This is a genomic window from Streptomyces sp. NPDC127092 (assembly GCF_042722475.1).
GTDB lineage: Bacteria > Actinomycetota > Actinomycetes > Streptomycetales > Streptomycetaceae > Streptomyces.
Map to the genome: position 1 here is coordinate 1 of NZ_JBHXFE010000013.1, position 57671 is coordinate 57671.

General features: G+C 72.7%; 44 protein-coding genes, 1 pseudogene and 1 riboswitch (1 of these 46 running past the window's edge). Of the genes and pseudogenes, 30 read left to right on the plus strand and 15 right to left on the minus strand.

Annotation, left to right across the window (positions count from 1 at the left end):
• Positions 1–485: 485 nt before the first annotated feature.
• Positions 486–1244, minus strand: a pseudogene (locus tag ACFWJO_RS13220) (MHYT domain-containing protein); the annotation flags it as partial.
• Positions 1245–1449: 205 nt separating this feature from the next.
• Between ACFWJO_RS13220 and ACFWJO_RS13225 the strand changes: the two are divergent.
• Together ACFWJO_RS13225 and ACFWJO_RS13230 are read left to right on the plus strand one after the other, a co-directional pair.
• Positions 1450–2052 (plus strand): class I SAM-dependent methyltransferase, encoded by a 603-nt coding sequence (locus ACFWJO_RS13225; protein ID WP_386864808.1) that lies wholly within the window; start codon positions 1450–1452, stop codon positions 2050–2052.
• Between the two features lie 394 nt (positions 2053–2446).
• The gene (locus tag ACFWJO_RS13230) at positions 2447–3361 is read left to right on the plus strand and encodes a hypothetical protein (protein ID WP_386864934.1); all 915 of its coding nucleotides are present in this window, start codon (positions 2447–2449) and stop codon (positions 3359–3361) included.
• Positions 3362–3490: 129 nt separating this feature from the next.
• Here ACFWJO_RS13230 and ACFWJO_RS13235 read toward each other — a convergent pair whose 3' ends face one another.
• Positions 3491–4606 (minus strand): fatty acid desaturase family protein, encoded by a 1116-nt coding sequence (locus tag ACFWJO_RS13235; protein ID WP_386864809.1) that lies wholly within the window; start codon positions 4604–4606, stop codon positions 3491–3493.
• Positions 4607–4883: 277 nt separating this feature from the next.
• On the opposite strand from ACFWJO_RS13235, the gene ACFWJO_RS13240 reads away from it, so the two are divergent.
• Positions 4884–8012, plus strand: coding sequence for a DEAD/DEAH box helicase (locus tag ACFWJO_RS13240; protein ID WP_386864810.1), 3129 nt, complete (start codon positions 4884–4886; stop codon positions 8010–8012).
• Positions 8009–9403: an SWF or SNF family helicase gene (locus ACFWJO_RS13245; RefSeq protein ID WP_386864811.1), complete on the plus strand. Its 1395-nt coding sequence runs from the start codon at positions 8009–8011 to the stop codon at positions 9401–9403. The genes ACFWJO_RS13240 and ACFWJO_RS13245 overlap by 4 nt, the downstream gene beginning before the upstream one ends.
• A gap of 128 nt (positions 9404–9531) precedes the next feature.
• On the opposite strand, the gene ACFWJO_RS13250 is transcribed toward ACFWJO_RS13245, so the two are convergent.
• Complete coding sequence (locus tag ACFWJO_RS13250) at positions 9532–10449, minus strand: MerR family transcriptional regulator (RefSeq protein WP_386864812.1); 918 nt, start codon at positions 10447–10449, stop codon at positions 9532–9534.
• A gap of 61 nt (positions 10450–10510) precedes the next feature.
• On the opposite strand from ACFWJO_RS13250, the gene ACFWJO_RS13255 reads away from it, so the two are divergent.
• Positions 10511–11317, plus strand: coding sequence for a maleylpyruvate isomerase family mycothiol-dependent enzyme (locus ACFWJO_RS13255; protein ID WP_386864813.1), 807 nt, complete (start codon positions 10511–10513; stop codon positions 11315–11317).
• A gap of 72 nt (positions 11318–11389) precedes the next feature.
• Here the strand turns inward: ACFWJO_RS13255 and ACFWJO_RS13260 are convergent, their stop codons facing one another.
• Together ACFWJO_RS13260 and ACFWJO_RS13265 are read right to left on the minus strand one after the other, a co-directional pair.
• Positions 11390–12196 (minus strand): hypothetical protein, encoded by an 807-nt coding sequence (locus ACFWJO_RS13260; RefSeq protein ID WP_386864814.1) that lies wholly within the window; start codon positions 12194–12196, stop codon positions 11390–11392.
• Between the two features lie 239 nt (positions 12197–12435).
• Entirely contained in the window at positions 12436–13290 is an 855-nt protein-coding gene (locus ACFWJO_RS13265) for a bifunctional 5,10-methylenetetrahydrofolate dehydrogenase/5,10-methenyltetrahydrofolate cyclohydrolase (protein ID WP_384406857.1), read from the minus strand.
• 29 nt (positions 13291–13319) lie between these two features.
• Positions 13320–13426: riboswitch (ZMP/ZTP riboswitch) on the minus strand.
• A 515-nt stretch (positions 13427–13941) separates the two neighbouring features.
• Between ACFWJO_RS13265 and ACFWJO_RS13270 the strand changes: the two genes are divergently transcribed.
• The 18 genes from ACFWJO_RS13270 (at position 13942) to ACFWJO_RS13355 (ending at position 32195) form a co-directional block, all read left to right on the plus strand.
• Entirely contained in the window at positions 13942–15192 is a 1251-nt protein-coding gene (locus tag ACFWJO_RS13270; protein WP_386864935.1) for a GAF domain-containing protein, read from the plus strand.
• Between the two features lie 45 nt (positions 15193–15237).
• Positions 15238–16761 carry an aldehyde dehydrogenase family protein gene (locus tag ACFWJO_RS13275; RefSeq protein WP_386864815.1) on the plus strand — a complete coding sequence of 508 codons (1524 nt, stop codon included), beginning with the start codon at positions 15238–15240 and terminating at the stop codon, positions 16759–16761.
• Positions 16762–16966: 205 nt separating this feature from the next.
• Positions 16967–18046 carry a lytic murein transglycosylase gene (locus ACFWJO_RS13280; RefSeq protein WP_386864816.1) on the plus strand — a complete coding sequence of 360 codons (1080 nt, stop codon included), beginning with the start codon at positions 16967–16969 and terminating at the stop codon, positions 18044–18046.
• 60 nt (positions 18047–18106) lie between these two features.
• The gene (locus tag ACFWJO_RS13285) at positions 18107–19147 is read left to right on the plus strand and encodes a sigma-70 family RNA polymerase sigma factor (protein WP_386864817.1); all 1041 of its coding nucleotides are present in this window, start codon (positions 18107–18109) and stop codon (positions 19145–19147) included.
• Positions 19148–19232: 85 nt separating this feature from the next.
• Positions 19233–20150, plus strand: a complete 918-nt coding sequence (locus tag ACFWJO_RS13290) for an ABC transporter ATP-binding protein (protein ID WP_386864818.1) — start codon at positions 19233–19235, stop codon at positions 20148–20150.
• Entirely contained in the window at positions 20147–20917 is a 771-nt protein-coding gene (locus tag ACFWJO_RS13295) for an MlaE family ABC transporter permease (RefSeq protein WP_386864819.1), read from the plus strand. The genes ACFWJO_RS13290 and ACFWJO_RS13295 overlap by 4 nt, the downstream gene beginning before the upstream one ends.
• Before the next feature lie 2 nt (positions 20918–20919).
• Positions 20920–21744, plus strand: coding sequence for an MlaE family ABC transporter permease (locus ACFWJO_RS13300; protein WP_386864820.1), 825 nt, complete (start codon positions 20920–20922; stop codon positions 21742–21744).
• A gap of 5 nt (positions 21745–21749) precedes the next feature.
• Positions 21750–22982, plus strand: coding sequence for an MCE family protein (locus ACFWJO_RS13305; protein ID WP_386864821.1), 1233 nt, complete (start codon positions 21750–21752; stop codon positions 22980–22982).
• On the plus strand, positions 22979–24007 hold the full coding sequence (locus ACFWJO_RS13310; protein ID WP_386864822.1) for an MCE family protein: 1029 nt from the start codon (positions 22979–22981) through the stop codon (positions 24005–24007). Before ACFWJO_RS13305 ends, ACFWJO_RS13310 begins: the two co-directional genes overlap by 4 nt.
• The gene (locus tag ACFWJO_RS13315) at positions 24004–24987 is read left to right on the plus strand and encodes an MCE family protein (RefSeq protein WP_386864823.1); all 984 of its coding nucleotides are present in this window, start codon (positions 24004–24006) and stop codon (positions 24985–24987) included. Before ACFWJO_RS13310 ends, ACFWJO_RS13315 begins: the two co-directional genes overlap by 4 nt.
• Entirely contained in the window at positions 24984–26123 is a 1140-nt protein-coding gene (locus ACFWJO_RS13320; protein WP_386864824.1) for an MCE family protein, read from the plus strand. The genes ACFWJO_RS13315 and ACFWJO_RS13320 overlap by 4 nt, the downstream gene beginning before the upstream one ends.
• Positions 26120–27412: an MCE family protein gene (locus ACFWJO_RS13325; protein ID WP_386864825.1), complete on the plus strand. Its 1293-nt coding sequence runs from the start codon at positions 26120–26122 to the stop codon at positions 27410–27412. The genes ACFWJO_RS13320 and ACFWJO_RS13325 overlap by 4 nt, the downstream gene beginning before the upstream one ends.
• Positions 27409–28599 carry an MCE family protein gene (locus tag ACFWJO_RS13330; RefSeq protein ID WP_386864826.1) on the plus strand — a complete coding sequence of 397 codons (1191 nt, stop codon included), beginning with the start codon at positions 27409–27411 and terminating at the stop codon, positions 28597–28599. Before ACFWJO_RS13325 ends, ACFWJO_RS13330 begins: the two co-directional genes overlap by 4 nt.
• Positions 28596–29111, plus strand: a complete 516-nt coding sequence (locus ACFWJO_RS13335; RefSeq protein ID WP_386864827.1) for a hypothetical protein — start codon at positions 28596–28598, stop codon at positions 29109–29111. Before ACFWJO_RS13330 ends, ACFWJO_RS13335 begins: the two co-directional genes overlap by 4 nt.
• A gap of 12 nt (positions 29112–29123) precedes the next feature.
• Positions 29124–29822 (plus strand): hypothetical protein, encoded by a 699-nt coding sequence (locus ACFWJO_RS13340; protein WP_386864828.1) that lies wholly within the window; start codon positions 29124–29126, stop codon positions 29820–29822.
• Between the two features lie 140 nt (positions 29823–29962).
• Positions 29963–30928 (plus strand): GlxA family transcriptional regulator, encoded by a 966-nt coding sequence (locus ACFWJO_RS13345; RefSeq protein WP_386864829.1) that lies wholly within the window; start codon positions 29963–29965, stop codon positions 30926–30928.
• Positions 30929–30940: 12 nt separating this feature from the next.
• Positions 30941–31570, plus strand: coding sequence for a DJ-1/PfpI family protein (locus ACFWJO_RS13350; protein ID WP_386864830.1), 630 nt, complete (start codon positions 30941–30943; stop codon positions 31568–31570).
• A 22-nt stretch (positions 31571–31592) separates the two neighbouring features.
• Positions 31593–32195, plus strand: a complete 603-nt coding sequence (locus ACFWJO_RS13355; protein WP_386864831.1) for a DUF2867 domain-containing protein — start codon at positions 31593–31595, stop codon at positions 32193–32195.
• A gap of 26 nt (positions 32196–32221) precedes the next feature.
• Here ACFWJO_RS13355 and ACFWJO_RS13360 read toward each other — a convergent pair whose 3' ends face one another.
• Positions 32222–32569 (minus strand): hypothetical protein, encoded by a 348-nt coding sequence (locus ACFWJO_RS13360; protein ID WP_386864832.1) that lies wholly within the window; start codon positions 32567–32569, stop codon positions 32222–32224.
• Positions 32566–33381, minus strand: a complete 816-nt coding sequence (locus tag ACFWJO_RS13365; RefSeq protein ID WP_386864833.1) for a phytanoyl-CoA dioxygenase family protein — start codon at positions 33379–33381, stop codon at positions 32566–32568. The genes ACFWJO_RS13360 and ACFWJO_RS13365 overlap by 4 nt, the downstream gene beginning before the upstream one ends.
• A gap of 143 nt (positions 33382–33524) precedes the next feature.
• Here ACFWJO_RS13365 and ACFWJO_RS13370 point away from each other — a divergent pair, with 143 nt between their 5' ends.
• Both ACFWJO_RS13370 and ACFWJO_RS13375 read left to right on the plus strand, forming a co-directional pair.
• Positions 33525–34433, plus strand: coding sequence for a helix-turn-helix domain-containing protein (locus ACFWJO_RS13370; RefSeq protein WP_386864936.1), 909 nt, complete (start codon positions 33525–33527; stop codon positions 34431–34433).
• 102 nt (positions 34434–34535) lie between these two features.
• Complete coding sequence (locus ACFWJO_RS13375; RefSeq protein ID WP_386864937.1) at positions 34536–36953, plus strand: SpoIIE family protein phosphatase; 2418 nt, start codon at positions 34536–34538, stop codon at positions 36951–36953.
• A 136-nt stretch (positions 36954–37089) separates the two neighbouring features.
• Here the strand turns inward: ACFWJO_RS13375 and ACFWJO_RS13380 are convergent, their stop codons facing one another.
• Together ACFWJO_RS13380 and xylB are read right to left on the minus strand one after the other, a co-directional pair.
• Complete coding sequence (locus ACFWJO_RS13380) at positions 37090–38244, minus strand: ROK family protein (protein ID WP_386864834.1); 1155 nt, start codon at positions 38242–38244, stop codon at positions 37090–37092.
• 70 nt (positions 38245–38314) lie between these two features.
• Complete coding sequence (gene xylB, locus ACFWJO_RS13385) at positions 38315–39748, minus strand: xylulokinase (protein WP_386864835.1); 1434 nt, start codon at positions 39746–39748, stop codon at positions 38315–38317.
• Between the two features lie 107 nt (positions 39749–39855).
• Here xylB and xylA point away from each other — a divergent pair, with 107 nt between their 5' ends.
• Positions 39856–41028, plus strand: coding sequence for a xylose isomerase (gene xylA, locus ACFWJO_RS13390; RefSeq protein ID WP_386864836.1), 1173 nt, complete (start codon positions 39856–39858; stop codon positions 41026–41028).
• 60 nt (positions 41029–41088) lie between these two features.
• Here the strand turns inward: xylA and ACFWJO_RS13395 are convergent, their stop codons facing one another.
• The 6 genes from ACFWJO_RS13395 to ACFWJO_RS13420 all read right to left on the minus strand — a co-directional run bounded on the left by ACFWJO_RS13395 (position 41089) and on the right by ACFWJO_RS13420 (position 53109).
• Positions 41089–43227, minus strand: coding sequence for an alpha-galactosidase (locus tag ACFWJO_RS13395; protein WP_386864837.1), 2139 nt, complete (start codon positions 43225–43227; stop codon positions 41089–41091).
• Between the two features lie 102 nt (positions 43228–43329).
• Positions 43330–45312 (minus strand): TIM-barrel domain-containing protein, encoded by a 1983-nt coding sequence (locus ACFWJO_RS13400; RefSeq protein WP_386864838.1) that lies wholly within the window; start codon positions 45310–45312, stop codon positions 43330–43332.
• Between the two features lie 111 nt (positions 45313–45423).
• The gene (gene yicI / locus ACFWJO_RS13405; RefSeq protein WP_386864839.1) at positions 45424–47706 is read right to left on the minus strand and encodes an alpha-xylosidase; all 2283 of its coding nucleotides are present in this window, start codon (positions 47704–47706) and stop codon (positions 45424–45426) included.
• Entirely contained in the window at positions 47703–49127 is a 1425-nt protein-coding gene (locus tag ACFWJO_RS13410) for a GH1 family beta-glucosidase (protein WP_386864840.1), read from the minus strand. Before ACFWJO_RS13410 ends, yicI begins: the two co-directional genes overlap by 4 nt.
• A 44-nt stretch (positions 49128–49171) precedes the next feature.
• Positions 49172–50155 carry an acetylxylan esterase gene (locus ACFWJO_RS13415; RefSeq protein WP_386864841.1) on the minus strand — a complete coding sequence of 328 codons (984 nt, stop codon included), beginning with the start codon at positions 50153–50155 and terminating at the stop codon, positions 49172–49174.
• Positions 50156–50253: 98 nt separating this feature from the next.
• A complete protein-coding gene (locus ACFWJO_RS13420) occupies positions 50254–53109 on the minus strand; it encodes a glycoside hydrolase family 3 C-terminal domain-containing protein (RefSeq protein WP_386864842.1) in 2856 nt (951 codons plus the stop codon).
• Between the two features lie 222 nt (positions 53110–53331).
• Here ACFWJO_RS13420 and ACFWJO_RS13425 point away from each other — a divergent pair, with 222 nt between their 5' ends.
• From ACFWJO_RS13425 to ACFWJO_RS13440, 4 genes are all read left to right on the plus strand, one after another.
• A complete protein-coding gene (locus tag ACFWJO_RS13425) occupies positions 53332–55002 on the plus strand; it encodes an ABC transporter substrate-binding protein (protein ID WP_386864843.1) in 1671 nt (556 codons plus the stop codon).
• Positions 54999–55946: an ABC transporter permease gene (locus ACFWJO_RS13430; RefSeq protein WP_386864844.1), complete on the plus strand. Its 948-nt coding sequence runs from the start codon at positions 54999–55001 to the stop codon at positions 55944–55946. The genes ACFWJO_RS13425 and ACFWJO_RS13430 overlap by 4 nt, the downstream gene beginning before the upstream one ends.
• The gene (locus ACFWJO_RS13435) at positions 55943–56917 is read left to right on the plus strand and encodes a carbohydrate ABC transporter permease (RefSeq protein WP_386864845.1); all 975 of its coding nucleotides are present in this window, start codon (positions 55943–55945) and stop codon (positions 56915–56917) included. The genes ACFWJO_RS13430 and ACFWJO_RS13435 overlap by 4 nt, the downstream gene beginning before the upstream one ends.
• A 128-nt stretch (positions 56918–57045) precedes the next feature.
• On the plus strand, positions 57046–57671 hold the 5' portion of the coding sequence (locus tag ACFWJO_RS13440) for a LacI family DNA-binding transcriptional regulator (protein WP_386864846.1). Its footprint extends 403 nt past the window's final position; only the first 626 of its 1029 coding nucleotides appear in the window; the start codon lies at positions 57046–57048; its stop codon lies off the right edge, out of view.

Here is a 57671-nt window from a genome sequence, read left to right on the forward strand (position 1 = left end):
GAGCGGCGGGGTCCGCTGGTGCTGTCGCTTACGGCTGGCTGGTCACGCGGCGGCTGTTCGGCGGTCGGTGGAGCGTGCGCTCGGCCGGCGGGGCCGGGCCGCTGGGGACGGGGCGGCCCGGTGACCCGATGGCTCGAGGCCCGGTGGTTCGAGGTCCGGTGGTTCGAGGTCCGGTGGTTCGAGGTCCGATGACTTGAGGCCCGATGGCTCGAGATCCGCTGGCTCGATGGCCCATCGGCTCAAGGCCCGCTGACCACACGGCCGACGGCTCGACCGCTCAACGGCCTCTGGTCCTCTGGTCTTTTGGTCCTCTGGCCGGTGACGGTTCAGATTCGGGCGTCGTGGTGGCGGTGGTCGTGGTCGTCTCTCGGGCCGTGGACCGGGCCCGAGGGGTGGGCGTAGGCGGGTGTGGTGCGTTCCTGGTGCCGGGGCTCCGCCTCCGGGCGGAAGCCGGGAGGCGCGACGTCCACGGCGCGTTCGTCGGGCTCGGTCAGGCGCTCGGCGGAGGCGTAGGCGGCGCGCTCGCGCGCGGTCGGTGACAGGGCGACGAAGGCGGAGGTGATGAAGAGATAGGACCCGAGACCGACGGCGAGCGGAAAGATGAACTGCATGACCGTCGCGCCCGGGAGCGTGGCCGAGGACGGGGAGACGTCGACCCGTACGGCGAGCATCCCGGTGTAGTGCATGCTGCTGACCGCCGCGCCCATCACGAGGGAGGCGAGCGCCACCGCTGCCGGGGCGTGGATGTTGAGGGCCGCCCAGAGGGCGGCGGTGGCGGCCACGACCGCGATGACGACGGAGAGGACGACGAGCAGCGGGTCGTACCGCACGTGTCCGTGCAGTCGCAGTGCCGCCATGCCCATGTAGTGCATGCTCGCCACGCCGACGCCGGTGGTCAGACCGCCGATCAGGAGCGAGCGGAGCCGGTCGCGTCCGTATCCGACGGCGAAGACGCCGACGCCCACGACGGCCATGGCGACGATCAGGCTGAGGAGGGTGAGGGGTACGTCGTAGCGGATGTCGGTGCCGGTGACGCCGAAGCCCAGCATCGCGACGAAGTGCATCGTCCAGATGCCGGTGCCGATCGCGGAGGCGGCGGTGAGCAGCCAGTTGCGGCGCGAGCGGCCGGTCGCGTCGAGGGCGCGTACGGTGCAGCGCAGTCCGAGGGCGGCGCCGATGCAGGCCATCGCGTACGACAGCACAGGTGTCAGCCAGCCATAGGTGGCGTGGTCCAGGTGTCCCATGACCCAGGGACGCTAGTGCGCCCCTGGGGGCGCACTAGGGGCGCATTTCGAAAGCTGATGGAATATGACAGAGAGATGTACCCGAACGATCGCGACAGTCTCGAACATGCGCGCAGATAGTTCACTCACACAGGGGAGATTCGGGGCGCCCTGGGCGAAAATCTCACGCCTGTGGGTGACCTGGTGGTGAGGGATCATGGGGCACATGAGCGATGACCCCACGCACGTACGGGAGTTCTTCGGCGCTCGCGCCGCCGACTGGGACTCCAGGTTTCCCGACGACGGACCCGCCTACGCCGCCGCCGTCGCCGACGTCGGCCTGCGCCCCGGTGACGCGGTGCTCGACGCGGGCTGCGGCACGGGCCGTGCCCTGCCGCCGCTGCGCGACGCCGTCGGCCCCACGGGCACCGTCGTCGGGATCGACCTGACGCCCGAGATGCTGGCCGAGGCGACGAAGGCGGGCCGCGACAAGGACGGCGCCCTGATCCTCGCCGACGTCGCCGGGCTGCCGCTGCGCGACGGCGCGCTCGACGCCGTCTTCGGTGCCGGGCTCGTCTCGCACCTGGCGGACCCGGGGCGGGACCTGCGCGAGCTGGCCCGGGTGGTACGGCCGGGCGGCCGGCTGGCGCTCTTCCACCCGATCGGCCGGGCCGCGCTGGCTGCCCGGCACGGTCGCCAGATCACCGACGACGACCTGCGCGCCGAGCCCAACCTCCGCCCCATGCTCGCCCGTTCGGGGTGGGAGCTGGTCGCGTACACCGACGAGGACGACCGCTACCTGGCACTGGCCGTGCGCCGTACGGAGTGACTGCCCAGGCGATCCGTCGATCCGTCGATCCGTCGATCCGTCGATCGTAGGCGGTGTGGCCGGCGGCGCTCCGGGCCCCGGGCGTCCGGCCTCGGTGATCGCAGGCTACGCAGTCGCCGATGCTCCGGGCCCCGGCCGGGGCACCGGCTATCGCAGGCGGTGCTGCCCCGGCGGCGCTCGGCGCCCCGGGCATCCGGGGCGGGAGCCTCCGGGGCAGGAACCTCCTGGAGGCACGGGTGAGCACGACGCCCGCACCGTCGCTCGGCCCGCCCGTCGGGACGGCTCCAGCTCTCGACGCGCGGGTTACTCACTGGTTAGGGTGCGCCGACGACCAGATGGGGAGGCAGACGTGGGCGAAACGGAACCCACCGCGACCGGCGCGGACGACGCCGTCATGTCCGCGGCGGAGGGCGCCGTCGCAGCCGGCGACGACGACGCGCTGTACGTGCTGACGGCGGCGCTGCTCACACCCGCGCAGTTCCCCAGCGTCCTCGGCGACGACTACCCGGCGGCCTGCGCGGCACTGCGCCTCGAGCCTTATGCGGAGGGCTACGGCCTGGTACTCGGGCAGGACGGCACGGGAGCCCGGTGGACCGTGGTCGTCGACGACGTGTCGCTCGTCGCCGTCGCCATCGCCTCCTGGGACTGCGGCATGGAGTACGACCTCTCCCCCGACGAGCGGTCCGTGGTGTCCGCGCTGCCGGGCTGGCCGCTCGCCGTCGCCACCGCCGCGCCCGGAATCCCGGCGCCTCACGACCCGGCGCCGGAAGAGGGCTCCCCGGCGCCGCTCGCACCGCCGGACGGCAACGCGTGGGGACCGGCTCAGCGGCGCCTGGGCGCCGACATGGTGGCCTTGCAGTGGAACGAGTGGCGCGCCCGGATGGGTGACGACGGGGCCGGGAGCGCAGCCGGTACGGAGACCGGCGCGGAGGCCGGTGACGGCGGCGGAACGACGACGGAGACCGGGGCGGAGGCCGCCGGCGGCGAGGGCGAGGGCGGGAACGAAGGCGGAGGCGCGTCCGAGGTGGCCGGCTCCGACCCGTACGAGGGTGTCCGCCGCGCCCTGAAGGAGCTCGGTGAGTACGTCGTCGAGGCGCCGCCCGTCGGTCGCGTGCGGTCCAGCTTCGCCGGCGGCGAGGCCCGGATGCTGCGGGCCGACGGTCCCGGCTGGTCGCTGGTGGCGCGGACCGACGACATGGCCTTCGTGCTCCTCGACGACGAACCGCACGAGGTCCTTCCCGTGACCCGCGGTCCGAAGCTGCCCGCGCTGCTCGAATCGCTGGACGCGATGGCCGTCCGACCGAGCTGACGGCTCCCTGTGGGCCCGTCCCGGCCGGGCCCGTAGGGAGCGGAAGACCGGCCCGGGCCCGTTCGGGCCGGGACGCGACGGGAGAGGTCGGACGGGTCGGGACCGGCCCGGGGCCTTCCCGGTCGGGCTCTACGCGGTCAGCTCGCTGCGGAGCGGCGCGCCGACCTCGTGCAGGTGGCCGAGCGCCTGGCGGTAGGAGTCGACGAAGCCGGTCTCGGTGTACGGGATGCCGAGCGCGCGGCAGTGAGCGCGGACCGCGGGCTGGGCGAGCCGCAGGTGCGGGCGCGGCATGCTGGGGAAGAGGTGGTGCTCGATCTGGTAGTTGAGGCCGCCGAGGAACCAGTCGGTGAGGGCGCCGCCCCGGATGTTGCGGGAGGTCAGCACCTGACGGCGCAGATGGCCCCAGGAATCGCCGTCCGGGTGGGCGTCGGGCATCTCCATGCCCTTGTGGTTGGGCGCGAAGGCCATGCCGAGGTGCACGCCGAGCAGCATCTGGTGGAGCAGCGCGAAGACGAGGGCCTGGACCGGCGTCAGCAGGGTGAGCAGCAGGGCCGCGTATCCGGCGACATGGGCCAGGAGCAGGGCGCCCTCGACGAGGCGCTCGCGCCGGGTGCGGTAGGGGCCGGTCCGGGAGAGCAGGGCCTGGATGCCGTAGACCTTGAGGGCGATTCCTTCCAGGGTGGTCAAAGGGAAGAAGAGCCAGGCCTGGTGGCGGGTGAGCCAGCGGCGCAGTCCGGTGCGGTCGGCGGTCTGGTGGGCGGCGAAGACGAGGACGTCGGCGGCGACGTCCGGGTCCTTGTCGAGGTGGTTCGGGTTGGCGTGGTGACGGTTGTGCTTGTCGTTCCACCATTCACGGCTCATGCCGAGAAGCAGGTTGGCGTGGACGAGCTGGACGGCACGGCCGAGCTTGCGCCGGTCGGTGATCTGGGAGTGGCCGGCGTCGTGGCCGACGAAGGCGATGCGGGCGGAGAAGAGGGCGAGCGGCAGCGCGAGCGGGAGGGCCCACCAGGAGGGGCCGATCAGCGCCAGGCCGGTGATCACGGCGAGGACGCCGAGGAGGTTGGCGGCGATGTCGCGGGCGTACCAGCCGACGCGTCGTTCGAGCAGACCCTGTTCCTTGACGGTGCGCAGGAGCGGCGCGAACTCGCTGCCACCCGGGGTGGCCTGACGGCGGCGGGCGGAACTCGGTTCGGGCGCGGCGGGCAGCGATGCGGGGGCGTCGATCGTCGCGGTGGCCTGAGGCATGGCGGTCTCCGGGGTCCGTGGCGGGGCCGTGGAAGGGGCCTGGGGAAGGCCGTCGCGAGGCCCGCGCCGGCTAGGAAAAACCTAGGGATCGGTGATCGTCCGGGACCATGGCGTCACCACCCGGACCCGCTCGGGGGCCGGCCGGGGGCCGGGGGTGGGGTCTTCCCCACCTGCCGCTCTCGGACGTGACGGGGATCACGATGCCGGGGCCCACGGGAGGGAGGTCGCGTGGGGTACCCTCGGCCGCTCGACCCAGTAGTCAAATTTGAGGAATGTGTTGTCGCCGTCTCCGTCGCAGTCGCTCCCGTCCTCCTCTTCGCCCTCCTCTCCTCAACTCACCCGCTGCGCCGCCCTGTTTCTGCCCGCCGATCCGCCGCGCGCGGGAAGGATCGCCTTCTGGTCCGCCGAGACGCCTCCCGCCGAGTCCGGCACCCTCGCCGAACTGACGGTCGTCGACGACGACGTCCGGCCGCGGACCGTGCCCGCGCTCACGTTGTCCGTACGGGAGGCGCTGCCGGTCCTCGCGCGGGCACGGTTCGCCACGGACGCCTCGCCGTCCGCGGCGTTCTGGGGCGCGGCCGCCCTGTTCTCGCTTGACCTGGTCGCCCGGGGCCTGCTCCTTCCAGGCCTCACCGCAGGCGACCTGGACGCCTGGCGGGTCGGACCGCTCGGCGCGGAGGAGGTGGCGGCGCTGCGCGACCTCGCGGCCTCCATGCCGCCCTCGGCCCACGCCGTACCGCTGCCGCCTGCCGAGTACGACGAGCACGGCGAGCACGGCGAGCACGGCGGAGGTCTGCCGACGGCCGACGAGGGCCTGCTGCTGCCCCAACCCGAAGAACTGCTACGGGCATTCGCCGACGCGGTCGCCGACGTCCTCCCCCGGACCCCGGCCGCGCCGCTCGCGGCCGGCGGCCCGGCCTTCGCCGCCGACGAGCACCACACACCGCGTGCGCTGCCGGAGCACCGGGCCTGGGCGGCGGACGTGGCCGCCGGGCACGACGCGGGAGTCCGCCTGTCGCTGCGCATCGAGCTGGTGACGGCGCATGAGGCGAAGGGAGGAGGGAACACCGGAGCAGCCCGGAACACTGGGCCGGCCAGGGCAGCCGGGACCATCGGCCTCGGCGAGGGGCCCACGTCGGCCGGGAAGACCGGGCGCACCGAGGATTCACCGGCGCCGTCCTTCCGTGCCGTGCCTCAGCTGCACGCGGTCGCCGACCCCGCGCTCGTCGCGGACGCGGCAGACGTCTGGGCGGGTACGGCGCCGGCGGGCACCACGGGCGACAGCGCCTTCGGGTCGCGGGCCCGGATGGACGCGCTGCTCGCGCTGCGCCGGGCGGCGCGCGCCTGGCCCGCGCTCTCGCCGCTGCTCACCGCGGCCGTGCCGGACGCCGTGGACCTGGCCGACGAGGAGGTCGTCGAGCTCCTCGGGCCCGCCGCCCGCGCCCTCGCGGCCACCGGCGTCCGCGTCCACTGGCCGCGCGAACTCGCCCACCGGCTCACCGCGACCGCCGTTATCGGCCCGCCTGACGTTCCCGGGGTGGGCCGCTACGACGAGGAAGACGTCCGGAACGACGCTCTGCCGTCGTTCCTCTCCGCCGAGAGCTTGCTCGCCTTCAACTGGCGTTACGCGGTCGGCGACGAGGAACTCACCCGCGCGGAACTCGACCTGCTCGCCGAGGCCGGCCGGCCGCTGGTGCGTCTGCGCGACCAGTGGGTGCTGGTCGATCCCGAGGAGGTACGCAGCGCCCGATCGCGCCAGAGCCGCAAGCTGAGCCCGGTCGACGCGCTCGGCGCCGTACTGACCGGCACCGCCGAGGTCGACGGCCGCCAGGTCGAGGTCCGGGCGACCGGCTGGATGGAACGGATGCGCGCCCGGCTCGCCGATCCGGAGGGCGGCGAGCCGGAGATCGGTCAGCCCGCCGCCCTGGCCGCGACGCTGCGCGACTACCAGTTGCGCGGCCTCGGCTGGCTGCACCGGATGACCTCGCTCGGGCTCGGGGGCTGTCTCGCCGACGACATGGGCCTCGGCAAGACGATCACCCTCATCGCGCTTCATCTGCACCGGCAGTCCGACCCGGACACGGCGGTCCCGACGTTGGTGGTCTGCCCCACCTCGCTGATGGGCAACTGGCAGCGTGAGATCGAGAAGTTCGCGCCCGGCACGCCCGTACGGCGCTTCCACGGCCCGGCGCGCACGCTGGAGGGACTCAGCGGCGAGGGGCTTACCGACGAGGGGCTTACCGGCGACGGACTCGTCGACGACGGAATCGCCGGCAACGGCTTCGTCCTCACCACCTACGGCACGATGCGGCTCGACGCGGCGCGGCTCGCGGCCCAGCCCTGGGGACTGGTCGTCGCGGACGAGGCGCAGCACGTCAAGAACCCGTACTCGGCGACCGCCCGCGCGCTGCGCACGATCGGCGGAAAGGCGCGGGTGGCGCTGTCCGGCACGCCCGTGGAGAACAACCTCTCCGAGCTGTGGGCGATCCTCGACTGGACCACTCCGGGGCTGCTCGGCGGGCTCGGCGCGTTCCGTGCGCGCTACGCCTCCGCCGTCGAGGGCGGCGGCGATCCGGGCGCGGCGGCCCGACTCGCCGCGCTGGTCCGGCCGTTCCTGCTGCGCCGGCGCAAGTCCGACCCTGGCATCGCGCCCGAGCTGCCGCCGAAGACGGAGACGGACCACGCCGTCTCCCTCACCAAGGAACAGGCGGGGCTATACGAGGCGGTGGTACGCGAGACCCTGACCGCGATCGCCGAGGCGGACGGGATGGAGCGGCGTGGCCTGGTCGTCAAGCTGCTCACCGGACTCAAGCAGATCTGCAACCACCCGGCGCAGTACCTGAAGGAGGACCAGCCGCGGATCGAAGGGCGCTCGGGCAAACTGGAGCTGCTCGACGAACTCCTGGACACGATCCTGGCGGAGGACGCGAGCGTGCTCGTCTTCACGCAGTACGTGGGCATGGCCCGGCTGCTGGAACGGCACTTGGCGGCGCGCGGTGTGCCGACCCAGTTCCTGCACGGCGGCACGCCGGTCGCCGAGCGGGAGGCGATGGTCGCCCGCTTCCAGGCCGGTGAGGTGCCCGTCTTCCTCCTCTCCCTGAAGGCGGCGGGTACGGGCCTCAACCTGACGCGGGCCGGTCACGTCGTGCACTACGACCGCTGGTGGAACCCGGCGGTGGAGGCGCAGGCGACGGACCGGGCGTACCGGATCGGGCAGACCCAGCCGGTCCAGGTCCACCGGCTGATCGCCGAGGGCACGATCGAGGACCGGATCGCGGACATGCTGGAGCGCAAGCGCGCGCTCGCCGACTCGGTGCTCGGTTCCGGCGAGGCCGCCCTGACGGAGCTGACGGACGCCGAGCTGGCCGAACTGGTGCGGCTGCGCGGGGAGGACGAGACACGATGACCGCGCACGGCAACAGGAAGGCTCACGAGACCGGTCACGGGAGCGGTCACGAGACCGATCCCGGCACTGGTCACGAGAGCCGACACGCGACCGGTCACGACAACCGCGGTTCCGCACGCAGGCGAAAGGAAGACGCGATCAGCGAGGAACGGACCTTCACGGCACTGCCGCCCGTACGGGGCGGGGCGTTCGCCCGCACCTGGTGGGGCCAGGCGTGGCTGAAGGCGCTGGAGGACACGGCGCTCGACGGCCGGCAGCTGAAGCGAGGACGGCAACACGCCCGGTCCGGTGCGGTCGGCGCGGTGTCGGTGCGGCCGGGCCGGATCACGGCGGTGGTGAAGGACCGGGACGGCACGGCGTACCGCAGTGACGTGCTGCTGCAGGAGCTGTCCGAGGAGGAATGGGACCGGCTGATCGGTCTGGCCGCCGACAGCGCGGGGCACATCGCGGCCCTGCTCGACCGCGAGATGCCACCGCACCTCGTCGAGGACGCGGCGGCGGCCGGCCTCGAACTGCTGCCGGGCATCGGCGACCTGGAGCCGGAGTGCGGCTGCGAGACCTGGGACCACTGCCCGCACACGGCGGCCCTGTGCTACCAGGTCGCGCGGCTCCTCGACGAGGATCCGTTCGTGCTGCTGCTGATGCGCGGGCGTGGGGAACGGGCCGTGATCGAGGCGCTGCAGGAGCGGAGCGCCGCCCGTGTGGCGGAGCCGTCGGCGGACTCCGGGGCGGTCGCCGTACGACGGCCGTCGGGCGTCTCGGCGGAGGAGGCCTTCGCGGCGCGGGACATCCTGCCGCCGCTGCCCGCGCCGCCGGTACCGCCCTCCGCGCCGGGCGAGCCTCCGTCGCTGGACACCGAGACCGACCCGGAGCCGGGGGTGGATCCGACGGCCCTGGAGTTCCTGGCGGCGGACGCGGCCGCCCGCGCCCGACTGCTGCTGTCCGGCGCGAGCCCCTTCGACGAGCCTCCGTTGACGGCCGCTCAGGACGCGGTACGGCTCGCCGCGGGCGCCCCCGCGCCGTGGATCGCGGCGCGACTCGCCAAGGGCTCAGGACGCGACCGTACGGCTCTCGACCTCGCGGTACGGGCCTGGCGCCTGGGCGGCCGTGCCGCCCTGGCGGTCCTGGAGGAGGAGTGGAACCCGACCCCGGAGGCCCTGCGCCGCGCCGAGGCCCGACTGGCGGAGACCTGGGACGAGACCGAACGCCCCACCCTGCACCCGTCGGGTCCGGCCCGCTGGACCGTCGCCGGCACGGAAACCCAGCTCCGCCTCGGCCCTGACGGCCGCTGGTGGCCCTACCGCAAGGAACAGGACACCTGGACCCCGGCGGGCCCAGCGGACCAGGACCCGGCGGCGGCGCTGGCGGGGCTGGAGCCTGGCCCCATCTGATCCGCCGCGCCCGCTCCTGGCGGTCATGGCGGAGACGCAGGTCCGGGGGCCGGGCGGCGTGGGACGGTCGGGGCGACGGGCCGGGCGCGTACGCGAGCCCCATCCCCCGCCCCCCCCGCCCCGCCCCCTCACCCCTGCCGCACGGAATCCTGGAGCGCGTCCGTCAGCCACATGTGGGGCGCTCCCAGGGTGAACGGGTCGCTGCCCGCCTCGGCCACGAGGCGCCAGTAGCGGCGCATGCGCGGGTCGCGGTCGGCGGCCACCCAGGACAGCAGGCGGGCGCGGAAGGCCGGTGTGTCGCGGTCGCGGCGGGCCGAGGCGTGTACGGCGACGAAGAGGTCGAGTTCGGGGCCCGGCCGGGGCGGCTCGCCCGCCCGTACCAGCGGCCAGGCCTTCGCGCACGCCTCGCCGAGACCGGTAAGGAAGTCGTCCTCGTCGGCGATATGCTCCGCGTTGGCCCGCGCCATGGCCAGCAGGAGGCGACCGAGGTCCCGGTCGCCGGCCAGGGCGAACAGTTCGGCGAAGGCGACCACCTGCGACGTGCTCGGGTCGTCGGGCGGTTCGGGTACGGCCATGGCCACGAACGCGTCGAACATCTCCGCCGACACCGGAGCGACGATCGTGCGCCGCCAGAAAGCGATCAGCGCGTCGCGCGCGGCGGCGCCGTTCTCGACGGCCGCCAGCAGTCCGAGTCTCCCGGCCCGGTCGGCCGGGGCCGCCTCCTCGACGGCGCGCAGGGCCGACCGCCGCCACGCCAGCTCCGCGAGCCGCGCGTCGAGCGCGACGCGCTCGGCCGCCACCGCCTCGGCGACGGAGCGTTCCCCGGCGACGACCTGTCTGACGGCTGTGAGCCCGAGTCCGAGCGCGCGCAGTCGTTTGACGAGGCGGAGTCGTTCGACGGCCGCCTGGTCGAACCGCCGGTGTCCCCCGGAGCTGCGCACCGATTCGACGATGCCCTCGTCGCCGTAGAAGCGAATGGTCCGCACCGGAACGCCGGTCAGCCGTGACAGCTCACCGATCCCGAACGTGTCGTCGACCCAGGGCACTTGAACCTCCACCGGACTGGAGCTCCTACGGTACCGGCGTGACCGCGAGAGGAGATTTGCGATGACATCGAAACGGAACATTCAGGACACCCAGGACACCCTCCACGCCGTGCGGCTCGTGGAGGGGCTGCGGGAGCAGACCGCCGGCTTCGCGCGCGCCGTCACCGTCCGGGGTCCGGAAACCCCCGTGCCGACCTGCCCGGAGTGGTCGCTGGGCACCCTGGTGGGCCATGTCGGCCAGGAGCACCGCTGGACGGCGCGGCTCGTGCGCGAGCGCCGCCAACTGGCCGTCCCCGATCCGCGCGAGGCCCGGCCCGGCCCGCCGGACGAGTGGGCCGGGTGGCTGCGCGAGGGCGCGGAGGAACTGATCGGCGCGATCAGGGAAACCGGCGCCGAGACCGTGATCGAGACCTTCTTCGGGCCCCGGCCGGCGGGCTTCTGGCTGCGCAGGATGCTGGGCGACACGGCCGTCCACCACTACGACGCGGCGTACGCGACGGACAGTGCGTTCCGGATCGCCGACGACCTGGCAGCCGATGTGATCGGCGAGCACCTCGGCCTGCTGGCCGAACCGGCCTTCCAGGCGGTCAGGCCGGCGCTCGCCGAGCTGCGTGGCCGGGGCGAGCGGATCGGGTTCCGGCCGGGCCCCGGCGCGGGAGGCGAGGGCTGGGTGGTCACCCGAACGCCTGAGGGGCCCCGGTGGGCCCGCGGGCCCATGGACTACATGGACATCGACGTGGTGGTGTCGGGAACGGTGGCGAACCTGATGCTGTTGGTGTCCGGGCGTGTCGCGCCGGAGGACGACCGGCTGACGGTGACGGGTGACCGCTCCCTGCTCCACCACTGGCTGGCGCGCACGGGGCTCTGACGGGAGTCACACGGCTGGTCACACGGCTGGTCACACGGCTGGTCGCATACGACCCCGGTCACATACGAATGGTCACTGCAGCGGAGCGGTCAGCCTTGCCGTTCCCGTCGGGGCGGCCAGGCTGCAGGCGACGGTGGTCTGGCCGAGCAGGTAGCTCGTGCGGTACGGGTACTGGACGAAAGTCGACCAGCGGGTGCCGAGGGGCTGTTCCGCGGCCTTGGTCCGCAGCGGCTCCCGGCACAGGGCGGCCGCCGCGTCCCGTACCGCGCCGTCGTCGGCGTACGTGCCGGTGAGGCGGAGCCGGGCGACGAGTTCGGCGTCGTGCGGCGTGTCGCAGGCCCGGCGGACGACGGTTCCGGGCGCGTCGCGCTCGATGCCGAAGCAGTCGCCGACACGCAGTCCGTCGTACGGGCTGGGGGCGGGGGCCGGCGGTGTACGACGGGGCTCGCCACTGCGCGGCCGGGGGCTCGTGGTGCCGGAGGCGGTCGGGGCGCCGGTCGGCGGGTGCGAGGTGGTCGGTACGCGCCGGTCGCGGTCCGCCGGGTGCTTCGTGGCGGGTCGCTTCGACTGCGTGGGCAGCGGTGACGGGCTCTCGCCCTGGGGCGCGGGCCGCTGTCCGGACGTCCCGGACGCCGTGTGGGCGGGTGCTCCGGCCGACCGGCCGGAGGTGGTGCCCCCGGAGGTGCCCGCACCCGGCTCGGCCGGGGCGGAGGGCATGGCGTTCGGGTCGCCGTCACCGTCGCCCGAGCCGCCGCGTGCCGTGACGGCGAGGGAGAGGGCGAGGATCGCGGCGAGCACGGCGACCGGCAGGACGACGACGCCCGGCCGTCTCGGTGGCCGGGCGTCGCGGGACGGGGATTCCGTCGGCGGGTGGAGCATGGGAACCAGGGTCACCCGTCGTCGGTCATGTGGCGAGCGATATCGGTGAGTTGGGCCTCGCTCGTACAGAACCGTGACATTCCCGTGGCTCGTGCGAGAGGCCCTGTGGGAGCCCGTACGTACGAGATGCTCGCGTACGGAATCCCTGCGACCTCCTGCCGTGCGGGATCCACGGCCGCCTGCCTGCCTCTGCCTGCCTGCCTGCCCTGACGCTCGCGGTCCCGCTCGCGCCTACAGGCCTACAGGCCGAGCTGGCGCTCGGCCGCCTCGACGGTCTGGGAGAGGAGGACGGCGATGGTCATGGGGCCTACACCGCCGGGAACGGGCGTGATGAGGGAGGCGCGCTCGACGGCGCTGTCGAAGTCGACGTCGCCGACGTTGCCCGGGTTGTAGCCGGCGTCGATCACGACGGCGCCGGGCTTGATGTCCTCGCCCTTGATGAAGTTCGGCTTGCCGACGGCGGCGACCAGGACGTCGGCCTCGCGGACGGCGGCGGAGAGGTCGGTGGTGCGGGAGTGGCAGTAGGTGACGGTCGCGTCGCGGCCGAGGAGCAGCAGACCGGCCGGCTTACCGAGGATGGCGCTGCGGCCGACGACCACGGCGCGCTTGCCGCTGAGGTCGACGTCGTACGCGTCGAGCAGCCGCATGATGCCGCCGGGGGTGCAGGAGACGAAGCCGGGCAGACCGAAGCCCATGGCGGCGAAGGAGGCCATCGTGACGCCGTCGACGTCCTTCTCCGGGGCGATGGCCTCGAAGGCGGCGCGCTCGTCGATGTGCGGACCGACCGGGTGCTGGAGCAGGATGCCGTGCACCTCGGGGTCCTCGGAGAGCGCGGTGATCGCCGCGACCAGCTCCTCGGTCGTCGTCTCGGCGGGCAGTTCGACGTGCTTGGAGCGGATTCCGGCCTTCGCGCAGCGGTTCTGCTTCATCTTCACGTACGTCACGGAGGCGGGGTCCGCGCCGACGAGGACGGTCGCGAGGCAGGGCGTGGTGCCGGTGCGGCGGGTGATCTCGGCGGCGCGCGCGGCGGTCTCCTCGACCGTGCGGCGAGCGAGCGCGGTGCCGTCCATGAGGCGTGCGGTGCTGGTGGACATGGGCCACTCCTGAGCGTCGTCGATGACCGGTTGATCGCCCAGGCGCACGGCAGCGGCACGGTCGCGCGGGGTGTGCGCGTCCGCCGGGCCGCTCCCCGGTGGTGATCCACCTCAAGCGCCAGTCACGGCCCGGGCCCCACTCTACGTGACGACCGCGGGCGGCCAAGTCGCGGGGCGCGTAACTGGTCAGGGCGCATATGCGGGCCCGTCCGGGCGCTTGCCGACAGGGCGCACGCGCATCACGATGACGTCCACGCACCGTCCGGGGCGGCGTCCGCGCAGGCGGACGAGGCGCGGACGAGGGTGGTGGACGAGGAGGGAAGAGGGAAGAGGGAAGAGCGAGGAGCGAGGAGCGAGGAGGGCGGACAAGGCGGGGCGGCCTCGCTGAGGAGGCCGAGTGGAGCGATGCGTGGGCGGGGACAAGGGGAGGCCGATTTGAGCGATGTGTGGGCGGGAACGCCTGAGACCTCTGCGACGTCTGGGGCACCTGGAGTACCTGGGGTACCTGGCCTACCCCAGGTACCTGCGGCTCCTGGGACAGCGGCCGCCGTGCGGCGCGCGCACGAGGAGTTCACCGCGGCAGCGGCCGCGGCAACCTCGAAGGCCGGCCGGCCCGGCGACTCCGCGCGCCCCAGCGACTCCAGCCGGTCCATCGACTCCGGCCGGTCCAGCGGCTCCGGAGTCGGCCGCCAGGCGCCTCCCCCCGTCTCCCCGCCCGTCCGGCCGCTCGTCGCCGAGTCCTGGCGGCGTTCGGCGCGGGCGCGTGTGAGTCCGGACGGCGCGGCTCCGGTCGAGCTGGACGAGGAGGAGCTCGCGGGGCACCGCGAGGCGCATCCGCTCGCCGTGGCGATGCCGATGATCCGGGAGCTGATGGGGGCGTACGCGCGGGACGGCGAGCATCTGCTCGCGGTGTGCGACGCCGCCGGGCGGATGCTGTGGGTGGAGGGCCATCCGGGAACGCTGCGGAAGGCCCGCGCGATGAACTTCGTGGCCGGTGCCCGCTGGTCGGAGACCGCGGCGGGGACGAACGCGCCGGGCACCGCGATCGCCGTCGACCGGCCGGTGCAGGTCTGCGCGGCCGAGCACTTCCGGCGGCCGGTGCAGCGGTGGACGTGTGCCGCGGCGCCCGTGCACGACCCGCACACCGGGCGGCTGCTCGGGGCGGTCGACGTCACGGGTGGGGACGGGCTGGCGCATCCGCACAGTCTGGCGTTCGTGCAGGCGGTGGCGCGGGCCGCCGAGTCGCAGCTCGCGCTGCTGTCCCCCGTCGCGGCGCCCGGCAGGCCGCGACTGACGGCCCTGGGACGGGACGAGGCGCTGCTGCACGTGGCCGGGAGGCGGCTGCGGCTGAGCCGGCGGCACAGCGAGATCCTGGTGATCCTCGCGCAGCGGCCGGAGGGTGTGGGTGGCGACGAGTTGCTGACGCTGCTGTACGAGGACGAGTCGGTTACTCCGGTCACGCTGCGGGCGGAGCTGTCGCGGCTGCGCGGGCTGCTGGGCCCCGAGCTGCTGGCGTCCCGTCCGTACCGGCTGGCGGAGGCGGTGGACGCGGACTTCGCGACGGTGGACCGGCGGCTCTCCTCCGGTGCGGTCGCGACGGCGCTCGCCGACTACGCGGGGCCGCTGCTGCCCGGTTCGCGGGCGCCGGGTGTCGTACGGCTGCGGGAGCGGCTCGCGGGGCGGCTGCGGGCGGCGCTGGTGGACCGGGGCGATCCGGGGCTGCTGGCCGACTGGGCGTACAGCACCTGGGGTGAGGACGACGTGACGGTGTGGCGGGCGCTCGCCTCGGCCGTGCCGGCCGCGGAGGCCCCCGCGGTGCGGGCCCGGCTGGCCGCGCTGGACGCCGAACTGTCCGCGGGTGCAACGGTGTTGCAACGTACGGTCGCGCACCATCGGCGGTGAACGCCGGCCAGGGACGGCCGGCGCGGTCCGAGGGAGGCCCTGCCCATGCCCCGTTACGCCGCACCCGGCACCGAGGGTTCGCTCATGTCGTACGCGAACCGCTACGACCACTGGATCGGGGGTGAGTACGTCGCCCCGGCGCGCGGGCGGTACTTCGAGAACCCGAGTCCGGTCGACGGCCGTCCGTTCACGGAGGTGGCGCGTGGCACCGCCGAGGACGTGGAGCGCGCGCTCGACGCGGCGCACGCGGCGGCCCCGGCGTGGGGCCGCACGTCGCCGGCCGAGCGCGCGCAGGTCCTGCTGCGGATCGCGGACCGGATGGAGGCCTCGCTGGAGGCGCTGGCGGTCGCGGAGAGCTGGGAGAACGGCAAGCCGGTGCGCGAGACGCTGGCCGCCGACATCCCGCTCGCCATCGACCACTTCCGCTACTTCGCGGGCGCGCTGCGCGCCCAGGAGGGGGCGCTGAGCCAGCTGGACGAGGACACCGTCGCGTACCACTTCCATGAGCCGCTGGGCGTGGTGGCGCAGATCATCCCGTGGAACTTCCCGATCCTGATGGCGGTGTGGAAGCTGGCGCCGGCGCTGGCCGCGGGCAACGCGGTCGTCCTGAAGCCGGCCGAACAGACCCCGGCCTCCGTCCACTTCTGGATGAGTCTGGTGGCCGACCTGCTGCCGCCCGGCGTGGTCAACATCGTCAACGGTTTCGGCGAGGAGGCCGGCAAGCCGCTCGCCTCCTCGCCGCGGGTCGCGAAGATCGCGTTCACGGGCGAGACGACGACGGGCCGGCTGATCATGGGCTACGCGGCGGAGAACCTGAAGCCCGTCACGCTCGAGCTGGGCGGAAAGTCGCCCAACATCTTCTTCGACGACGTCTCGTCGGCCGACGACGACTTCCTCGACAAGGCCCTCGAAGGCTTCACCATGTTCGCCCTCAACCAGGGCGAGGTCTGCACCTGCCCCTCCCGCGCCCTCGTCCAGCGTGGTCACTACCACGACTTCCTCCAGGCGGCGATCGCCCGCACGGAGGCCATCGTCCCCGGCCACCCCCTGGACACCGCCACCATGATCGGCGCCCAGGCCTCCGCCGGCCAGCTCGACAAGATCCTCTCGTATCTGGAGATCGGCCAGCAGGAAGGCGCCAAGATCCTGACGGGCGGCCGGCGCGTGGAGCACGGCGGCGAACTGGAGGGCGGCTACTACGTCCAGCCCACCATCTTCGAGGGCGACAACCGCATGCGGATCTTCCAGGAGGAGATCTTCGGCCCGGTCGTCGCGGTCACGTCCTTCGCCGACTTCGACGACGCCGTCCGCACCGCCAACGACACCCTCTACGGCCTGGGCGCCGGCGTCTGGACCCGGGACGCCACCACGGCCTACCGCGCGGGCCGCGCCATCCAGGCGGGCCGCGTCTGGACCAACTGCTACCACGCGTACCCGGCGCATGCGGCGTTCGGGGGCTACAAGCAGTCGGGGGTGGGCCGGGAGACGCACAAGATGATGCTGGACCACTACCAGCAGACGAAGAACATCCTCCAGAGTTACAGCCCCAAGAAGCTCGGGTTCTTCTAGGGACACCACAGGCGCCTCGCCCTTCGCCCGGCAGGCGCCTCGTCCACCCGCCCCCGGCAGGCCGCCGACCGCCCGTGCCCGTCCACGGCAGCATGAACCCCGCAAGGCCATCGCCCCGGGAAATCTTCGCGATCGACGCGACGGACGCCGCCCCTCCCCCCGTAGAGCAGACGGCAGAAAGCCGGTTTCGGGAGGGGATCGAGGGATGGCGGGACGTTGGTCGGGGCGGATGCGCAGAGGTGTCAGGGGTACGGCGGTCGTGGCGGCGGCCATGGCGGCGCTGACCGGGTCGCAGGCGGCGGGGCTCGTGGCGTGGACCGCCGACGCTCAGGCGGGAACGGCACCCGGCACACAGACGCCGGGTGACACGTACTACCTGACCGAGCTGCCCCCGCTGGGAGTCGTCAGCCCGGCGACGCGGCCCGCGGCCCCCTCCGTCTTCGTGGCGGACCGCGGGGCGCTGCCCGCCACGGTCTTCGCCGCGTACCGGCGGGCGGAGGCGGCGCTCGCGCGGAGCACCCCGCGCTGCGGGCTGCGCTGGCAGCTGCTCGCCGCGATCGGGCAGGTGGAGTCCGGCCAGGCGCGGGGCGGACGGGTGGCCGCGGACGGCACGACGTACACGCCCATCATCGGTCCGCAGCTGAACGGCCGGGGCTTCGCCCTGATCCGGGACACCGACGGCGGCGCGTACGACGGCGACCCGTCCTACGACCACGCCGTCGGCCCGATGCAGTTCATCCCGTCCACCTGGGCCGGGTGGGGCGCCGACGGCAACGGCGACGGGCGGGCCGACCCCCACAACGTCCACGACGCGGCGCTCGCCGCCGGGAACTACCTGTGCGCCGGGGGACGCGACCTGTCCCGGCGGCCGGGCCTCGACCGCGCGATCCTCTCCTACAACCACTCCACCGCGTACCTGAGCGTCGTGCTGTCCTGGTACGCCTACTTCAGGGACGGACACCGGATCGTGCCGGACCTGAGCGGGGCCGGGCCCGACCCGGATTCCGGTACGGGTGCGGGCACGAGGGCCCCGGCCCCCGATCCCGCACGGGCCGAGCCGGCCGCCCCCGGGCGGCGTTCCGGCGCGTCGCCGTCGGCGTCCCCGTCCTCCTCCCGGCCGAAGCCGACGGCGGGGCCGGCGCCCGCGCCCACGGCCAAGCCCTCGGCGACGCCGTCGCCCGCGCCGGAGCCGCTGCCTTCCCTGGTCACAGCCCCTGACCCGGGTGTCGGGCTGCCTTCCGACGGCATCCTGCCGGGCACCGGGACACTTCCCGGCAACGGTTAGGACTCACTCGCGGCCCACCCCCTCCACAACACCGGGTACCCGCCGGTAACGTCCCGGCCCATGGCACCGGAAATCCGTGACGAAGCGGCCCACCTGCGATGGCAGCGCATGTGGAGCCATCGCGAGCAGTTGCTCAAGGTGGCGCGCCGCAGATCCATGAGTGCCGAGGACGCCGAGGACGCCGTCCAGGAGGCGATGCTGCGCGCCGCGCAGCACGCGCACCTGGACGACGAGCGGCTCGGGGCGTGGCTGACCACGGTGACCATGCGCCTGTGCGTCGACCGTTACCGGCAGGTCCACCGCGAGGCCGAGGTAGGCAGCGCTCCCAGGCTCACCGCCCCCGGCCCCGTCCCCGTCGAGGAGGTGGTGTGCGACCGGGCGGAGGCCAGGTGGGTGGCGTTCCGGAGCAGGGAGCTGCCGGCCCGCCAGGCGGAGGCCCTCCGGCTGAAGGCGGAGGACCGGGACGTCGACCAGATCGCCCGGGAGATGGGACTGAGCTACCAGGCCGTCGAATCCCTGCTCGCCCGGGCGCGGCGCACGCTGCGCAACTCGCTGGCCGGCACGCTGGCGGTCGGCCTCTGGCTGATCGGACGCGGGCGCGACCAGGCGGGTCAGGCGGGCGTCCCCGCCCATGCCCTCGCCGCGACCTCGGTGGCGACGCTGGCGGTGGTGGGCCTGGTGGTCGTCCCGTTCGCGTACGAGGCGGGCACGCCGCGGCCCGCCCGCCCGGCGGTGTCGGATCCGGCGGAGGAGAACGCCCGTTACGTCCTGCGGGTCCCCACGCCTTCGGCGCGTCCGGTGACCCCGGCAGACCCGGCACATCCGGCCGGAGAGGCGTCACCCACCGCCCTCCCGCCGTCGATGTCGCCGTCGCCCTCCCTCGTGCCGGTGCCGGTGCCGGTGCCGGTCCCGGCGCCCGAGGTGACCCTGCCGGAACCGGACGTCGAAGGCGTCCTGCCGGAGGCGTCGGCCCCGCTGCCGTCCCTGCCCGCCGCCCCCTCCGTGGGGCTGCCGCCGGTCCCGGTCCCCGGCACCGGCGCCGTACGGGTCGCCCTGCCGGACGTCCCGGTCACCCCGGACGCCCCCGCCGGCCTGCCGTAAAAAAATCTTCGAATCTCCGCGACGGACCCGCCGCCCCTCACCGTAGAGCAGACGTACGAGCCGCTCCCGCTGAAGGGTGAACCGGATGGGTGTCGAGATCTGCGTGGAAGGGCTGACCAAGTCCTTCGGCCACCAGGTCATCTGGCAGGACGTGTCCCTGACACTGCCCGCCGGCGAGGTGTCCGTCATGCTCGGCCCCTCCGGCACCGGCAAGTCGGTGTTCCTCAAGACACTGGTGGGCCTGCTCAAGCCGGAACGGGGATCGATACGGATCGTCGGCCAGGACATCACCAAGCTCCGCGAGCACGACCTGTACGAGGTGCGCAAGCTCTTCGGCGTGCTGTTCCAGGACGGCGCCCTGTTCGGGTCGATGAACCTCTACGACAACATCGCCTTCCCGCTGCGCGAGCACACCCGCAAGCCCGAGAGCGAGATCAGACGGATCGTCCTGGAGAAGATGGACATGGTCGGTCTGATCGGCGCCGAGGAGAAGCTGCCCGGTGAGATCTCCGGCGGGATGCGCAAGCGGGCGGGGCTCGCGCGGGCGCTGGTGCTCGACCCGGAGATCATCCTCTTCGACGAGCCGGACTCGGGGCTCGACCCGGTGCGGGTGGCCTATCTCAACCAGCTGATCGTCGACCTGAACGCGCAGATCGACGCGACCTTCCTGATCGTCACCCACGACATCGCCTCGGCCCGCCAGGTCCCGGACAACATCGGGCTGCTCTTCCGGCGCGAGCTGGTGATGTTCGGCCCGCGCGAGCAGCTCCTCACCAGCGACGAGCCGGTCGTACGGCAGTTCCTGGGCGGCCGGATGCAGGGACCGATCGGCATGGCCGAGGAGAAGGACGCGGCCCAGGTCGAGCAGGAGCTCGCCGGTCTGGGCGACGACGACCGGCCGGCCCCCGCCCTGCCGCCGCGCCTGCTGCCCGGCCCCGGGATCACCCGCCCGCCCCGCTGGCAGGCCATCGCCGACCGGGAGAAGGAGGACGGTGACGCATGAGCCTCTCCCCGAAAGCCGCCCTCCACCACTCCGGCAGCCTCTTCGCCATGGCCCTGGACGTCCTGCGCACCCTGCCCCGACGCCCCTTCCAGATACGGGAGTTCATCCAGCAGGCGTGGTTCGTCGCGTCCGTCACCATCCTGCCCACGGCCCTGGTCTCCATCCCCTTCGGCGCGGTCATCGCGCTGCAGATCGGGAGCCTGACCCGGCAGCTCGGCGCACAGTCGTTCTCCGGCGCCGCCTCCGTGCTCGCCGTACTGCGGGAGGCGTCCCCGATCGTCACGGCGCTGCTCATCGCCGGGGCGGGCGGTACCGCGATCTGCGCGGACCTCGGGGCGCGCAAGATCCGCGAGGAGATCGACGCCATGCAGGTCCTCGGCATCGACCCGATCCACCGGCTCGTCGTCCCCCGGGTGCTCGCCACCATGCTCGTCGCGGTGCTGCTGAACGGGCTGGTCTCGGTGGTCGGAGTGGCCGGCGGCTATTTCTTCAACGTCGTGATGCAGAACGGCACTCCCGGCGCCTACCTCGCCTCCTTCACCACCCTCGCCCAGCTGTCCGACCTGTGGGCGGCCGAGGTGAAGGCGCTGGTCTTCGGCGCCATCGCCGCGATCGTCGCCTCGTACAAGGGACTGACCGCCAAGGGCGGCCCCAAGGGCGTCGGCGACGCCGTGAACCAGTCCGTGGTCATCACCTTCATGTTGCTGTTCGTGACGAACTTCGTGCTGACCGCCGTCTACTTCCAGATCGTTCCGCAGAGGGGATGACGATGACTCTGCCCAACCCCCTCGGACGGGCCGGACGCTCCCTCGACGAGCTCGGCACCCAGCTGGTGTTCTACGGCCGGTCCCTCGCCTGGACCGGTCGCACCCTGCGCCGCTACAAGAAGGAGGTCCTGCGCCTGCTCGCCGAGGTGAGCTTCGGCCGCGGGGCACTGGCGGTCGTCGGCGGCACCGTCGGCGTCATCGCCTTCCTCTCCTTCTTCACCGGCACCGAGGTCGGCCTCCAGGGGTACGCCGCGCTCAACCAGCTGGGCACCTCCAACTTCGTGGCCTTCCTCTCCGCGTACTTCAACACCCGCGAGATCGCCCCGCTCGTCGCCGGGCTCGCGCTGTCGGCGACGGTCGGCGCGGGCTTCACCGCGCAGCTCGGCGCGATGCGGATCAGCGAGGAGACCGACGCCCTGGAGGTCATGGGCGTCCCGTCGCTGCCGTTCCTGGTCACCACCCGGATGATCGCCGGCTTCGTGGCCGTCATCCCGCTGTACGTGATCGGGCTGCTGTCCTCGTACTTCGCGGCCCGGACCATCACCACCGGCTACTACGGGCAGTCCGCGGGGACGTACGACCACTACTTCCAGCAGTACCTGCCGCCGGTCGACGTGCTGTGGTCCTTCGGCAAGGTGATCGTCTTCGCCGTCGTGATCATCCTGGTGCACTGCTACCACGGCTACTACGCGAGCGGCGGCCCGGCGGGCGTCGGTGTCGCGGTCGGGCGTGGCGTGCGCACCTCCATCGTGGCCGTCAACGTCCTCGACTTCTTCCTCAGCCTCGCGATCTGGGGCGCCACCACGACCGTACGGATTGCGGGGTAGGGCCGGTGCGCACCACCAGACTCAGGCTGTACGGGATCGTGTTCATCGCGGTCATCGCCCTGCTGCTCTCCCTGTCCGTGGCCGTCTACCAGCAGGTGTTCACCTCCGTCGTACGGATCACCCTGGAGGCCGACACCCTCGGCAACCAGCTGGAGCCCCGCGCCGACGTCAAGCTGCGCGGACTGCTCGTCGGCGAAGTGCGCGAGGTGACGGCCGACGGCGAGAAGGCGACGCTCGGCATCGCGCTCAGGCCCGAGCACGTCTCCCTCATCCCGTCCGACGTCCACGCCCGGCTGCTGCCCAAGACGCTGTTCGGCGAGAAGTACGTCGACCTCGTGGCCCCGCCCGGGCGGTCCTCGGCACGGCCCATCCGCGACGGCGACGTCATCACCCAGGACCGCACCACGGTCGGCATCGAACTCCAGCAGCTCATGAACGACCTGCTGCCGCTGCTCCGCACGGTGCGGCCCGCCGAGCTCAATGCCACCCTGTCCGCCTTCGCCACCGCGCTCGAAGGACGCGGCGACAGGATCGGCGACAACCTGGTCCGCCTCGAGGACTACCTGCGCCGGCTCAACCCGCACATGCCCTCCCTCAAGGAGGACATCTCGCGGTTCGCCGACGTGGCCGAGGTGTACGGCGAAGCCGCGCCCGACCTGCTGCGGATCCTGGACAACACCCTCACCACCAGCCGGACGATCGTCGAGAAGCGGGACCAGCTGTCCTCGCTGCTCACCGGGACCGCCACCGCCGCGGACACCACGGAGGGCGTCCTCGACGAGAACTCCGCGCGGCTCATCACCCTGGGCCGCGTCTCCCGCCCGACCCTCGCCCTCTTCGCGCGCTACTCGCCGGAGTACCCGTGCCTCCTCGCCGGGCTCGTGCGCCAGGAAGCCGCGTCCGAAGAGGCGTTCAGGGGCGGGAAGATGCGCATCACCCTCGAGATCGTCCGCTCCCGTCCCCCCTACCGACCCGGCGAGGAACCGCGCTATGCCGAACGATCCGGCCCCGACTGCCACGGGCTCCCCCACCCCCGCGTCCCGGCACCCGCGACCAAGCTCGACGACGGCACGTCGGCGAAGCCCCCGGGCGGTCCCGTCTCCGGTACGCCGGCCGAACAGCACGCCGTCGCCTCGCTCGTGGCCCCGGTCATGGGCGTGCCCGCCGACGAGGTGCCGGCGGTCACGACGCTCCTGTTCGGTCCGCTGGCACGAGGAACGGCGGTGAGTCACGCGTGAGCGCCCGGTCCACAGCCCCGCAGCTGATCAAGCTCGCCGTGTTCGCGGTGGTGACCGTCGCGGCGACCGCGGTCCTCGCGGCCACGATCGTCAATCTCTCCTTCACTCCCGAGGAGACCTACACGGCCGTCTTCAGCGATGTCACCAGCCTGGAGGAGGGCGACGACATCCGCGTCGCCGGAGTGCGCGTCGGTGAGGTGGAGGAGATCCGGATCAAGGACGGGAACCTCGCCGAGGTCACGTTCAGCGTCTCCCGCGACCGGCCGCTGCACACCACCAGCCGCGCCGTCATCCGCTACCGCAGCCTCGTCGGGCAGCGCTACATCGCCCTGACCGAAGGCACGGGCAAGGGCGAACGGCTCGCTCCCGGCGGACGCATCCCGCTCTCCCGCACCGAACCGGCCCTCGACCTCAACGCGCTGCTCGGCGGCTTCAAGCCGCTCTTCGCCGCCCTGAGCCCCGAGGACGTCAACCAGCTCGCCACCGAGATCGTCAGGACCCTCCAGGGCGAGGGCGGTACGGTCCGCAGCCTGCTCGCGCACACGGCCTCGCTCACCACCACGCTCGCCGAACGCGACAAGCTGATCGGATCCGTGATCACCAACCTCAACACCGTCCTGAAGACCGTCGACCAGCGCAGCACCCGCTTCTCCGACCTGCTCACGCAACTGCAACGGCTGATCTCGGGCCTCTCGGCCGACCGCAAGCCCATCGGCGAGTCGCTGGCAGGCATCAACGGGCTCACGGAGGCCACCTCGGGCCTCCTCAAGGACGCCCGGCCGCCCCTGAAGACCGACATCGCCGAACTGGCCGAGCTCACCGGCACCCTGAACGACCACGAGAAGACCGTGGAGGGCGTCCTTCAGAGGCTGCCGGGCAAGCTGAACAAGCTGACCGGCACCGCGTCGTACGGCTCCTGGTTCAACTTCTACCTCTGCGACTTCGACGGCCGGATCGTGCTGCCGAAGACGCAGGAGGTCATCACCCCCGAGCTCCATGTCGCCCGGGCGAGGTGCGGCCGATGATCCCCTTCCGCGAACGGAATCCCGTGGTCATCGGCGCCGCGGGCCTCACCACGATCGCTCTGCTCATCGCCGCCGCGTTCAACGTCGAGAGCCTTCCGCTCATCGGCGGCGGCGACACCTACAGCGCGGCCTTCCCCGAGGCCGGCGGGCTGCGGCCCGGCGACGAGGTACGGATCGCCGGCGTCAAGACCGGCAAGGTCGACGACGTCGAGCTGGCCGGCGACCACGTCAAGGTGACCTTCCGGGTCACCGGAGACCCGGAACTCGGCAGCAGGACCGGCGCGTCCATCCGGATCAAGACGATCCTGGGCGCGAAGTACCTCGCGCTCGACCCGAAGGGGCCCGGCCGGATGAAGCCGGGCAGTGAGATCCCGCTGAGCCGCACGGTCCCCGCGTACGACGTGGTCGAGGCCTTCAGCGACCTCACGACCACCACGGAACAGATCGACAGGCAGCGCCTCGCCACCGCCCTGGACACCCTCTCCACCACCTTCGAGGACTCCCCGGCCGAGGTCAGGGCATCCATCCAGGGGCTCTCGCGGATCTCCCGCACCGTCGCCTCCCGCGACGAGGCGCTGCGCGAACTCCTCGGCCACGCGAACGGCGTCACCGGTGTACTCGCCACCCGGAAAGAGGAGTTCGGCAGGCTGGTGAAGGACGGCGACAAGCTGTTCAAGGAGATCGAGTCCCGACGCCAGGTCATCCACGCCCTGCTCAGGAGCTCCGTCGCGCTCGGCGTCCAGCTCTCCGGTCTCGTCGCCGACAACCGCGCCACGATCGGACCGGCGCTCACCCGTCTGAACACCGTGGTCAGGATGCTGGAACGCAACCAGGCGAGCCTCGACCGGAGCGTCCAGCTCCTCGCGCCCTTCGCCAGGCTCTTCACCAACACCCTCGGCAACGGCCGGTGGTTCGACAGCTACATCCAGAACCTGGTCGCCCCCGGACCGGTGACCCCCCGGACAGGAGGATCACGATGAAGCGCCTGTGGTCCGTCGTCGCCGTGCTCGCGGTCGCGGCCGCCCTGGTCGTCGTCCTGCTGCCCCGGGAGTCGACCGTCCGGGTGACCGCGTACTTCCCGCGCACGGTCGGCATCTACCCCGGCTCCGACGTACGCGTGCTCGGCGTCCGCATCGGAGAGGTCAAGGAGATCACGCCGGAGGGCGACCGGGTGCGCGTCGAGCTGGAGTACGAAGCGCGGTACAAGGTCCCGCCGGACGCCAAGGCGGCCATCATCAACTCCTCGGTGGTCAGCGACCGTTACCTCCAGCTGCTGCCCGTCCACCGGGGCGGCCCGGCCATGCGGAGCGGCGCCGTGATCCCCCTCCACCGCACCGCGGTGCCGGTCGAGCTGGACCGCGTCTTCGACAGCCTCCGCATGACCTCGGACGCGCTGGGCCCGAAGGGCGCCAACAAGGACGGTTCGCTGTCCCGGCTGCTGGCCGTCAGCGCCGACAACCTCCAGGGCCAGGGCGACCGGCTGAACCAGACGGTCCAGGACCTCTCGCAGACGGTCACCACCCTGTCCGACGGCCGGCAGGACCTCTTCGGGACGGTACGGAACCTGCAGGTGTTCACCGCCGCGCTGGCCGCCGACGACGCCTCCGTACGGTCGTTCAACGACAGCCTCGCCAAGGTGGCCGAACAGCTGGCGGGGGAACGCAAGGACCTCGCCGCGGCGATCAAGCACCTGGCGGCGGCGCTCGCCGACGTGTCCGACTTCGTGAAGAAGAACAAGAAGGCACTCACCGCCGACGTGAAGGGACTCGCCGACGTGACCAAGGTGCTCGTCACCCAGCGCGCCGCCCTGGAGGAGCTGCTCGCCGTCGCCCCGGCCGGCCTGTCCAATCTGCAGAACGCCTACAACGCCTCCTCCGGCACGCTCGACACCCGCGGCAACCCCGAACAGCTCCAGGACCCGGCCGCCCTGCTGTGTTCCCTGCTGAAGACGACCGGGGAGAAGGCCGGGGAGGCCGACTGCCGGAACCTGAAGAACCTGTTCGACTCGCTGCCCGAGCCGCCCGAGGCCGACCCCCTGACCGGAGCGGCGCTCCCCGTGGCGGGAACGGCCTCGACGGACCGGACGCTCGGCGGAATCCTGGAGGCCCGCACATGAAGGCTCCCCGAAAAGCGGTGGTGTGGGCGGCCTCCGGTTCCCTCCTGCTCACCGGCTGTGAGTTCAACGGTCTTTACGACGTGCCGCTGCCCGGCGGCGCCGCCGCCGACGGCCACAGCTACCGGATCACGGTCGAGTTCCGGGACGTCCTCGACCTCGTGCCCCAGTCCACGGTGAAGGTGAACGACGTCACCGTCGGCTCCGTCGAGAAGGTGGAACTGGCCGGCTGGCACGCCCGGGTCCGCCTGCGCGTCTCCGGCTCCGTCAAGCTGCCCGGCAACGCGGTCGCCGAGCTGCGGCAGACCAGCATGCTCGGCGAGAAGTACGTGTCGCTGTCCGCGCCGGCGGACACCGCCCCCGTCGGCCGCCTCACCGACGGCGCGACGATCCCGCTGTCCCGCAGCGGCCGCAACCCCGAGATCGAGGAGGTCCTTTCGGCCCTGTCGGCCCTGCTCAACGGCGGTGGAGTCGCCCAGCTCAAGACCATCACCGTCGAGCTGAACAAGGCCCTCGAAGGCCGCGAGGACCGGGTCGCCGCCCTGCTCGCCGAGCTGGACACCTTCATCGGCGGCCTCGACACGCAGAAGAAGGAGATCGTCCGCGCCCTGCAGGGCATCGACCGGCTGTCCGCGACCCTCGCCAGGGAGAAGAAGACGATCGGCCAGGCCCTCACCACCGTGCCGCCCGCCCTGAAGGTCCTGGCCGACCAGCGGACCAGACTCACCGCCATGCTCACGTCGTTGTCGAACCTCGGCGCGACGGGCACCAAGGTGATCAACGCCTCGCGCGCCGATGTGATCGCCAACCTGCGGGCTCTGCAGCCGATCCTCCGGCAGCTGAACAAGGCCGGCGCTGATCTGCCCAACTCCCTGGAGCTCCTGACGACCTACCCGTTCCCCCGCAACGTGGTCGACGCCGTCAAGGGCGACTACGTCAACCTCAAGGTCACCGCCGACCTCGACCTGCGCAGCCTCTACGGCAACCTGACCGAGGCCCCCGCAAAGCCGGGAACGCCCGCGCGGCCGGGGAAGCCCACGGATCCCGGACTTCCGGACCTGCCCGCCCCCGGGCTCCCGGACCTGCCGACCGCCCCGGCGCTCCCCGGCGCCCCCCTGCCGTCCGCGACCCCGGGCGTCCCGCGAGCCCCCGGCGAGGACGGCGACCTGGGCTGCCTGCCGCTGTGCACGTCCACCGACCCCATCGCGTACGGCAGGAGCGAAAGCGGCCTCCCGGACAACGGGGTCGACCTCGATCTCGCCGAACTGCTGCTGAAGGGACTGGTGCCGTGATCACCCGCACGGTCAGGGCGCAGCTGCTCGCCTTCGCCCTCGTCACCGCCGTCGGGGTGTCCTACGTCGGCGCCGAGTACACCGGTCTGGTCGACCGTGTCCTCGACCGCGGATACACCGTACGGGCCGAGTTCGCCGACTCCGGAGGCATCTACGCCGGAGCCGAGGTGACCTATCGCGGGGTGCCCGTGGGCCGCGTGGGAGAGCTGCGGCTGACCGGGGCCGGCGGTGTCTCCGTCGAGCTGCGCCTGGAGGACCACCCGGCGATCCCGGCCGACACGCTGGCCGTGGTGGCGAACCGCTCCGCCGTGGGCGAGCAGTACGTGGATCTCCAGCCGCGCTCCGCTGACGGCCCCGCACTGCGCGACGGCAGCACCATCCCGCGCCGGAACACCCGGGTTCCGGTGCCGACCACCGAGATGATCCTCAGCCTGGACCGGCTCGTCGACTCGGTCGGCAAGGAGGACCTGAGGACCACGGTCGACGAACTGGGCAAGGCCTTCTCCGGCACCGGCCCGCATCTCACCCGGCTGGTCGACTCGGGCAACGCCCTGGTCGAGTCGGCGTCCGGCTCGCTCCCCGAGACGATCGCGCTGATCGAGGACTCCCGGAAGGTCCTGAAGACCCAGGCCGACCAGGGCTCGGCGATCACGTCCTTCTCGCACGACCTGGCCGACCTCACCGGCCAGTTGAAGGCGAGCGACGGCGACATCCGCGCCCTGCTCGGCAGCGGTTCCTCCGCCGCCCAGGAGGTGACCGGGCTGATGCGGGACACCCGGCCCCACCTCCCCGTCCTGCTCGGCAACCTGATCAGCGGCGGCCAGATCACCCTCGCCCGGCTGCCCGGCGTGGAACAGGTCCTCGTCACCTTTCCCGTGGTGGTCTCGGGCAGCTACACCGTCGTCCCCGGAGACGGCACCACCCACTTCGGCCTGGTCGTCAACGCCGACGACCCGCCGCCCTGCCGCCAGGGCTACCCCACCCAGCGCCGCGATCCCGCGGACACCTCCGACCGCCCGGCCGACACCCGTGCCCGCTGCACCGCTCCGCGCGGCGGAACCACGTCGGTACGCGGCGCCCAGAACGCTCCCGGAAGCCGGCAGGTCGTCATCGGCTCGACCGGCGGAGCACAGCACGTGTTCGGAAAGGACTCCTGGCAATGGCTGCTCGTAGGACCCATGGCATGACCCGCGTACTGTTCGCCCGCGCGGCCCGGCCGCTGCGCCGCCGGGCGGCCCTGGCGGTGCTCGCCGTCCTGGCCGCCGTACTGACGGCCTCCGCCGTCCTTCTGGGCGTCGGGCTGTACGAGCGTCAGGAGGAGGACCGGCGGCACCAGGACATCCTGGCCGCCGCCCGTCAGTCGGCGCTCAACTTCACCTCGCTGGACTACCGGCACTACGAACGGGACAGCAAGAACGTCCTGGACGGCGCGACCGGTGAGTTCAAGCAGCAGTTCGCGGCCCAGACCACGCAGCTCACGAAGATCGTCGCCGACAACAAGTCGGTCTCGGAGGGCCAGATCCTCGACGCGGGGATCGCGCGGGCCGACGAACGCTCCGCCCGGGTCCTGGTGGTGGCCGACAGCAAGGTCACCAACGTCGCCGCCCCCCAGGGCACCTCCCGCAACTACCGCCTTCAGCTCGACCTCGTCCTCGAGGACGGCCGGTGGCTGACGTCGAACGTCGAATTCGTCGGCTGACAGGAGAAGAACGTGCCGAACCCGACCCTGCGCGCGGCGACCCTCCGCGCCGCCGCGAAACGCGCCGAGCGGGCGCGGAACACCGACGAGTCCCCCGCCCCGAAGCCGGAGCGCACTGCGCCGGAGAAGCCTGCCCGCACGGCGCCCGGGAAGCCTGCTCGCACGGCGCCCGGGAAGCCGGCCCCGGCAGGCGGCGCCCGGCCCGGGCCGCCGGCCGCGGTGCTCGCCGTCCTGGCCGTCCTGGTCGTCCTCGGCATGGTCGCCACGGCCGTCCTCGGGTGGCAGTACCGGCAGGCCGAACGCGCGGCACAGGCACGCACGGCCGCGCTCGCCGCGGCACACCGGGCGGCCCCGGCCATCCTGTCGTACGACTACCGCCACCTTGACCGGGACTTCGCCGCCGCCCGCTCCCACCTCACCGCACCGTTCCTCGACGAGTACGGCAAGACCACCACGACCGTGGTCGCGCCGACGGCCAAGCGCTACCACGGCGTGGTCAAGGCCACGGTCGCCAAGCCCCCGAGCGGCGACACCTCCCCGGCGGCATCGGTGGTGTCGTCCTCTCCGGACGAGGTCGTCGTCCTGCTCTTCATGAACCAGGTCACCACCAGCACCCAGGTCCCCACCCCACGCCTGGACCTCAACCGCGTACGCATGACGCTCGTCCGGGACCCGGCGGGGTGGAAGGTCAGCGCGGTGGACGCGCTGTAGGCACGGGCGTCGCGCGGTGCATCACCGCACGACCCAGCCGCGGCGCTCGGCCGGCCGACGCACCGGGCCGACGGGTGATGGCGCGAAGTGTGGGACGGGTGTCGTTGACGTCGCTCCGCCGAGGGCCGCAGGCTTGAGTGGTGGATCGACAGCGCATCGTGTTCGTGGTCTTCGAGGGGTTCCAGTCACTCGACCTCGCCGGACCGCTCGAGGTGTTCCAGCAGGCCGGCCGGCTCCGTCCCGGATACGTCTGCGAGATCGTGGGCCCAGCGCGTGGGCTGGTGCGGTCGGACGGCGGTCTGCGGATACACGCTGACCACGGCATCGGCGATCTGGACCCCGACGGGGTCGACACCCTCGTGGTGGTGGGCGGCAGCGGGGTCGACAGGGCCCGGTCGGACCGGGCCCTGGTGGGATGGATCGCCGCCGCCGGAGCGACAGCCCGCCGGGTGACGTCGGTATGCAGTGGCGTGTTCCTGCTCGCCGCAGCCGGGTTGGCCACGGACCACAGGGTCACCACGCACTGGAGCCGTGACGGGCAGATCAAGGACGAGCACCCGGAGTTGGACGTCGATACCCATCCGATCTTCATCCATGACAGGCGGGTATGGACCTCGGCCGGGGTGACCGCCGGCATGGATCTGGCGCTCGCCCTGGTGGAGGACGACCTCGGCCCGAACGTCGCCCACACCATCGCCCAGGAACTGGTGCTGTTCCTGCGCCGACCGGGAAACCAGGCACAGTTCAGTGTCCCGTTGTGGTCGGCCCAGCCGTCCACCGACCCGATCCGGGCCGCGGTCTCGGCGGTCCACGCCGACCCCGGCGCCCCGCACACCATCGGCCACCTGGCCGCGCGAGCCGGGCTCAGCCCGCGTCACCTGCAGCGAAGGTTCACCGCCGAGCTCGGCGTCCCGCCGGCCGAGTACGTGGAGCGCGTACGCATCGAGGCCGCCCGGCGCGCCCTGGCCGAGGGCACCGATCCCGTCTCGGCCATCGCCCGCCGGTGTGGCCTGGGCACCGCCGAGTCGCTGCGGCGGGCGTTCCACCGCCACCTCGGGGTGGCACCGTCCGACTACCGGGACCGATTCCGCTCGACACGGAAGTAACGGGGAACACTCATGACCACTTACGGCTTGCTGATCTTCGAAGGTGCCGAGGAACTGGACTTCACCGGACCGTGGGAGGTGTTCACCTCCTCCTCGATGCTACGCGGACACGCCGACACCTCGGTTCTGATAGCGGAGCACTCCGGCCCTGTGCGCTGTAACAAGGGCATGCGGGTGATCCCGGATCACACGCTCGAGGACCATCCGCGGCTGGACGTCCTCCTGGTCCCCGGCGGCAACGGCACCCGCCGTCAGGTGAGCAACCCGGCGCTGATCGCATGGATCGCCCAGGCGTCCGCCGACGCCACCTGGGTCACCAGCGTGTGCACCGGCGCGCTTCTCCTGCACGAGGCCGGTCCGGCCCGTGGCCGACGGGTGGCCACCCACCATGCGTTCGAGGACACCCTGGAGTCCCGCGGCGACATCACCGTGGTTCGTGACGCGCGTTACGTCGTGGACGGGAACCTGGTCACCAGTCAGGGGGTGTCCGCCGGGATCGACATGGCCCTCTGGCTGATCGGCCGGCTCCACGGACGCGAACACGCCCGCGCGGTGCGCCGGTACATCCAGTACGAGCCCGCGCCGCCCTACCTCGCCGATGAACCGCTTCCGTCCCCATGTCGTGGTGGACGGATGGGATGAGCCACACCTGGAGGACCACGAAATGAGACTCCCGAACACGGCGCACACCTCCCGGCCGTGGCGGATCCATGAGATCACGCCCGACTTCCGCCTCTACGACGTGTGGGCGCTGCCGACGCCCGGAGGTCCTGACGACTTCCCGCATCTGGTGCGGCAGACAACCGTGGGCGACACGTCCGACAACCCGTCCTGGGTCGCACGCACGCTCTTCGCGATCCGCTGGAAACTCGGGAAGCTGCTCGGCTGGGACGAACCCGACTCCGGAGTCGGCTCCCGGGTGCCGACGCTGCGCGACCGGCTGCCGGAAGATCTGCGTGACGGCCGGCCCGGACCCGAGTTCAGCCGCCTGCCGTTCCGCTCGGTCTACCTGACGGACGACGAGTGGGCGTCGGAGATGAGCAACCGCACCATGCACGGCGTGATGCACCTGAGCTGGGTCCCGGACGGAGCGGGAGGCTACCGCGGCCAGATGGCCGTGCTGGTGAAGCCGAACGGCCTGTTCGGGAAGGCCTACATGGCCGCGATCGGGCCGTTCCGGCACCTGCTCGTGTACCCGCCGCTGATGCGAGGCATCGCATCCGAGTGGCGAGCCGACCCGCCCCGGAACCCCACGCCCGCGCCCTGAGGGCCGCAGGCCTGGGCGACGACGCTCTACGAGCGATCGACGACGGACCGTACGTCGACCATCCGTTCGAAGAAGAACTCGTGCTTGAGGAAGGAGACGTCGTACTCGTGACCCGGGTACGGCGGAATCAGCTGGGCGGCCTGGAACAGCCGCCAGCCGTCCCGGAGCGCGGCCACCCCCGACTCGTACGGCGGCTCGTCGCTGTCGCCCGTGGTGGGTGAGGTGCGGCCGGTGCCGTCGTAGCGCGACCAGCCGACGACGTAGGAGTCCAGCGCCGAGTCCGCCAGGTACAGCACGAGCACCTGCTGCCGCAGCACCGGGGCGGTGGCGTCCGCGGTGTCCGCTCGCGCGGGAAGGATCGCTTCGGTCGTCATGCCACGGTTCCCTTCGGGCGGTTGGAGACCCTGGTCACCCAGTGGTCGAGGTCGAAGCCGTCGTCGCCGGTCAGCTCCCGCCACAACAGGATGCGGTTGTACCGCTCCAGCCGGCCGGTCGCTCCCTCGTACCACGGGAACATCGCGTCCAGCTCCGCGGTCACCTGCGGGCAGTGGAGATCCGCGGTGTCCCACAGACGTCGTTGACGCACCCGGGGATTGAAGCGGATCTTGAACATGTAGCGGAGGGTGTCGCTGTCGTTGCGCCGGCCCCCGTGCCAGATGCCGTGGTGCAGAAACACCACTGTGCCGGCCGGGCAGACCAACCGGTCCTGACCGCGCAGGTTCTGGTAGCGGCCGGTGTCCGATTCGTTGGTCCGCCGCAGATGGCTGCCCGGGACGCTGAGCGTTCCGCCCATCTCCAGCGTCACGGCCTGCGGGTAGTACATCAACTGGACGTCGAAGGCGTCCGGCCGGACGTCGATGATGGCGTCCCCGTGCAACGGCTGCGCGGCGCCGCCGTGGGGCTCGCGGGTGTGCACGAAGTGGTGGTCCACCCACGGCTCCGGGCCGACCAGGCTGCGCAGGGCCCCTGCCACTCGCGGCAGTTCCAGCAGCCTGCGGACGAAGGTGCCGTTCGCGTACGCCTCGGACAGCGGCGTCCCGTACGGCACCGGCGGCACTCCGTCCGCCAGTACCGCCATGCCCTCGGCGTTCATCTCCGCCGGGACGACCGCGTCCAGCCGTAGCGACCCGGACGCCACGAAGCGCGCCATCTTTACCGAGTTCAGCAGTTCCTGCCTCTTCTCCATGACCGCCACGCTAGGGCCCACCGGCGCACACCGCGTGGGCCGCGTTCACCCTCCACTGGTCGATTCTCACCATGTCGTCCGACACGTACGTCGAACCCCACCCCAGGAGTGGGCGGCGCGGGCCGTGGGTAGAGCACGTGACCATGCAGACGGTCCTCGCCCATCTCGACGAGCCTCCCGCCGTCGCCGCCCTCGGTATCGGCGTCCACGGTCCGGCCGGCCAGGTGGACGTCTTCTTGCTGCCGGACCTCTGGCAGCTCCATCTGTACGACTACGACGCCGACTTGACGGTCGGCGGAACCGAGCACGCGATCCGCCCCGGGCGGGTCAGCCTCGTGCCGCCCGGAACAGAGGTGCGCTACCGCTACCGAGGCCGTTCCGAACACCTCTACGCCCACCTCCGCCTGGGCACGGTCGGAACACCCCACAGGATTCCCGTGATCCAGCCCACCGGGCACGAGCTCGACCTGCTCACCGCACAGTTGCGGCAGGCACTGGCCGCCTGGCCGAACACCCCGGCCGGGGCCACCGCCGAGGTGTGGGCCGCCCTGTGGCGGATCGCCCGGCTCACGCCCCTGCGGGAGCAGAGCGCCCGAGCCGTCCATCCGGCGGTGGCGACCGCGACGGCCCTGATCGAGGCACGACTGGCGGAGTCCCTGACGGTGCCGGAGATCGCGAAGGCGGCCGGCGTCTCCCACAACCACCTGACCCGGCTCTTCCGCGCCGCCACCGGGGAAACCGTCGTCGGCTACATCCGGGCCCGCCGGATGGAGCGCGCCCGCCATTTCCTGCGGGCCACCACGCTCTCCATCCCCGCCGTCGCCGCCTCGGTCGGCATCCCCGACCTCCAGGCATTCAACAAGGCCTGCCGCCGCGAACTGGGGGCGTCACCGCGCGGGATCCGTACCGCCGGTCCCGCCCCGCGCGACGACTCGATCCTCCGGACGGACGGACGTGCGGACACGCGGACAGCACGGCAGGCCGGGGCAGCGCGGGTACAGGGCACCCCCGGCGCCGGTCACGCGAAGCCCACCACCCGATACGAGCCGTGACCGATCGCAGCGCACCGGACGGAGCGGACCTAGGCTGGAAGCAGCCGCGGGAAACCGGTCCTGGTGAGCACCGCTGTCCGGACGGAGGCGTGGCGCGTGGAGATGGCCGCCAAGCAGGATGCCCCGACCGCCGCCGTCGTGGTCGATCCGGACGGCATGGTGAGCGGCTGGAGCGAGGGCGGGCGACTGCTGCTGGGCTGGACGGCGGAGGAGACCGTGGGGCGGCCCGTGACCGACCTGCTGGCCGACCGCCCACCCGACTCCCCCGAGAACCACGGCATCGGCTCCGGCCCCACGGGGGTCGTCGCGCTGCGCCACCGGGACGGTTCCACGGTGGACGCCGTGCTGAAGGCTCATCCGCTGCGCGGCGCGGACGGCCGTGCGCTGGGTCACGTGCTGAGCGCCCAGCCGTGGGGGCGCCGCCCCGTGATCGCCGACCGGGCCTTCGAGCAGTGTCCCTTCGCCCTGGGCGTCTACGACCCTGAGCTGCGGTTCCTGTGGGTCAACGCCTCCGCGTGCCGGGTGATGGCGCACTCCGAGGAGCAGGTGCTCGGTGAGAAGTACCGCGAGCTGTTCCCCGAACTGGACGACATGGCCTACACCGACAAGCTCTCCGAGGTGGCGAGGACGGGCCGACCCGCCCGTCTCATCACGGTCTTCCGCCCGCTCGGCAGCAACTACGCCAACGCCTGGGCCACCAGCATGTGGCCCGTCCGGGATGCCGAGGGCAGGATCCGCGCGGTCGCCAACTGGGGATTCGACATGAGCGCCGAGTACTGGGCCCGGCAGCGCCTGCTCATCCTCAACGAGGCCAGCGGCGGCATCGGCCGGACGCTCGACGTGCTCGGCACCGCCCAGGAACTGGCCAGGACCCCGGTGCCGGGATTCGCCGACCTCGTCACCGTGGATCTCTTCGACGAGGTGCTGCGCGGAGAGGAACCGCCCTCCGCGACCGCGTCCGCCCCCGGGGAGACCATCGCGCTCAGCCGTGCCGCCCGGCACAGCGCGAAGGAGGACACCGACCGGGCACCCGGGCCCACGACGCCGGTCAGCCACGCTCCCGGTTCCGTCGCCGCCCGCTGCATGGCCACCGGAAGGTCCACGGTCGAGCTCGCCTCAGATCCAGGCCAGGGCGGTGAATGGGCCTTCGGGCCCGGGCTCGCCGCCGACCCGGCCCACTGGCCACCGGGCACCCCGTTGATCGACGGGTCCATCGCCGCGGACGGGCTGACCGGCCGGATCACGGTGCCGCTCCGGGCGCGCGGCGCGCTGCTCGGCGTCGTCGCCTTCTCCCGCCGCGACCGTCCCGAGGCCTTCACCGCCGACGACCTGATCCTCGCCGAAGAGCTGACCGCCAAGGCAGCCGTCGCCATCGACAACGCCCGCCGGTACTCTCGCGAGCGCACGACCGCGCTGACCCTGCAACGCAGCCTGCTGCCGCAGGTGCTGCCGAACCAGGAGGCGGTCGAGGTGGCGTCCCGCTATCTGCCCGGCGGGACCGGCGCGGAAGTGGGCGGTGACTGGTTCGACGTCGTCCCGCTGTCCGGCGCCCGAGTCGCCCTGGTCGTCGGCGACGTCGTCGGCCACGGCCTGCACGCCTCGGCGAGCATGGGCCGGCTGCGCACGGCGGTCCGCACCCTCGCCGACGTCGACCTGCCGCCGGACGAGCTGCTGACCCACCTGGACGACCTGGTCCTCCACCTCGCCGACGACCTCCGGTCCGCCGGCCACTTCCAGCCGACGGGTGAGTCCGGGGCCACCTGCCTGTACACCGTCTACGACCCCGTCTCCCGGCGCTTCACGCTGGCGAGCGCCGGCCATCCGCTGCCGCTGGTCATCTCCCCGGACGGCACCAGGACACCGGTGCCCGCACAGCCGGGACCGCCGCTCGGCATCGGTGGCCTGCCTTTCGAGGCCACCGAGCTGGAACTGCCCGAGGGCAGCCTGCTCGCCCTCTACACCAACGGACTGGTGGAAAGCCGCGAGCGCGACGTCGACCAGCGGATCGCCGAACTGCAGGGGGTCCTGAACCACTCGGCCACCTCACTGGAGGCCCTGTGCGACACGGTGACGGACGCCATGCTCACCGAACGCCGCACCGACGACGCCGCCCTGCTGCTCGCTCGCACCCACGCGCTGGATCCCGACCACGTCGCCGTCTGGGACGTCGAGCCCGACCCCGCGCAGGTGCCGCGCATCAGGAAGTCCGCCATCGAACAGGTGGACGCCTGGGGCCTGGAGGAGGCGTCGTTCATCACCGAACTGGTCGTCAGCGAGCTGGTCACCAACGCCATCAGATACGGCGAGCCGCCGATCAGGCTGCGGCTGATTCGCGATACCTCCCTGATCTGCGAGGTCTCCGACGCGAGCAACACCTCTCCGCACCTGCGCCGGGCCCGCCTCTTCGACGAGGGCGGCCGGGGCCTGTTGCTCGTCGCCCAGCTCACCCAGGGGTGGGGCACCCGGCACACCACCCACGGCAAGACGATCTGGTGCGCCCAGGCCCTCCCCCTCCCCTAGCTCCAGCCGGGCTTGGGTCCGAGCCGTTCTGTGACGCTCCTGGTTCCTCGGTGCCGTCACCGGCCCGTCGGCAGACCGGCGATGAACGAGGCGGGCACGCGACGGCCGTGGTCGGCCACGGCTGAGGACGGAGCCGTCAGGAGCTCGACAGCCGGGTGGGGTCGGCGACGAGCCTGCGGACCGTCATCAGGGCCGCGCCGAGGACCGGTCCGCGCCGGCCGAGCGCCGAGGCGCGGACCGCCTCCGAGGCCCAGGGCCGGACCGTGACCCGGGCGGCCAGTTCGGCCCGCACCGACGGCAGCAGCCACTCGGCGAGTTCGGCGTAGGCGCCGCCGATGACGAGGCCGTCCGGGTCGATCAGGTCGATCGCGGCCGTGAGGGCGAGGCCCAGGGAGCGCCCGGCGCGGTCCAGAGCGCGCAGGGTCGGCGCATGGCCGGCGCCGGCCCGCTCGGCCAGCAGGGCGACCGGGTCGCCGTGCCGCGTGAGACCGGCCTCGCGCAGCACGGCAGCGTCCCCCGCGTACTGCTCCAGGCAGCCGCGGGATCCGCAGGCGCAGGGCGCGCCGTCCGGGTGGACGGGGATGTGGCCGAGCTCGCCGGCGAAGCCCCGGGCGCCCCGGAACAGCCGCCCGTCGATGACCAGGGCGGCGCCGATCCCGGCGGCGCCGGAGACGTGCACGAAGGTCTCCATGACCCGCTCCGCGTGCCAGTACTCGGCGAGCGCCCCGAGGTTCGCCTCGTTGTCCGGGTCGGGCACGGTGTCCGGGTCGGGCCAGTGGTCGGCGAGGCCGACGGCGTGCCAGCCGAGGTTCGGTGCGCGCTCGACCAGCCCGCGCCGTTCGTTCGACACCACCCCGGGCACGGCCAGGACCCGGCCCTCGACGCGCAGTCCGAGGGCGGCGGCCTCGGCCTCCGCCTCGGCGGCCAGCGCGGCGGCCTCCGCAAGCACCTGTCCGGCCGGCCTTCCCGCGTTGGACCGTTCCACCCGGCGCCACACCCTCGGCTCGCCGCGCAGGTCCGCGACGCACGCGGCGAGGTGGGTGACGCCGATCTCCAGGCCGAGGCCGGCGGGGCCGCGGTCGCTCACGGCGAGCACCCGTCCGGGGCGGCCGACCCGCCCGCCGGAGGAAACGGCCTCCGCCTCGGTCAGCGCGCCGCGGACGATCAGCTCGTCGGCCAGCGAGGAGACGGCCGCCCTGGTCAGGCCGATGCGCCCGGCGACGTCCGCGCGGGAGAGCGGGCTGTGCGCGGCGACCGTGCCGAGAACGAGTGCGAGGTTGCGCCGGCGCATGTCCTGCTGTGAGACGGGCCCGCTCGTAGGGACCCCGCTCGCCCTGCCGACCACCGTCACGCACCGTCCCTCACTCGTTTTCCCTGGCCGGGGCACCCTGGAGTGCCGCCGACCGACGCAGGGTATCCCCGATCCGTTCGAACGCGCTGTCGTCCCTTGCCACCGGCTCGAGGACGCGGCCCTCGGCGGTGCGCCAGCGGCGGGCGACGGCGTCGGCGCTCTCGCCGGTGAGGAGTGCGGCGGCCTGGGCGGCGGCGCCGAGGGCGACCAGCTCCTCGGCGGCGGGCACCTGGACCGCCCGGCCGGACAGCCGCAGCACGGTCCGCTGCCAGGCCCGGCCCCTCGCGCCGCCCCCGATCAGCAGCAGCGGCCGGTCGGTGTCGGGGTGTTCGCCGGAGGCGCGCAGCACCTCGTCGAGGGCGGTGAGCAGCGCGTGGGCGGCACCGTCGTAGGCGGCCTGGAGCAGTTGCCCAGGGGTGGTGTCGTGCCGCAGCCCGTGGACCAGGCCCGAGGCGCCGGGCAGGTCGGGGGTGCGCTCGCCGTCCAGGTAGGGCAGGACGACGACGGTGCCGCCGGTCTCGACGTCCTCGCGGTCGCGTCCGAGCAGGGTGGCGAAGCGGTCGACGGCGAGGGTGCAGTTGAGCGTGCAGGCGAGCGGCAGCCAGTGACCGAGGGCGTCCGCGAAGCCGGCGACGGTGCCACTGGGGTCGGCGGGGCGGGCGCGGCCGACGGCGTAGACGGTGCCGGAGGTGCCGAGGCTGAGCACGGGCCGCCCGGGGGCGAGGCCGAGGCCGAGGGCGGCGGCCATGTTGTCGCCGGTGCCGGTGGCCACCGGGATGCCGGCGCGCAGCGGCAGGCCGGGGCGGACGGTGCCGGCGGGTGCGCCCGGGGAGAGGACCCGGGGCAGCAGGGCGGGGTCGAGGCCGATCCGGTCGAGCAGGTCCCGGTCGTAGCCCTCGGGGCCCCACCAGCCGGTGCCGGAGGCGTCGCCGCGGTCGGTCACGGCCTCGCCGGTGAGCCGTTCGGTGAGGAAGTCGTGGGGCAGCCGGACGGCCGCGGTGCGGTCGGCGGCCGCGGGTTCGGTGGCGCGCAGCCAGGCCCACTTGGGGGCGGTGAAGGCGGCGGTCGGGACGCTGCCGGTGCGGTGCGCGAGCTCCTTCGGGCCGTACGCGTCGCGGAGTGCGGCGGCCTGTGGCGCGGAGCGGACGTCGTTCCACAGCAGGGCCGGGCGGACCGGTGTTCCGGCCGCGTCGAGGGTGACCAGGCCGTGCTGCTGGCCGGCGATCGAGACGGCGGCGGCACGGTCGGCCCAGCCGGTTCCGGCGGTGGCCTCGGCGAGGGCCTGCCACCACTGCTCGGGGTCGCTCTCCCGGCCGGCGCCGGTGCTGACCGTGTGGGCGGCGCGGCCCTGGCCCAGGACGGCGCCGGTGTCGAGGTCGACGGCGAGGGCTTTGGTGGACTGGGTGGAGCTGTCGACACCGATGACGACGCGCTGGGCGGCCATGCGTTCCTCCGGTCGGACGTGCGGCGGGGGTTCCTTCTGACGTCCGGGCATACTAATTTGTCATCCGCCATAACAAACACCCCTCGGTACGATTCCGGAGCCGCACGATGACCATCGATCCCCTCGTCCCGACTCCCGCGCACAAGTTCACCTTCGGCCTGTGGACCGTCGGCTGGCAGGGGCGCGACCCCTTCGGCGACGCCACCCGGCCGGCCCTCGATCCGGTCGAGACCGTGCAGCGGCTCGCCGAGCTCGGCGCGTACGGCGTCACCTTCCACGACGACGACCTGATCCCGTTCGGCGCCGGCGACACGGAGCGCGAGCAGGCCGTCAAGCGCTTCCGGGCCGCGCTGGACGCAGCCGGACTGAAGGTGCCGATGGCCACCACCAACCTCTTCGCCCACCCCGTCTTCAAGGACGGCGCCTTCACCGCCAACGACCGCGACGTGCGGCGCTACGCCCTGCGCAAGACGATCCGCAACATCGACCTGGCCGCGGAGCTCGGCGCCTCGGTGTACGTCGCCTGGGGCGGCCGCGAGGGAGCCGAGTCCGGCGCGGCCAAGGACGTGCGCACCGCGCTCGACCGGCTGAAGGAGGCCTTCGACCTGCTGGGCGAGTACGTCGAGCAGCAGGGCTACGACCTGCGCTTCGCCATCGAGCCCAAGCCCAACGAGCCGCGCGGCGACATCCTGCTGCCCACGGTCGGCCACGCCCTGGCGTTCATCAACGAGCTGGAGCGCCCCGACCGGGTCGGCCTCAACCCTGAGGTCGGCCACGAGCAGATGGCCGGACTGAACTTCCCGCACGGCATCGCGCAGGCCCTGTGGCACGGCAAGCTGTTCCACATCGACCTCAACGGGCAATCCGGCATCAAGTACGACCAGGACCTGCGTTTCGGCGCGGGGGACCTGCGGCAGGCGTTCTGGCTGGTCGACCTGCTGGAGTCGGCCGGCTACGACGGCCCGCGGCACTTCGACTTCAAGCCGCCGCGCACCGAGGACTTCGACGGCGTCTGGGCCTCGGCGGCCGCCTGCATGCGCAACTACCTGCTGCTGGCCGAGCGCTCCCGCGCCTTCCGTGCCGACCCGGCGGTGCAGGCCGCGCTCACCGCCTCCCGGCTGCCCGAACTCGCCCTCTCCACGGCGGAAGACGGCCTGGCCGGACTCCTCGCGGACCGCTCCGCCTTCGAGGAGTTCGACGTGGACGCCGCCGCCCGGCGCGGCATGGCCTTCGAGCAGCTGGACCAGCTCGCTCTGGAGCACCTCCTCGGCGCCCGCTGACCCGGACCGGTGCCCCGGCCGGGTCGCGCAGGCGGCGCGACCCGGCGCGCCGGGCGGGGTTCACTCCCGCGAGGCGGGTGGCTGCGCCCGTGCTTCGATCACCAGCGCGTGGCCGGGGCGGTTGGCGAGGTCCGGGGCGGCCAGGCCGACGTGGGCGAGGTACCGGCCGGTCAGGGTGAGCCCGGTCGTGCCGCGCGCCCAGGCGGGCCAGGTGTGCTCGGGGCAGGAGAGTTCGGGGCGCACCCGCAGGGCGTAGCGGGCCGTGGGCTCCAGGCCCGGCAGGCGTACGGGCGCGCCGTTCTCGGCGACGGAGGTGTCCAGCTGGACGTAGGCGAACACGGCGTGGGCCCGGTCCCGGGAGACGACACCGTGGACCCAGGCGGCCGGGTCGGGGTGGTCGGTGCGGACCACGTCGCCGCCGTGGAGCAGCGGCCGCAGTTGCTTGTAGGCGCCGACCCACGCGGTGAGCGCGTCCAGGTCGTCCTTCGACCAGGTGGAGATGTCGGACTCGATGCCGGCGTGTCCGAACAGGGCGGTCGCGCAGCGGAAGGCGAGCGTGGTGTCCCGGTGGCTGATGTGGGCGGGGGCGGAGCCGACGTGGGAGCCGATCAGCTCGTAGGGCAGGAGGAGACCGGTCCAGCGCTGGATGGCCTGGCGTTCGAGCGGGTCGATGTTGTCCGATCCCCAGATCCGGTCCGTGCGCTCCAGGATGCCGAGGTCCGCGCGGGCCCCGCCGGACGAGCAGGACTCGATCTCCAGCCCGGGGTGGCGGTCGCGCAGTTCGTCCAGGAGCCGGTAGACCGCCGTCGTCTGCGCGTGCACGCCGGGTCGGCCCTCGTGGACGGCGTCGGCCAGGTCGCGGTTGTGGTCCCACTTGAGGTAGTCGATGCCCACGTCCCCGACCAGGGTGCTGATCCGCTCCAGCAGGTAGGCGTGGGCGTCGGGGTGTGCGACGTCCAGGACGTGCTGGCTGCGCTGCTCGAACGGGAGGCGTTCGGCATCGGCGAGGAACCAGTCGGGGTGGGCGCGGGCCAGGTCGGAGTCGGGGTTGACCATCTCGGGCTCGACCCAGAGGCCGAACTGCATGCCGAGCCCGTGGACGTGGTCGGCGAGCGGGCCGAGCCCGCCGGGCCACACCGTCTCGTCGACGTACCAGTCCCCGAGGCCGGCCCGGTCGTGGCGGCGGTGCCGGAACCAGCCGTCGTCCACGACGAACCGCTCCACGCCGACCGTCGCGGCGGTTTGCGCGAGGGCGCGGACCCGCTCGGCGTCGTGGTCGAAGTAGACCGCCTCCCAGATGTTCATGGTGACCGGTCGGGAGGTGTTCGGGTGTCCGGGCCGGTCCCGGAGCATGCCGTGGAATCCGCGGCTGATTCCGTCCAGACCCGTGCCGGAGGTCGCGAAGTACACCCACGGGGTCCGGTAGGACCCGCCCTCCGCCAGCCGGATCTCGCCCGCGTCCAGCAGTTCGCCGCCGCCGAGGACCGTCGTCCCGTCGGCCTGCCGTTCCGCGTACTGGACGTGGTTGCCGCTCCAGGCGGAGTGCACGCCCCAGACCTGCCCCTGCCGGAAGCCGAAGGCCGGGGTGCCGGCCAGCAGCAGTCCGGCGTCGAAGCCGGTCCGGCCGCGCCGGCTCTCCCTCGACCACACGCCCTGCCGCAGCGGGGCGCGCTGCGGGGAGCGCTCACGGGCCCAGCGGCCCGCGAAGTCCAGCAGTTCCACCGCGTCCGCGGGTACCGGAAGCACGCAGGCCAGCGCGTCCAGGGTGTAGGCGTCGGTCGCCGTGTTGGTCAGGGCGTGACGCATCCGCACCACGCCGTGCTCCGTCATCTGCAGCTCGGTGTCCAGTGCGAGCCCCGCGCCACGGTCCAGGGCCCGCACGTGGACGACACCTCCCCGGCCGTCCTGGGCGCGCACGACGACCGGTTCGGCGAGCTCGAGACGCAGGGGGCGGACCCGGCCGCCGCGGTGCCCGGCCAGAGCCGGCCGTCCGAACCAGCCCTCCCCCTGGGAGGGCATCAGGCTCCCGGTCTGGTGGCCCGGGGGCCGGCCCATGGCGTGGAGCACCTGCGCGGCGTCGCCGGCACGGAAGCCGGGATCGGCACCCCAGTGCAGTACCCGGGGCACACGGGGTCCGGTGATGTCGAGCGCGAGGGCCGCGTCACCGGCCGACAGCACGACGACGTCGGATTCAGTCATCTCGTCCTCGTTCCATGGGGCTCCTGGTTCGGTACTCGGCGGGCGCCGGGCCACACCGGTGGCAGTACGGCGGGAACGCGTCGCCCTTGCCGTGGAGAGCGGTCAGCCGAGCCGGTCCGCGACGTCGGCTCCTTCCCGTACGAAGACCGGGACGCGTTCCAGCGGGGCCCGCGCGTCGAGCGTCGTTCCGCCCTCCCGCACGCGTCCCGTGAGCGGGTCGAGCCAGCGGGCGCCGGACGGCAGGTACACCCGGCGTGTCCGGGCGCCCGCCTCGTACACGGGCGCCACCAGCAGATCGGGGCCGAGCAGGAACTGGTCGTCCACGTCCCAGGCGTGCTCGTCCTCGGGGAAGTCGAAGAACAGCGGGCGCATCGGCGGGGCGCCGGTGCGGTGGGCCTCCTCGGACAGTCTCCTCAGGTACGGGCGCAGGCGCTCACGCACCAGCACGTGGTCGCGGAGGATCTCGTACGCCTCTTCCCCGTACGACCAGACCTCGTTGGGCCCGCCGGTCATGTCGGCGGAGAAGGTGGGGAAGTTGGGCGCGCGGTCGCCGTGCAGCCGCATGACGGGGCTGAAGGTGCCGTACTGGAACCAGCGGATCAGCAGTTCGCGGTAGGCCGGGTCGTCCGGGTCGCCGCCGAAGAAGCCGCCGATGTCGGTGTTCCACCAGGGGATGCCGCTCATCGCGACGTTCAGCCCGGCCCTGATCTGGCGGGCGAGGGAGTCGAAGGTGGTCGGGATGTCGCCGGACCACAGCAGGGCCCCGTGACGCTGGCTGCCGGCCCAGGCGGAGCGGACCAGCGACAGCGGCCGGTCCTCGCCCTCCGCCCGCAGGCCGTCCGACACCCCGCGGACGTGCTCCAGGGGATAGAGGTTCGCGGCCGCGGCGGCCGGCCCGGCCGCGTAGACGGCGCGCTCGGCGCGGTCCGGGGGCAGGTCCGGCTCGCAGGCGTCCAGCCAGAAGCACGCCACGCCCAGCGAGCGGTAGTTGTCGTTCAGCCGCTGCCACAGCGCGGCGCGTGCTCCCGGCTCGGTGGCGTCGTAGTACGCCATCGGACGGATCAGCGCGTCCCCGGCGTACCGGGACGGCCACGGGTACGTCAGCAGACCGCCGGCCGCGTCCCGGACGAGGTGTCCGGCCGCGCGCAGTTCGTCGTGGGAGTCGCCGCCGGGCTCGACGGTGGGCCACACCGACACGGCCAGCTTCACACCGAGGTCCGTGAGCTCCTCGACCATGGCGGCGGGGTCGGGCCACTCGCTCTCCTCGAAGCGCCAGTCGCCCATCCTCGGCCAGTGGAAGAAGTCGCAGACGATCACGGACAGCGGGATCCCGCGCTCCTCGTACTGCCGTGCCACCGCCAGGAGTTCGTCCTGAGTCCGGTACCGCAGCTTGGACTGCCAGAAGCCGGTCGCCCACTCGGGGAGCAGCGGCGGGCGGCCGGTGGCCAGCGTGTAGGAGTCCAGAACCTGGGCCGGGGTGTCGCCGGCGGTGATCCAGTAGTCGATGCGTCCGCCGCCGTCGGCCGTCCACCGCGTGGTGTCGGCACCCAGTTCGACGCGGCCCGTGGCGGGGTTGTTCCACAGCAGTCCGTAGCCGCGCGAGGAGTGCAGGAAGGGGACGGCCGCCACGGTGTTGGCCTGGACGAGGTCGATGACACAGCCCTTCTGGTCCAGGCGTCCGTGCAGATGCTGCCCCAGGCCGTGCAGCCGTTCACCGTCATAGGCCTCGAAGGACTGTTCCGTCCGGCCGCCTGCCGCGTGGACGCGATGGCCGGCGTGGTGCCCGTACGGGCCCTTGTCGGCGAGGAGTTCGCGGCCCGAGACGGCGTGGCGGAAGCTCAGCCGGCCGTCGGCCGAGGCCTCGACGGCGAGGCGGCCGTTGACCAGACGCGCACAGCCGTCGTCCGATGCGGACAGTTCGGCCCGCGGGCAGGGTGAGGGGTCCTCCAGCGCGCCGGGAGCGGCGGGGTCGATCGTCCCGGACGAGGCGCGCACCCGTACGGCGTCCGGTCCCCAGGGCTCGATGCGGAGGATCTCTGCGGCGGTGTGCCGTTCCAGGCCGCCCGCGCGGATGCCGTAGGACAAGGGTGATCCCTCTGTTCTTCTCTCGAATGGTGGGTGTGCGGGGTGCGAGGGGGGCGGGGACCCGCACGACGGTCAGGTGGCGTGCGGGGCCCCGCCGTACGGGGGCCGGGCTCAGGCCGGGTACGGCAGGTCGGCCTCCAAGGTGCCGGCCGGGCTGGTGTGCAGGGTGCCGTCCGGGCCGCCGATCCGCAGCTGCCACGGGTGCGGGCTGTCGGTGGTCACCCGGATCCGGTCGCCGGTGCGGTGCAGGTGGAAGCGGGCGGTCTCGCCGGGCCCGTCGGCGCGCGGGATCACGACGGTGCGCTCGGCGCCGTCGGCGAAGGCGTGGACCCGCAGTTCGACGTCCTCGGCCCAGGCGGAGACCGGGCGCTGGTCGTCCGCGCCGAGCGGGATGACGGAGTCGGGGCGGGCGAGGAGCGGCAGGGTGTGGAAGCCGTGCTGTTCGCGCACCCAGCGGGGGCCGGTGACCTGGTCGCCGGTCAGCAGGTTGGTCCACGTCCCCTCGGGCACGTAGTAGTCGACCGTGCCGTCCTCGGTGAAGACCGGGGCGACGAGCAGGTCGTCGCCGAGCAGGTACTGCCGGTCGAGCGTGGCGGCGGCCGGGTCGTCGGGGAACTCGAGGACCATCGCGCGCATCACCGGCACGCCGGTGGTGTGCGCCTGCTGGGCCGCGTGCTGGAGGTAGGGCGCCAGGCGGTGCTTGAGCAGCGTGAACTCACGGGTGACCTCGACGGCCTCCTCGCCGTAGTCCCACGGCACCCGGTACGACTTGCTGCCGTGCAGCCGGCTGTGCGAGGACAGCAGGCCGAACTGCACCCAGCGTTTGAAGACCGCGGGGGTCGGGGTGCCCTCGAAGCCGCCGATGTCGTGGCTCCAGAAGCCGAAGCCGGACAGGCCGAGGGACAGGCCGCCGCGCAGGGACTCCGCCATCGCGTTGAAGTGGGATTCGCAGTCGCCGCCCCAGTGCACCGGGTACTGCTGGCCGCCCGCGGTGGCGGAACGCGCGAAGAGCATGGCCTCGCCCTCGCCGCGCTCCTCGCGGAGCAGCTCGAACACGGTGCGGTTGTAGAGGTGGGTGTAGTAGTTGTGCATCCGCTCCGGGTCGGAGCCGTCGTGCCAGACCACGTCGGTGGGGATGCGCTCGCCGAAGTCGGTCTTGAAGCAGTCCACGCCCATGTCGAGCAGGGTGCGCAGCTTGCCGGTGTACCAGGCCCGCGCGGCGGGGTTCGTGAAGTCCACCAGCGCCATGCCGGGCTGCCACAGGTCCCACTGCCAGACGCTGCCGTCCGGGCGCCGGACCAGGTGGCCCGCGCGCATGCCCTCCTCGAAGAGGGCCGACTTCTGCGCGATGTACGGGTTGATCCAGGCGGAGATCCGCAGCCCCTGCTGCTTGAGCCGGGCCAGCATGCCGACCGGGTCGGGGAAGGTCTCCGCGTCCCATTGGAAGTCGCTCCACTGGTACTCGCGCATCCAGAAGCAGTCGAAGTGGAAGACGCTCAGCGGGATGCCGCGCTCGGCCATGCCGCCGACGAAGCCGTTGACCGTCGCCTCGTCGTAGTCGGTGGTGAAGGAGGTGGTCAGCCACAGGCCCAGCGCCCAGGCGGGCGGCAGCGCGGGGCGGCCGGTGAGCGCGGTGTAGCGCTCCAGGATCCGCTTGGGGGTCGGGCCGTGGACGACGAAGTACTCCAGCGACTGGTCCTCGACGCTGAACTGCACCTGGCCGACCGACTCGGAGCCGATCTCGTAGCTGATCCTGCCGGGGTGGTTGACGAAGACGCCGTAGCCCCGGTTGGTCAGGTGGAACGGGATGTTCTTGTACGCCTGCTCGCTGCTGGTGCCGCCGTCCGCCTGCCAGATGTCCACCACCTGCCCGTTGCGGACGAACGGGGTGAACCGCTCGCCCAGGCCGTAGACCAGCTCGCCGACGCCCAGGGAGAGCTGTCCGAGCATGTGGTGGCGGCCGTCGGCGTCGGTGACGAAGCCGGTACCGCGCTCGCCGGCGCTGGTGAGCACCCGGCCGCCCGCGGTGAACTCCAGCTGCCACGGCTTCGCGGTGTCCACCCGCAGGGTCAGTTCGCCGGAGCTGAGCTCCGCGACGTCGCCGTCGCGGCGGACCTTTCCGCTGCCGGGCTCGGCGCCGGGCAGGGCGAACTCCGGTCCGGGGCGGACCGAACCGGCGTGGTGGGTGGTGCGCACCCCGATCACGCCCTCGGCCGGGGACCAGCACTCGACGGTCAGCAGGGGGCTGTTGAGCGTGTCACCACGGCCGCGCACGTGTCTGACGGGTGCGTAGAGGGTCATCCGGTCCTCGCCGGAGCGGACGTCGGCGACCTCGGTGGCGTAGCGCGCGGTGACTCCCGGGCGCATCAGCCAGTAGCCGTCGGTGAACTTCATCGGGCTGGTTCCTCCGTCCGCGCGCGGTGCGCGGTGATCAGGCCCCGGTACCAGTGGTAGCTGTCCTTGGGCGTGCGGGTCAGGGTGGCGTAGTCGACGTGGACCAGACCGAAGCGCTGTTCGTAGCCCCGGGCCCACTCGAAGTTGTCCAGCAGGGACCAGACGTAGTAGCCGCGCACGTCGACCCCGGCCGCGATGGCGTCGGCGACGGCGGCGAGGTGGCGGGCCAGGTAGTCGATCCGCTCCGGGTCGTGGACCCGGCCGTCGGGGGTGAGGCTGTCGGCCTCGGCCGAGCCGTTCTCGGTGATCCAGATCGGCGGGAGGTGCGGGTGGCGGGCGTCGAGGTCGCGGAGCAGCTCGGTGAAGGCGGACGGGACGACGGGCCAGCCCATGGTGGTGAGCCGGGTGCCGTACGGGTCGGTTTCGGCGACGCCGATGTCCACGGCGGTGCGCCGTTCGGGGTCGGCCTCGCGGTGCGGGGCGGCCTCGACGGTGAGCGGCCGGTAGAAGTTGATGCCGACGAAGTCCAGTGGGGCACCGATCAGTCGCAGGTCGCCCGGGAGGCGCCAGGGGCCGTCGGCCAGGCCTTCCCAGGTCTCGGCCTCGTGCTCGGGGTAGCGGCCGGCGAACAGCGGCCCGGTCCAGACCTCGTTGTGCAGCACCTCGGCCCGGCGCAGCGCGGCGAGGTCCTCGGGCCGTGCCGAGGCGGCGTGCAGGCGTTCGAGGTTGAGCGTGACGCCGACCTCGCGCGCCCCGGCGGCGCGCAGCTCCCGGACGGCCAGGCCGTGGCCGACCAGCAGGTGGTGGGCGGCCGCCAGGGCCCCGCGGCCCTCCCGGGCGCCGGGCGCGTGGCGGCCCTCGGCGTAGCCGACGAAGGCGGAGCAGAACGGCTCGTTGAGGGTGATCCAGCGCTCGACCCGGTCGCCGTAGCGGTCGGCGGCGACGGCCGCGTACTCCGCGAAGGCCTCGGCGGTCTCGCGCACCCGCCAGCCGCCCCCCGCGGCGGAGCCGCTGACCGATGGAGTCTCCAGGGCCTGCGGCAGGTCCCAGTGGTAGAGGGTGGCGGCGGGCGCGATCCCGGCGGCCAGCAGTTCGTCGATCAGCCGGTCGTAGAAGTCCAGGCCCTTCGGGTTGACCGGGCCGGTGCCCCGGGGCAGCAGGCGGGGCCAGGAGATCGAGAAGCGGTAGCCGTCGACGCCGAGCTCCCGGAGCAGGGCGACGTCCTCGGGGTAGCGGTGGTAGTGGTCGCAGGCGGTGTCGCCGGTGGCGCCGCCGACGGTGCGGCCCGGGGTGTGGCTGTAGGTGTCCCAGATGGACGGGCCGCGGCCGTCCTCGTCGTGGGCGCCTTCGATCTGGTAGGCGGCGGTCGCGGCACCGAAGTGGAAGCCGGGGGGCAGGACCGGGTGGGCCGGCGCGCTCATGCTGTTCTCCGCCTCGCTGGTCCGTCGGGGATCGGGTACGGCGGTCACGGCTGCGGCACCAGCCCGCGGTCGCGCAGCCAGGACAGCTGGACGGGCGGGTTGGAGCCGCAGCCGCCGGCGTGGTCGGCGAAGGGCCAGACGGTCATGGTGCGGTCCTCGCCCGCGTAGTGGTTGTAGGCGGCGTAGACGGTGCGGGGCGGGCAGACCGGGTCCATCAGGCCGACGCTGAACAGGGCCGGTGCGGTCGCCCGTTGGGCGAAGTTGACGCCGTCGAAGTAGGCCAGGGTGGTGAAGGCGGGCAGCACCCGGTGCCGGCTGTGCCGGCGCAGGTAGTCGACGAGTTCCTGGTACGGCCCGTCCAGGGCGAGCTGCGCACCCTCGCGGTAGTGGCACAGGAACGGGACGTCGGGCATCACCGCGGACACCCGGTCGCCGGTGAGTCCGGCGACGGCGAGGGCCAGGCCGCCGCCCTGGCTGCCGCCGGCCAGGACGATCCGGTCGGCGTCGAGTCCGGGCAGCTCCGCGACGGCGTCCACGGCGCGCACGCAGTCGGTCATCAGCCGCCGGTAGTAGTAGCTCTCCGGGGAGTCGATGCCGCGGGTCATGAAGCCGCCGACCCACTGGGTGCCGACGCCCATGTCGCGGTCCGGGGTGTCGTGGCCCTGGCCACGGCTGTCCACCACCAGCTGGGCGTAGCCGGCAGCGGACCAGAACAGGTGCTCGGTGGGCAGCCCCCGGCCGCAGGAGTAGCCCATGTAGGTGACGACGACCGGCAGCGGGCCCGCCACGCCGCGCGGGCGCAGCAGCCAGGCGGCCACCGGTTCGCCGTTCCAGCCGGGGAAGCGTACGTCGTCGATCTCGACGGTGCGCAGTCCGTGCTGCGTGGTGACGCGTTCGGCCTTGACCGCGCCGCCGTGGGCCCTGGCCTCGGCGAGGGTGTGCTGCCAGAACTCGTCGAAGTCCTGCGGGATGGTCGACTCGGGCTTGTAGGCGTCGAGTTCGTCTACTCCGGAATCGGTGAACGGCACGGGGTTTTTCCTCCGGGTGTCGGGTTCGAGGTCAGGCGGTGCAACAGGTGGCGGTCCGCCCGCCATGGGCGGACCGCCGGTGGGTGGGGCGGCGGCCCTCAGCCGGCCGTGGCGAAGCGGAAGGCGGTGAGCCGGAAGTCGCCGTGCAGGGTCAGGCTCAGGTCGTGCGCGCCGTGGAGCGGGGCGGCGAGTTCGGAGGTGGTGCTCGTCCAGGCGTGGCGGTCGCCGGTCACCGGCACCTCGATCACGGCTACCGTCCGGTCGCCGGACCGGACTTCGAGCCGCGCCGGTCCCGCCCCCTCGAACTCGCGGGCGGTCTCGGCCTCGACCCGGACGGCGCCGGAGAGGTCGATGTCGCGGAAGCGGAGCGTGGCGGGCCGCGCGGGATCGGTGGGCGTGACGGCGTCGCCGTCGGTGCGGGTGGCGTCGACGATGGTGATGTCCTCGTAGTCGTCGAAGTCGACGGCCAGGACGCGGTGTCCGACGCCCGCCCGGCTCGCGGCGGCCGTCCCGGTCACGGTGAGCGGCGCGGTGAGCACCGGCTGGTCGGCGCCGCGGGCGACGATCACCTCGTAGCGGCCGGGGTCGACGGTGAACTTCCCGGTGGCGACGGACCAGTGGGCGAGCCGCTCGGCCGGCAGCCGGAAGGTCAGTTCGCGGCTCTCGCCCGGCTCCAGCCGGACCTTGCGGAAGTCGGCCAGGCGCAGCCGGGGCGCCTGGTAACGGGCTTCCAGGACGCGGACGTAGACCTGGACCACCTCGCTGCCGGCTCGGGCTCCGCCGTTCGCCAGGGTCACGGTGGCCTCGACCGAGCCGTCCTGCCCGATCGACGGCTGCGACAGGCGCAGGTCGCGGTAGCCGAAGTCGGTGTAGGACAGCCCGTGGCCGAAAGGGTAGAGCGGGGCGGCGGGGTGGTACTGGTAGGTCCAGCCGGCCTTGATGATGTCGTAGTCGAGCGGGGCGGGCAGCGGGTCGTCGCCCCGGTACCAGGTCTGCGGCAGGCGGCCGGCGGGCTCGGCCTCGCCGAGCAGCACGGCGGCCAGCGCGTGTCCCGTCTCCTGCCCGCCGTGGGAGGTCCACACCACGGCGGGCAGGTGTTCGTCGGCCCAGTCGAGGGCGTACGGGTAGCTGCTCATCACGACCAGGGCGGTCTCCGGGCGGACGGCCGCAACCGCGCGCAGCAGTTCCTCCTGCCCTTCGGGCAGGTCGGTGTCCGCGCGGTCCTCGGTCTCGCGGCCGTTGATCATCGGGTGGTTGCCGAGGACGACCACGGCGACGTCGGCCGTCGCGGCGGCCGTCCGGGCCTCGGCGGCGCCGTCGCGCACCACCTCGCGCTGCCAGCGCTCGGCGTCCGCCGCGCTCTCGGCGGTGACGCTCACCCGGCCGTCGGCCGGGTCCACGGCGGCGTAGCGTCCGGTGAACACGGAGCGCAGCAGGACGGTGTCGGGGCCGGCCGGTTCGAGCCGGAAGGTCTCCTTCACGAACCAGGCCTTGATGGTGTCCTGGCCGGCGGCGAGGGCGTCGTCGTCCTGGAGGCTCAGATAGCGGCCGGTGTCGGCGGCGCGCAGCGTGGTGGCGCCGCCGCCCCAGTCGGTCACGTCGTAGGCGGACTTGCCGAGCAGCTCACCTGTGGTGCGCGAGCGCAGGGTGATCCGGTCGGAGCCCTCCACGCGGGTCACCTCACCGCCGTGGGTGCCGAGGGCCGCGGCCAGTCCGGTGGCGATGCCCACCTGGTACGGCATGGTGCCGCTGTACCAGTCCTCGAAGAGGGTGTCGGCGAGCGGGCCGATGACGGCGATCCGCGGTGCGCGGGACGCGTCGAGCGGCAGCAGGCCGTCGTTCTTGAGCAGGACCGTCGACTCGATCGCGGCCTGCCGGGCCAGGGCGCGGTGCTCGGGGCTGTCGATCGCCTCCGGGCCGATCCCGGCGTACGGGTCGAGGTCGGGGTCGAACTCACCGAGGCGGAAGCGCACTTCGAGCTGGCGGCGGACCGCGCGGTCGATGTCGTCCTGGTCGATCAGGCCGCGCTCCAGTGCCTCCCGCAGCCGGCCGACGACCGTCTCGGTGTCCTCGCCGTGGTCGGTGAAGCTGTCGATGCCGGCCTTGAGCGCGGCCGCGTGGCCCTCGGCGTGGTCGTCGAAGTAGTGCTCGGGGTCGACCAGGTTGGACGGGGCCTCGGCGTCGCTCACCACGAACAGGTCGTGACCGGTCGGCGCCGCCCAGCGGCGCAGCTCCGCCTCGATCAGCGGACTGACGTGGCAGGGGCGGCCGTTGACCAGGTTGTAGGCGGCCATCGCGCCGGTCGCGGCGCCGGAGGCGATGACCGGGCGGAAGGCGGCCAGGTCGTACTCCTGGAGCACCCGCGGGCGTAGCCCGGAGGAGGTGGTGCAGCGGTCGTCCTCGTTGTTGTAGGCGAGGAAGTGCTTGAGCACGGGGGCGGTCCGCAAGTAGGTCGGGTGGTCGCCGGAGAGCCCTCGGCAGAACGCCTCGCCGACCCGCGCGGTGTGCAAGGGGTCCTCGGAGTAGCCCTCCTCGTTGCGGCCCCAGCGCGGGTCGCGCAGCAGGTTGAGCACGGGCGCCCAGGCCTGGAGGGAGTTGGGTCCGCGTTCGGGGCCGCCGACCGCGGGCGGGCGGTGGTGGTGGAAGGCCCTCAGCTCGGTCGAGACCGCCTCGGCGACCTTGCGCACCAGGTCCACGTCCCAGCTGGCACCGAGGCCGACGGCCTGGGGGAAGACCGTCGCCTCACCGAGCCAGGAGACGCCGTGCAGGCCCTCGCTGCCGGTGCGGAAGGCTGCGACGCCCAGGCGGGGGACGGCCGGCGCGTACTGGTGCAGCATCGTGAGCCGCTCGTCGGGGGTGAGCCGGTGGAGCAGGTCGTCGACACGCTTGCGCAGGGGGAGTGCGGGATTGCGGAAGCCGGGCAGGCCGGCTGCGGACGCGGGCACGGAACTCACGTGGAATACCCCTCGGGCGGACTCGGCTCGTGGTCACAGGTCGAAGCGCTTCGACGCTGGCACGCTCCAGAACCGGTGTCAACTCCCCCGGAAACATGGGGTTTTTGATTTGTTCAGGCTCTTGTCGAACCTGTAATGCGTCGTTAGTGTCGCCGAAACATCCAAGCGCTTCGACACTTCGACGCTTCGACGGAGAGGGGCCACGCCACCATGAGATCCGGGATGAAACGCAGGAGCTTCCTGACCACCGCCGTCACCGTCGCGGGAGCCGCCGCGATGGCACCCCTGCTGTCCGCCTGCGGCGGCGACTCGGGCAGGAAGGCCGGGGCGAACACCAGGGAGGGCCTGAAGGCGGCCCTGCCCGCCCATGTGCCGAACGCCGACGCGGTCAAGCCGGACATAGCCCCTGTGCACGGTGGCGCCGGCGCCGCGACGGACCCCGCCTACTTCTCCTACCCGGCCGCCCCGCCCGTCACCGTCTCCGGCGTTCCGGGCAAGGGCGGCAGCTACACGGCGGTCACTCCGATGTGGGGCACCGCCCCGCCGGTCGGCAACTCCTTCTACCAGGCGATGAGCAAGGCGCTCGGGGTCGAGCTGACCATGAAGCCGGCGGACGGGATCAACTACAACACGATCGTCCCGACGATGACCGCCGCCAAGAAGCTGCCCGACTGGATCCAGCTGCCGTCCTGGTGGAACGCCAACTTCAACACCGGCGGGCTGGCCGGCACCCAGCTCGCGGACCTGACCCCGTACCTGTCCGGCGACAACGTCAAGAAGTACCCGAACCTGGCCGCCCTCCCCACCGGCGCCTGGCAGAACGGGATCTGGGGTGACAAGCTCTACGGGATCCCCTGCTTCTCCACCGGCTTCGGCATGCCCGGTGCCGTCTTCTACCGCCGGGACGTCCTCGATGCCCGGGGCATCACCGCCGACCAGGTCAGGTCCGCCGACGACCTGATGCGCCTCGGCAAGGAACTGACCGACGCCAAGCGGGGCGTGTGGGCCTTCGACGACGTGTGGGTCTACCTCCAGAGCGCGTGGAACGTACCGATGAAGTGGCGGATCGACGACGGCAAGCTGGTCCACATGTTCGAGACGCAGGAGTTCCTGGAGGCCGTCGACTGGCACTACCGTCTGGCCACCTCCGGCTCCATGCATCCGGACGCGCTCGCCGGTGACGTCGCCAACGGGTCCACCCGCTTCTACAGCGGAAAGGTGCTCATCACGGGCGGCGGACTGGGCGCCTGGAACCTGTCCGACCACCAGTCCGGCGTCGCCGCGGACCCGCACTACCGGCGCGGCGCGTTCCACGCCATCGCCGCCGACGGCAAGAGCACCCCGGTGGCCTACATGGGCGCCGGCGCCAGCATGATCAGCTACCTCAACGCCCGGCTGAAGCCCGCGCAGATCGAGGAACTGCTCGCCGTCGCGAACTACCTCGCCGCTCCCTACGGCACGGCCGAGTACACCCTGGTCAACTTCGGGGTCGAGGGCGTCCACCACACCCGGGTGAAGGGCGTGCCGACCTTCACGGAGGAGGGCAAGAAGGACGTCCAGGCGACGACGTACCCGTTCCTTGCCGCCACCTCCTCCGTGATCAGCAACCCGGGCGGCGAACAGGTCACCAAGGACTACGCCGGCTGGTCGGCCGCCAACGTCAGGTACCTCACCAAGCCGCCCTTCTGGGGCATGAACCTCAGCATGCCGCAGTCCCTGGCCGCGGCCGAGGCCGCGGCCGGCGTCAACGACACCCTCAAGGACTGCTACCACGGCAAGAAGAAGGTCTCCGACGTGCAGGCCGCCATCGCCGGCTGGCGCTCCGGCCCCGGGGAGCGGCTCAAGCGGTGGATGACGGACAACGTCCTCGACAAGTACGGCTCCGGCCAGTGAGCACCGCGGTGCCGAAGCGCCCCGTCTCGCCGGCGCGGCTCGACCGGCGGGTCCGGCTGAAGCGCGACAAGTCGCTCCTGCTGATGACGATCCCCGCGGTCGTCCTGCTCCTGGTGTTCAACTACGTGCCGCTGTTCGGCGTCGTCACCGCCTTCCAGGAGTACGACCCGCTGGTCGGGGTCTGGCGCAGCGAATGGGTCGGCTTCGACCAGTTCCGGCAGCTGTTCGGCGACCCGGGCTTCTGGGCCGCGATGAAGAACACGCTGTACCTGAGCTTCGTCCAGCTGGTCCTGTTCTTCCCGGTCCCGATCGCGCTGGCCCTGCTGCTCAACTCGGTGATGAGCGAGCGGATCCGCAACCTCTTCCAGTCGGTGGTCTACCTGCCGCACTTCTTCTCGTGGGTGCTGGCGGTCACGATCTTCCAGCAGATGCTGGGCGGCGCCGGCGTGCTCAACCAGTTCCTGCGCCGGCACGACATCGGCACCTGGGACATCATGACCAACCCGGACACCTTCGCACTCCTCGTCACCTCGCAGGTGATCTGGAAGGAGGCGGGCTGGGGGATCATCGTCTTCCTCGCGGCGCTGAGCGCGATCAACAGCGAGCTGTACGAGGCCGCGGCCGCGGACGGCGCCGGCCGGTTCCGGCGGATGTGGCACATCACGCTGCCGGGCCTGCGCGGGGTGATCGTGCTGATGCTGGTCCTGCGCCTCGGCAACGCGCTGTCCGTCGGGTTCGAGCAGTTCCTGGTCCAGCGCGACGCCGTCGGCCACGAGGCCGCGGACGTCCTGGACACCTTCTCCTTCTACTACGGCATCGCCACCGGCGGCTACAGCTACGGCGCGGCGGCCGGGCTCTTCAAGAGCGTGGTCTCCCTCCTGCTCATCTGGGGTGCCAACAAGCTGGCGCACGCCTTCGGCGAGGACGGGCTGTATCGGAAATGACCAACGCACTCACCATGGCCTCCCGGGGCGAGAAAGGCCGCACGGCGACAGCGGCGGCCCGGCGCCGGACCCACTCCGCCCGCCCGGCCTGGGAGGAGCCGCCGACCGCGGTCGGCCAGGCCGCCAAGGGGCTCACGCTCGGCGGGACGCTCGCCGTCATCCTGGTCCCGCTCTGGATCATCGTGCTGACCAGCTTCTCCACACCCGGTGCCATCAACCGGGCCGGCGGCCTGGTGATCTGGCCGGACGGCCTGACCACCGAGACGTACCGCCAGATGCTCAGCGACCCGACCGTCTCCACCGCGCTCCTCGTGAGCCTCGGCATCACCGTGGTCGGCACCACGATCTCCATGGTCGTCTCCGTCCTGTGCGCCTACGGCCTCTCCCGGCGCCGGTCGCTCGGCCACCGCTTCGTCCTGATGCTGCTGATCGTCACGATGTTCGTCAGCGGCGGACTCATCCCGAGCTTCCTGGTGGTCACCGGGCTCGGTGGCTACGGCCAGTGGTGGGCGCTGATCCTGCCGAGCGCGGTCTCCGTCTTCAACATCCTGGTGCTGCGCGCCTTCTACCAGGAAACCTCCTCCGAGCTGATCGACGCGGCCCGCATGGACGGCGCCGGGGACTGGCGGATCCTGTGGTCCGTCGTCCTGCCCACCTCACGTGCCGTCACCGCCGTCACCGCGCTCTTCTACGCCGTCGGGTACTGGAACTCGTTCTTCAACGTCATGCTCTACATGCCGACGGACAGTCAGAAGTGGCCGCTGCAGTACGTGTTGCTCACCTACGTCAACCGGGCCAACGGCCTGCCCGGTTCCGTCAACTCGGGCTTCGGGAGCACCCACACGCAGACCGCGCCGCTGTCGCTGCAGATGGCGGTCGTGGTCCTCACCCTGGTACCACTGGTGATCATCTACCCGTTCGTGCAGAAGCACCTGCGCACCGGTGTCCTCACCGGCGCGATCAAGGGCTGAGCCGAAGCCGGGCGCCCCGGACCGGGAGCGGCCCCGCACACGAGGGCCTGATCCGGAAGACAGGCCCTGGGCCTCCCCGCCGCGTGGCCGGGCCGCTCCCCCGTAACCGACACGAAGGAAGCACAGCGATGGTGACACTCGCCGATGTGGCCAGGCACGCCGGCGTCTCGTCCAGCACGGTCAGCTACGCCCTCAGCGGCAAGCGTCCGATCTCCGACGAGACCAGGATCCGCATCGAGCGGGCCATCACGGACCTCGGCTACCACCCCAACGCGGGCGCCCGGGCCCTGGCCGGCAAGCGCTCGCACATCATCGCGCTGGTGGTACCGCTCCACCCCGAGGTGCACGTGCCCACCATGATGGAGATCGCCATCGCCGTCACCGTGGCGGCCCGCGAACACGGCTACGACGTCCTGCTGCTCACCAACGACGAAGGCCCCGAAGGCGTGCGCCGCGTCGCCGCCACCGGGCTCGCCGACGGCGTCATCCTGATGGACGTCCGGCTCGACGACGACCGCGTCCCGGTCCTGCGCGCCCAGGAGATCCCGGCCGCACTCATCGGCCTGCCCGACGACCCCACCGGACTGTCCTGCGTCGACCACGACTTCGCCACCGCGGGCGCCCTGTGCGCCGACCACCTGGCCGACCTCGGCCACCACGACATCGCCTTCATCGGCTACAGCAGCGGCGTCTACCGGCGGCACGCCGGCTACGCCGAGCGCACCCTGAACGGCTTCCGCGCCCGCGCCGAGCA

What these genes read in the sequence shown, in the direction of transcription:
- ACFWJO_RS13225 (WP_386864808.1), top strand. Translation starts at nt 1,450, where the DNA reads ATGAGCGATGACCCCACGCACGTACGGGAGTTCTTCGGCGCTCGCGCC.
- ACFWJO_RS13230 (WP_386864934.1), top strand. Translation starts at nt 2,447, where the DNA reads ATGTCCGCGGCGGAGGGCGCCGTCGCAGCCGGCGACGACGACGCGCTG.
- ACFWJO_RS13235 (WP_386864809.1), bottom strand. Translation starts at nt 4,606, where the DNA reads ATGCCTCAGGCCACCGCGACGATCGACGCCCCCGCATCGCTGCCCGCC.
- ACFWJO_RS13245 (WP_386864811.1), top strand. Translation starts at nt 8,009, where the DNA reads ATGACCGCGCACGGCAACAGGAAGGCTCACGAGACCGGTCACGGGAGC.
- ACFWJO_RS13255 (WP_386864813.1), top strand. Translation starts at nt 10,511, where the DNA reads ATGACATCGAAACGGAACATTCAGGACACCCAGGACACCCTCCACGCC.
- ACFWJO_RS13260 (WP_386864814.1), bottom strand. Translation starts at nt 12,196, where the DNA reads ATGCTCCACCCGCCGACGGAATCCCCGTCCCGCGACGCCCGGCCACCG.
- ACFWJO_RS13265 (WP_384406857.1), bottom strand. Translation starts at nt 13,290, where the DNA reads ATGTCCACCAGCACCGCACGCCTCATGGACGGCACCGCGCTCGCTCGC.
- ACFWJO_RS13275 (WP_386864815.1), top strand. Translation starts at nt 15,238, where the DNA reads ATGCCCCGTTACGCCGCACCCGGCACCGAGGGTTCGCTCATGTCGTAC.
- ACFWJO_RS13280 (WP_386864816.1), top strand. Translation starts at nt 16,967, where the DNA reads ATGGCGGGACGTTGGTCGGGGCGGATGCGCAGAGGTGTCAGGGGTACG.
- ACFWJO_RS13285 (WP_386864817.1), top strand. Translation starts at nt 18,107, where the DNA reads ATGGCACCGGAAATCCGTGACGAAGCGGCCCACCTGCGATGGCAGCGC.
- ACFWJO_RS13290 (WP_386864818.1), top strand. Translation starts at nt 19,233, where the DNA reads ATGGGTGTCGAGATCTGCGTGGAAGGGCTGACCAAGTCCTTCGGCCAC.
- ACFWJO_RS13295 (WP_386864819.1), top strand. Translation starts at nt 20,147, where the DNA reads ATGAGCCTCTCCCCGAAAGCCGCCCTCCACCACTCCGGCAGCCTCTTC.
- ACFWJO_RS13300 (WP_386864820.1), top strand. Translation starts at nt 20,920, where the DNA reads ATGACTCTGCCCAACCCCCTCGGACGGGCCGGACGCTCCCTCGACGAG.
- ACFWJO_RS13315 (WP_386864823.1), top strand. Translation starts at nt 24,004, where the DNA reads ATGATCCCCTTCCGCGAACGGAATCCCGTGGTCATCGGCGCCGCGGGC.
- ACFWJO_RS13320 (WP_386864824.1), top strand. Translation starts at nt 24,984, where the DNA reads ATGAAGCGCCTGTGGTCCGTCGTCGCCGTGCTCGCGGTCGCGGCCGCC.
- ACFWJO_RS13325 (WP_386864825.1), top strand. Translation starts at nt 26,120, where the DNA reads ATGAAGGCTCCCCGAAAAGCGGTGGTGTGGGCGGCCTCCGGTTCCCTC.
- ACFWJO_RS13335 (WP_386864827.1), top strand. Translation starts at nt 28,596, where the DNA reads ATGACCCGCGTACTGTTCGCCCGCGCGGCCCGGCCGCTGCGCCGCCGG.
- ACFWJO_RS13350 (WP_386864830.1), top strand. Translation starts at nt 30,941, where the DNA reads ATGACCACTTACGGCTTGCTGATCTTCGAAGGTGCCGAGGAACTGGAC.
- ACFWJO_RS13355 (WP_386864831.1), top strand. Translation starts at nt 31,593, where the DNA reads ATGAGACTCCCGAACACGGCGCACACCTCCCGGCCGTGGCGGATCCAT.
- ACFWJO_RS13360 (WP_386864832.1), bottom strand. Translation starts at nt 32,569, where the DNA reads ATGACGACCGAAGCGATCCTTCCCGCGCGAGCGGACACCGCGGACGCC.
- ACFWJO_RS13365 (WP_386864833.1), bottom strand. Translation starts at nt 33,381, where the DNA reads ATGGAGAAGAGGCAGGAACTGCTGAACTCGGTAAAGATGGCGCGCTTC.
- ACFWJO_RS13370 (WP_386864936.1), top strand. Translation starts at nt 33,525, where the DNA reads ATGCAGACGGTCCTCGCCCATCTCGACGAGCCTCCCGCCGTCGCCGCC.
- ACFWJO_RS13375 (WP_386864937.1), top strand. Translation starts at nt 34,536, where the DNA reads ATGGCCGCCAAGCAGGATGCCCCGACCGCCGCCGTCGTGGTCGATCCG.
- ACFWJO_RS13380 (WP_386864834.1), bottom strand. Translation starts at nt 38,244, where the DNA reads ATGCGCCGGCGCAACCTCGCACTCGTTCTCGGCACGGTCGCCGCGCAC.
- xylB (WP_386864835.1), bottom strand. Translation starts at nt 39,748, where the DNA reads ATGGCCGCCCAGCGCGTCGTCATCGGTGTCGACAGCTCCACCCAGTCC.
- xylA (WP_386864836.1), top strand. Translation starts at nt 39,856, where the DNA reads ATGACCATCGATCCCCTCGTCCCGACTCCCGCGCACAAGTTCACCTTC.
- ACFWJO_RS13395 (WP_386864837.1), bottom strand. Translation starts at nt 43,227, where the DNA reads ATGACTGAATCCGACGTCGTCGTGCTGTCGGCCGGTGACGCGGCCCTC.
- yicI (WP_386864839.1), bottom strand. Translation starts at nt 47,706, where the DNA reads ATGAAGTTCACCGACGGCTACTGGCTGATGCGCCCGGGAGTCACCGCG.
- ACFWJO_RS13410 (WP_386864840.1), bottom strand. Translation starts at nt 49,127, where the DNA reads ATGAGCGCGCCGGCCCACCCGGTCCTGCCCCCCGGCTTCCACTTCGGT.
- ACFWJO_RS13425 (WP_386864843.1), top strand. Translation starts at nt 53,332, where the DNA reads ATGAAACGCAGGAGCTTCCTGACCACCGCCGTCACCGTCGCGGGAGCC.
- ACFWJO_RS13435 (WP_386864845.1), top strand. Translation starts at nt 55,943, where the DNA reads ATGACCAACGCACTCACCATGGCCTCCCGGGGCGAGAAAGGCCGCACG.